Raw genomic sequence first — 53885 nt, 5'->3', positions numbered from 1 at the left:
CCTGGCCGATCTCCAGCTGGCGCGAGGCGACCACGCCGTCGAAGGGCGCACGCAGCTCGGCGCGGGCGCGGTTCCAGGCCTGGCCCTCGCGCTGCGCGCGGGCCGCGGCCAGCGCGGCCTCGGCCATGCCCAGCTCGGTCTGGGCGGCGGTCCATTCGGCCTCGCTGGCGGCCTTGCGCTCGCGCGCGGCGCGCAGCCGCTCCTGCTTGCGGCGCGCCTCGTCCAGGCCGGCCTGCAGGCGCTGGATCTCGGCCTGCGCCGCATTCAGCTGGGCCTGGCCGGGCGCGGCCTCCAGCGTGGCCAGCAGCTGGCCGCGGCGGACGCGGTCGCCCGCTTCCACCAGCACCTGGTCGACCAGACCGGGCAGGGCGAAGGCCAGCTCGGCGCGCTGCGCGGCGCGCACCTCGCCGATGAACTCGGGGCCGGTGGCCGCGGCGGGCAGGGCGCTGGCGACCAGCACGGTGCGCGGCGGGGTCTTGCCGGCCTCGGGCGCGGCCGTCTGGCCGCAGCCGCTCAGGCCGAAGGTGAGGACCGCCGCGGCGGCCAGCGACAGGAGGGAGACGAGGGGATAGGGCGACGGTGTGAGTTTGCTGTGGCGTGACATGGTGTGCTGCTTTCTTGCTTCTCTCGATGCTGCGAGGTCCCCGCGCCGCTGTGGCGCCCAACGACGCGGGGACCTGCTTGGAACGACCCGCACTCTAGGGACCGGGGACTGTCATACAGGGAACCATTTCGGCCACTGTGGGATCATTTGCGGTCAGGCGTGGAACCGGACCCTGGCCGTCCCGGCGCGGCTGTGATGTACTGCATGCTGGGCTGGAGCTCGGTTTTTCGGCCCGTCTGCCGCCGCGCTGCCCGCTTGAGGGGACGCGGCAGGCGGTGCAGAACCGGACAAGCCCGGCCCCTGTTCCCTCATCGAGGATCCGCATGAAACAACCAGCCGCCAGCCCCGAGCACCCGCAGGACCAGCCCGACAACGATCCGCGCAGCCAGGCCACCCTGGTGCCGGCCGTCGCGCGGGTGCTGCTGGGCCTGGTCGAGGACCGCGGCATGTCCAGCGAGCGCCTGTGCCGCGGCCTGGGCTTCAACCCCCATACCCTGGCGCAGGACGATGTGCTGATCTCGCATCAGCAGACCCGCGCGCTGATCCTGCGCGCGCAGCGCGAACTGGGCGAGCCGGCGCTGGGCCTGGCGGTGGGGGCGCGCGAGACGCCGATCTCCTGGGGCCTGGCCGGGCTGGCGATGCTGAGCTGCGAGACCCTGGGCGAGGCCGTCAGCTACGGCCTGGAGCGCCAGACCGGCACCGGCTCGATGATCCATCACCAGCTGACCGAGGATGGCGAGCGCTTCCACATCAGCGCTACGCCGCATGTCTTCGACCTGGAGATCGAAACCTTCCTGGTCGAGGAGGCCTTCTCCAGCGCGGTGGCGGTGACGCGGGCGATGGTGGGCGCGAGCTTTCGGCCGCTGCAGGTGGACTTCGCCTATGCCTGCCCGGCGAACCCGCGCCTGTACGAACGCTTCTTCCGCTGCCCGGTGCGCTTCGATGCCGACGAGCATCGCCTGACGGTCGACATCAAATGGCTGGAGGCCCGGCTGCCCGGCTATGACCGGCTGACCAGCGACCTGGTGCGCAAGCAGCTGAACCAGCTGCTGAAGGTGCCGATCGGCCAGGACGATCTGCTGGCCTCGGTGGTCAACCGCATCCGCTACGGCCTGCAGGACCGGCCCTCGCAGCGCGCCCTTGCGGCCCAGGTCAATGTCAGCGAGCGCACCCTGCGCCGCCGCCTGGTGGCGCAGGAGGCCAGCTACAGCGGCCTGCGCGACGATGCCCGCTACGAGCGCGCGCGCGACCTGCTGATCAACACCCAGATGAGCATCGCCGAGGTGGCCCAGGCCCTGGGCTATGCCGATGCGCGCTCGTTCCGGCGCGCGTTCAAGCGCTGGTCGGGGGTCTTGCCGACGGCGCTGCGCAACGTGGGTTGAGCCCCCTCACTGCTCGACCAGCTCCACCCGCCGGTTCTTCGCCCGTCCGGCCTCGGCCTTGTTGCTGGCCAGCGGCGACAGGTCGGCGACACCGCGGGCGGCCAGACGCTTGGCCTCGATGCCATGCGGCTTGGCGCTCAGCGCGGCGGCGACGGCTTCGGCGCGCTTCAGCGACAGCGCGAGGTTGGCCTCCTGCGCGCCCTGGTTGTCGGTATGGCCGACCACATAGACGCGCAGCGCCGGCTGGGCCTTCAGCAGCTTGGCCATCTCGGCCAGCTGCGGCGCGGATTCGGGCTTGAGCTCGGACTTTCCGGTGTCGAAGAAGATGCCGTACAGCGCGATCCGGCCCTCGGCGTCCAGCGCCTGCGAGATCTGCGCGGAGTCGAACACGCTGACCTTGCCCAGCTCGGCGCCCTTGGTCTGCAGGATCTGCAGATAGGTGGCCGCGCTGTTGGCGAACTCCTTCACATCGGGGCTGGCGTCGACCGAGTAGACGGTGATCCAGCTGTCGGCGCCGCCGCGGCTCAGCTTGAAGATGGCCAGGCGCAGGTTCTGCGAGGTGGCGCCGAAGGCGAAGCTCGGCCCCCAGCGGCCGGCCTCGGCCTGCTGGCCGCGCGGCACCACGCCGTCCAGCAGCAGGTCCTTGGCCGGGCCGCCGCCGGAATGGCAGCCCCAGTCGCCGCCCTTGCAGGCATAGACCAGGGTCGCGCCGGCCTTGCGCAGCGCGTCCTCGTAGTTGCGCTGCACCTCCAGCGCGGAGCGGCCCGGCGGCGCGACATAGAACAGCTCGCTCAGACCGCCCTCGACGCGGAGGCCGCGGTCGAGCTTGTTCTGCTGCGCGATGCTGTCGGTCAGCAGGGCCAGCGGCTTGACCTCGGCGAAGTTGGCCTTGCGCCAGGCGATCAGCCAGGAGCCGGTGTAGCGCGCGATCAGCTCATGGTCGGCACCGCCCTTGGCGTCGACCCGGCCCGCTGGCTGCTGGGCCTGGACCGCGGCGCTGCCGATCAACAGCAGCATTGGCATCAGGCTCAGGAGGCTCTTCAACTTGCCCATGGTTCCGGCTCCCCGCGTGGTGGATGACGCGGGCCGACTGTAGCGCGCGCCGGCGCGGCCTGGCCACATGACCTTGGTCGCCCGCAAGGGCCGGTTCAGCGGTTCAACGGCTCAGGAAGAACTCCACCGGCACCAGCAGCTCCAGCTCCGCCGGCAGCTCGGCCGGGATGGCCGGCAGAGGCTGGGCGCGGCGGATGGTGGCCAGCGCGGCCTGGTCCAGCTCGCCATGGCCGCTGCCGCGCTGCAGCCGGGCGGACAAGACCCGACCCTCGCGGTCCAGGCGCAGCAGCACATAGGCCACGCCCTGCTCGCGGCGCGCGCGGGCGCCCGCCGGGTAGCTGCGAAAGCGTTCCAGCCGAGCCAGCACCCGGGCCTGCCAGCTGTCGCTGCTGAGGCCGCCGGCCTGGGCCGCGGGCGGCAGCGCGGGCGCGGGCGGCGCGGCCGCCACCGAGGCCTCGCTGCGCGTCGGTGCGGCCGGCGCGGGCGCCGCGGCCAGCCAGGTGGCGTTCGGCGCTTCCGGGGCCGGCAGCAGCGGCGGCGCGGCCTCGGGCGCGGGCGGGCGGGGTTCGGGCGGCGTGGGCTCGGCCGGGCGCGGCGGCACCGGGCGCGCGGGCGCCGCGCGGCTGGGCTCGGGCGCGGTCTTGGCCTCCAGCGGCTGGGGCGGGGCGGCGGCCGGCAGCAGTCGGGCCTGCAGCAGCACCGGGCGCGCCTCGGGTGGCTCGGCGGTGGCGGAGGGCAGCAGGAACTGCTGGAACAGCAGCAGCAGCGCCAGGCCATGCGCCAGCAGGCTGGCGCCCAGGCCCCAGCGCTGCGGATCGACGGCGCGTGGCGGCGGTGCCGATGACGATGCGCCGGCCGGCCGCGGGCGGCTCAGCAGGTAGAGCGCGCAGCCCAGCATCGGCAGCGCCACCGCAGTACCCAGCAGCCAGCTGGGTTTGAATTGCCAGCAGAACAGGGCCAGGCCGAGGGCGATGCCGGCGCAGGCCATGGCCTTGGCGCGCGGCGCGATCGCGCCATGCTCGCGCCAGTCGCGCAGCGTGGGGCCGAAGCGCGGATGCGCCAGCAGGCGCGCCTCCCATTGCGGCGCGGCGCGGCCGAAGCAGGCCGCGGCGCTGATCAGGAACACCGTGGTGGGCAGCAGCGGCAGCAGGGCGCCGGCGACCGCCAGGCCCAGCGAGAGCCAGCCCAGCGCCAGCCAGAGCCATCGTCGGGAGGCGCGCGGTTCGGTCATGCCAGGAGCTCGTCCACATGGCGATGCACGCGCGTGAAGGCCGCGCGCGCCCCGCCGGCCATCAGCTCCTGCTCGGCGGGCCGCAGCGGCTGCGCATCCAGCATGCCGGTGAAGCCGCGCCAGTGGCGCAGGCGGCCGTCCGGATGGCCGGCCAGGTGGCGCGCGCCGCGCTGCTCGTCCAGCCCCAGGGCGGCCGTGGCCTTGAACAGCAGGGCCGCGCCGAGATTCGAGCCCTCGGCCACATAGAACCAGCCCAGCGCCTCGGCCAGCGGGCAATGCTCGGGATCCAGGGCCGGTGCCTGCGCGCCGGGGGCGGGCAGGGCGAGGCCGAGGTCGGCCAGGTCCTGCTCGATCTCGCGCAGGCGCTGGCGCTCGGCCAGGTCGGGCAGCAGCAGGGCCAGGTCGGCGCGCGCGTAGAGCGCGGCGATGTCGTGATGGAAACGCCATTGCACCTGCAGGAAGCGGCCGTAGTTGGCGAGCGCGGCGAAGGGCTCGGCGCGCATGATGCGCTGGTCCAGGCGCTCATGGGTGCCATGGCTGGCGGCCTTCAGGGCCTGGCTGTGGCTGAGGGTGGCGGTGCTGGTGGTCGTCGTGTCCATCGGAATGTGAGGAGAGGAGGGGAGAAGAAGAAAGAAAAGCCCCGGCGCGCGCGCCGGGGCGAGGTGACGTTGGGACCTCAGAAGCGCCAGCTGAAATCGGCGCGCAGGGTGCGGCCGGGCGCGGGCATCGGCGACAGCGCCAGCGCGTCCAGGTAGTAGCGGTTGCCGACGTTGTCGAGCGCCAGGCTCAGCTCGGCCTGCGGCTGCAGCTTGTAGCTGACGAACAGGTCGACGATGCGGGTGGCCGCGTAGTACTGCTGCACGGTCGTGTAGGCATTGGTGTTCCAGGGCTTGTCCAGGCGGTGCAGCGGCGCGCTGTTGCGCACCAGGCGCGCGCCCAGGGTCAGGCGCTTGTCCTCGAGCAGGCGCAGGCCCAGGGTGGTGTTGATCGAGAACTTGGGCGGGTTCTGGGTGTTGGCGTAGGAGCCGCCGAAGCCGCCGTCGGCGCAGTCGGGCGCGTTCTTCACGCCGTACTTGGCATTGCGCAGCGCGGCCCCGGTGGCGGCGTCGCAGGTGCGGGCGCGCTCGAAGTAGCTGGCCGAGGCCTCGACGAAGAAGGCCCCGCCCTCATAGGCGGACTGGAGCTCCCAGCCCGCCGTCTCGAAGCGGTCCATATTGCTCATCGTGAAGCTGTACTCGGCCGGGTCGTAGCTGCGCGTGATGTAGTCCTTGACGCGGTTCTCGAAGCGGGCCAGCTTCAGCGAGAGCCGGTCGCCGCTCTGCCAGACATCGCGCCGCGTGGTGGCCGCACCCAGCTCCAGGCTGCGGTTCTGCTCGGGCTTCAGATGCGGGTTGGGGGTGATGAAGCTGTTGCCCACCGTGCTCTCGAACATGCTGGGCAGCTTGAATCCGGTGGCGTAGCGAACGTAGATGAGGCTTTGCTCGTCGGGCTTGAAGCTGGCGCTGAAGGTCGGCGCGAAGCGCGTTCCCTTGCGGCGCAGCGGCTCGTCAAAACGCCAGGCGCTCGGGATCTCGTCCATGAAGGCACCGTTGTTGGGGCCTAGCGGCTTCCAGCTGTCGTAGCCCAGGTCGGCCATGGTGCCGAGCAGGTGCGGGCTGTTGCGCAGCGAGTCCTCGGTGAACTGGCCCTTGGCATCCGGATACCAGGTCACGTAGTCGAGCGCCTTGCCGTCCTTGTAGAGGTAGACCGCGCGGCGCGGCACCTTGGTCCGGGCGGTGACATGGGCCTGGCGGTTGTTGTCCTGCACCGAGTACTGCAGCAGGCGGCCGCCGGCCAGCAGGCTCCAGGCCTCGGCGGGCTTCCATTCCAGCGAACCGGTCAGGCTGGCCTCCTTGCGCAGGCCGGAGCGCACATAGCGGTTGGCGCGCAGATCGCTCTCCACCACCTTCGCGCCGGCGCCCGGGCCGGTCTTCTCATGCGTGTAGCTCAGGCCGTACTCGGCCTTCAGCGACTGGCCGCCGTCGAAGAAGAACAGCGAGCTGTTGCCCAGCTGCGCGCCCCAGCGCTGGCCGCGCACATCGGAGCGCAGCGCATGCTGGTAGGTGTCGCCCTGCGGGTCGCCCAGCTGGTTGCTGGGCAGGTCGCGGCCGACCGGCGTGTTGCTGACCACGCCGTTGAACATCAGGCTGTCGGCGCGGGTGAACCAGAGCTTGCTCTTCAGGTCGATCAGCGACTGGCCGGCGGGCTGCCAGCGATGCTCGGCGGTCAGCGCGGTCAGGTCCATGCGGCCCGGCTCGAACTGCTGCATCGTGTTCTCCGGGTCGGCATAGGTGACCCATTGGCTGGAGGCCGGCGTGCGCATGATGGCCGAGGGCATGACCTCGCCGTAGCGCGACTTCATGCGCCGCAGGCCCAGCTCCAGCGTTTGGTCGGCGTCATGCCGGTAGCTGCCCTTGAGCAGCAGCGAGTCGCTGCGGCTGTGGGTGTTCAGCACCTCCTCGCCGGGGCGGTAGTACTTGTAGACATCGTCGGGGTTGTAGCCGGTGCCGCTGCCACCGCTCTTGGCATTGCCGACATAGCGCTCGGCGCCATGCTTGCCGGCGAAGTAGTTGCCCTGCTGGCGGTGCACGATAGCGGCCACCAGGTCGAAGCGCTCGCCGCGGAGGGCATAGGCGGCAGAGGCGAAGCCGCTGGCGGGATCGGTGATGTCGTTGCGATTGCTGCGGTTGAAGATCTTGAAGCCGCTCTGCTCGCGCACGCTGTTGTCGGCCAGGCCGCCGCGCAGGCGCCAGCCGCTGCTGGCGCCGTCGGCCAGGATGTCGCGCGCCTGCAGGGTGCGCATGCTGACCACGCCGGCGATCGCGCCGGCCCCGTCCAGGCTCAGGCTCGGGCCCTTGTCGATCGTGACGCTGCCGATCAGGTCCGGGTCCAGATAGCTGCGCTGCTGCTGGCCGGCATAGCCGCGGTAGACGTCCAGCGACTGCTGGCTGCCGTCTACCACCACCGCGACGCGGCCCTGGCCCTGCAGGCCGCGGATGTTGACGTCCAGCGAGTGGCCGTTGCGCAGATCACCCATCTGCACGCCCGGCACGCCCTTCAGCATCTCGCCCGGCGAGGTGCCGCGAAAACGCTCCAGGGTCTCGCGGTCGATCTGGTTGATCGAGCGCGCCTCGCGGTAGGGCGCCAGCGCCTCCTCCTGCGGCGAGGCATGCAGGGCCAGGCCTTGCGCGGCCGCCTCGCCCTGCACGCGCAGCGGGGCCAGCTGCAGCGCGCCCTTGCCCGGCTGCGGCGCCGGCACCAGGGTCAGGTTGCCCTGAGGCGTGCGCTGCGCCATCAGGCCGGTGCCGGCCAGCAGCGCATGCAGGCCCTCGTCGGGCCCGTAGGCGCCGCGCAGGCCGGGGCTCTGGCGCTGCTCGGTCAGGCGCGCGTCGACCGAGATCAGGAGGCCGCTGGCCGCGCCGAAGCGGCTCAGCGCCTCGGCCAGCGGGCCGGCCGGGATGTCGTAGGCGCGCGCCGCGGCCTGCTGTTGCGGGGCGGCCTGGGCCTGGGACAGGGCCGGGGTCAGCAGCGGCAGGCCGGCCAGGGCCAGGCGCAGGCTGGCCTGCAGCAGGCTAGGGCGGGGCAGGCGGGCGCGAGGGGCGGAAGGAGCGACAAGGGACTTCATGGCAACAGGAAAAGGGATGGATCAGGCTGCCGCGCGGGAGGCGGCAGCGGCTCGGATGGGGCTGGGGCCGGGGGCGTCTTGCGTGCCCTCGTGGCCTGGCGTTCAACACCCAGGCCAGCCGAGCCGGAAAAAAGGGAAGTGCCGTGAAGAAGAAAAATTGGCTCTTTGCGCGTTGATGGGTGTGCGCGATGGCGAAGACTTGGCCGCAGGAGGGCGGGCAGACCTGCTGCTACGTGTCCCCCGGCCGCTTCGCGGCCTCCTCCTTGACCTCCGCATCAGGCCTGCCCGCCCTCCTGCTCGGCGCTGCGTTTGGCTTTCTCCGCGAAAACCTGGCGATGGAGACGCCGGGATGTGGGTATGCGCAATTGCGCAGGTCAAGGAGGAGGGCCGCGCAAAGCGGCCCGGGGGACACGGAGCAATTGCGCGTGCCCGCGTCCCGGCGCAACCCGACTCTGTGTAGGGGTCATCAAGACCGCGCCGGGAGATCACGAATCCATGAACAAAGAGCCAAGAGGTTCAGGCTCGCGCGCGCAGCCGGGTCCAGCCGGGCAGCGGCCGCTCGATTTGCAGCGGCAGGGTCTCGGCCAGGGCGCGCAGCGCGCGCTCGGGATCCTGGGTCGGGAAGCTGCCGACCAGGCGCAGCTCCGCCAGCGCCGCCTCGCAGTCCAGCCGGCCCGGTCGGTAGCGCGAGAGTTCGGCCAGGAAATCGGCCAGGCGCATGTTCTCGGCGATCAGCAGGCCGCGGCTCCAGGCCTCGTGCAGGGCCAGCGCGCGGCCCTCGAGCTGGCCGCCGCCGGGGCGCAGCCGCAGGCTCCGGCCGGCCTCGACCCGGCGCGTCGGGCCGCGCCGCGGCGCCAGTTCGACCTGGCCCTGGTAGACGCTCAGCAGGCCGCCGCCACGGCCCTCGTCGCGCCAGGCGAAGCGGCTCGGCACCAGCGGGGTGAGCTGGGCCAGGCCGGTCTCCAGCAGCAGCGGGCGCGGCAGGGCTTGGCTATCGGCCTCGGCCTGCAGCAGCAGCTCGCCCTCGTGCAGGCGGATGCGGCGCTGCTGCGGCCCGTAGTCGAGGTCGGCATGGCTGTCGGTGTTGAGCCAGAGCCGGCCGCCATCGGCCAGGGCCCAGTGCCGGGTCTGGCCCAGTGCGGTCTGCAGCGCGCCCTGCGGCTCCAGCAGCCGCCAGCCGACCAGGCTCAGGCCGAACACGCCCAGCAGACCCGCGCCGCCGCGCCGCAGCGCCTGGCGGCGCGCGCGCAGCCGGCTCGCGGCCTGGTCCAGGGCCTGCTGCGCCAGTGCGGCCGGCAGGCCGTCGAAGCCGCCCCAGACCGTTTCCACCTGATGCCAGGCCTGGGCATGCTGGGGCGAGGCGGCGCGCCAGGCCGACCAGCGCGCTCGCTCGCCTGGCCCCGCGGCCGGGTCTTGCAGGCGCGCGAACCAGTCGGCCGCCTGGGCCAGCACATCGGGAGGCAGGGCCGGCTTCATCATGGGCTCGTATCGCCACGCAGGCGCAGGCAATGCAGCATGGCCTGGGCCATGTAGTTCTTGACCATGCGCTCGGAGACGCCCAGCTCGGTGGCGATCTCGGCATAACCCAGGCCGTCCAGCCGGGCCAGCAGGAAGGCGCGGCGCGGCCGCTCGGCCAGTCCGTCCAGCATGCGCTGCACCGCCAGCAGCAGCTCCAGGGTCTGGGCCTGCTCCTCGGCGGAGGGGTGCAGGGCCGGCGGCTGGGCCGCCAGGGCCTGCAGATAGGCGGCCTCCAGGTCCTGGCGCTGCCAATGGTTGACCAGCAGGCCATGGGCGATGGTGCTGAGATAGGCCCGCGGCGCGCGCAGCTCCGCCGGCAGCGCGACACCGGGGCGCAGCAGGCGCAGGAAGGTGTCCTGCGCCAGATCGGCCGCGGGTTCCGGCTGGCCAAGGCGCCGCCGCAGCCAGCCGAGCAGCCAGGCATGATGCTGGCGGTACAGCTGGCTCAGCGGCGACTCGGTCGCGGTGGGAGCGGACATGATGTTTTGCAAATAAGAACTATTCGCAATTATCGCATGTCAAGCCGGAGCGGTGATTGCTCCGATGTCCGGCCTCCCGGGCCGGTGTGTGCTCAGCCGCGCAGCCGCCCGATCAGTCGGCGCGCTTCCAGCTCGGCCGCGGCGGCCGCATCCAGCGGCGAGCGACACAGGCCGGCCTCGGCGTAATGCCGGTTCTCGTAGAGCTCGGCGGTGGCCGGCGCCAGGGCCAGCAGCCGGTCCAGATAGGCATCGGGCTCGGCCGCCTCCAGCAACTGGCCGACGCGGCGCGCGACCTCCTGGTACTGCGCCGCGCTGGCATCGCCGGCGAGGCGGTCCAGGCGCTCCAGCAGCGCGGCCATCGCGGCCAGGCTGTGCAGGCGTTGCGGCAGTCCGAGCTGGCCGCTCTGTTGGGCTTGTTGCATGGTCGGTCGTGGCCTTTCTATGTCCTGGGACATGAGGCCGGCGCCGCGGCTTTCAAGCCGCGCGGCGCGCCCGCCGCCAGCGCAGGCCGAAGCGCCACAGCCCGTAGGCGGCGATCAGCGGCAGCGACAGCTCGATCGATTCCTCCAGCGCCGAGACCAGCGCATGGATGCTGGGGCCGACACGCACGTCGTAGTCCTCGGCCAGCAGATTGATCGCGCGGTCGAGGATCTTGGAGATGACCATCGTGACGAAGAAACAGATCGTCACCGGATGCAACCATTCGCCGCGCGGGCGCCGCAGCCAATGCCAGGCCGCGGCCAGGATCGCCGCCAGCACGCCCAGCGCGACCAGCTTGGGCAGCAGCGGGCCCGGATGCAGGTAGTAGCTGACCTTCAGCACGCTGGTGCCGGTCCAATGCTTGTGCCAGTCCATCTCGCGCGCGGCCGCGGCCAGCAGCAGCACCGTGACGGCCAGCCAGCCGCGCCGCTCGCCGGCCGGCGGCGGGCGCAGCCAGATCGCGCCGGCCACGGCGATATAGCCCCATTCGGTCAGGCGCTCGATCGGCCCGCCCTCGACCATCACCTCCATCACCCGCGTCGGCGGCAGGTTCAGCCACAGCAGCAGGGCGCTCAGCACCGCCAGCAGCGGTGGCAGCAGGGCCGGCCAGAACGGCGCCAGGGGCGGGGTACTTCGGAGGGACTGCGGGGCGGGCATCGGGGACGGCTGGCGCAAAACCGCGAATTATCGAAGTCGGCCGACGCCCGAGCGCCGCATGGGGTTTTGGCAGAGTGGCGCCGAATCGGTTAAGCGACTCAGCGCTGCGCCTGCAGGGCGGCCAGCGCACGCGTGGCCTGGCCGGCGGCGCGCGCGACCTGGTGGCCATCGTGCACGCTGACGCGCAGGCGGCGCAGCAGCCAGGGTTTCAGGTCCTGGGCCGGCGGCCGCTCCGGCAGCAGGGCCGGCGCCTCGGCGGGCGGTGGCGGCTCCATGGCCTCCTCGCCCTTCAGCGCGGTCTGCAGCTCGGCATCGGCCGCCCGCAGGGCCCGATGCACCGCTGGGTCCTGCAGCTCGGCGCCGCGCCGCGCCAGCATCAGCCGCACCATCGACAGATGGGCCATCAGGCGCTGGCCATGGTCCAGCAGGGCCGCGATCTCGCGCAGCGGCAGGCGCACCCGCGCCGGCTCGGCCGCGCCGCGCTGCAGCGCCGCACCCAGCGCGCCGAGCGCGTCGTAGGCCTGGCGGCGCGCCAGCCGCTGCGGCGCCGCGCCCTCGCTGGCCAGGGCCTGGTGCGCATAGGCGCGCAGGGCCTGGCGCGCGCGGGCGATCGCGGCCGGCAGCAGGCGCCGCTCCCAGGAGGGCAACACATAGCTGAAGGCCCAGGCCAGCAGCGCGCCGAGCAGGGTGTCGGCCAGGCGCTCGGCGACCGGGAAGCCGGCGGCCGGATGCACCAGATGCTGCTGCAGCAGGGCCATCACGGTGGCCGCGATCGCGGTCAGCAGATAGCGCTCGACCACGAAGCCATGCGCGATGCCGACGGCCACCAGGAACACCAGGCTCAGCCAGGACTCGCCGGGCAGCTGGGCCAGGCCCAGCACCAGCAGGCAGCCCAGCAGGGTGCCGCCGACGCGCTCGTTGCGCCGCGCCAGGGTCTGCTCGAGGTTGCCGCGCAGCACCACCGCGACGCTCAGCACCAGCCATTGCGGATGCGAGGCCCAGGGCAGGGCCAGCGCGATCGCGTAGGCGGTGCCCAGCGCCAGGCCGAAGCGCAGCGCATGGCGCAGCACCGGCGAGGCCAGGCTCAGATGGCCGCGCAGCGCGGCCAGCGGCCAGCCTTCCGGCGCGACGAACAGGCGCAGCTCCTGCGGCGTCAGCGGCAGCGCGGCATCGGCGCCGTCCAGCAGGCTGCGGATCTGGCCCACGTCCTCGTCCAGATGGCGCAGCCGGTCGATCAGGGCCGGCAGCAGCCGCGCGCGCGGATCGTCGGGCTCGGCCCGCAGCGCCGCCAGCTGCACGTCTGCAAAGGAGGGGGGCGGCGCGGCGCGGAGGCCGGCGCCCTGCAGCCGGTCGGCGGCGCGCTCCAGCTCGGCCGCCATCGCCAGCAGGCGCGCCGCCACCGCCGCGCGCACCCGGCGCGCCAGCGCGTCGCCGCCCAGCAGCTCCAGGTCCAAGCGGCTGGCCAGCAGGATGTCGCGAAGGTCGATCGCGCGCAGCAGCATCGCGGTCTCGCGGCGCGCGCGCGGCGTGTCCGGCGCGGCGAACAGCAGGTCGCGCGCGGCCTGCAGGCGCTCGGCCAGCTGGGCCTCGTCGCGCAGCCAGGTCGGCAGCTCCTGGGCCTCGGCGGGCGAGGGCGCCTGGTCCAGCAGCGCCGCGCGCGAACCCAGCAGCCGCGCGGTCGCGCGCAGCGCGGCGGCCAGCGCCAGGCTGCGGTAATGGCGCTGCAGCAGGGCCAGCACGCCCTGCGACCAGGCCAGATAGGCCAGCGCGCCGGCCAGATGCCAGCCGGCCAGGTGCAGCGCCGCGGCCAGCGGATCGGGCGCGGGCGGATGCGCCATCGTGAACACGATCGACAGCAGGGCCGCGAAGGACATCGGCCCGGCGCGCGGGCCCCAGGCCAGGCACAGCATCGAACCGAAGCTCAGCAGCGCGATCGCCAGGCCGACCGCCGCCGGCCAGGGCCGCAGCGCCGCGATCACCAGCGCCGCCAGGGTGCCCAGCAACCCGGCGGCCAGCACCCGGCCCCAGCTGCGCGAGGCCGTGGTCGGCAGGTCGGCCAGGCTGGCGAAGATCGCGCCGCTGACCGCCAGCTGCGCGGCCGGCGCGCCCGCCAGGCCGGTGAACAGCAGCTGCAGCAGACCGATGCCCAGTGCGACGGTGATGCCATTCAGGACATGGGCGGGCAAGCGCGGCAGGAGCATCGGCGGCGTGGACAGGGGCGGGGCTCCAGCATAACAACGCGCCGGGCCGCGCCGGCCCGAGTCGGTCCTCAGGCGGGCTGGGGCGCGCCGCGGCGTGCGCGGCGCAGGCGCAGCACCTGCCAGGTCGCGCCGATCAGGAACAGCAGGAACAGCCCGGCGGCGATCGGCTGCAGGCCCGGATCGTCCGGGCCGCTGAACAGCGGCTTGCCGACCGGCAGGCGTATCGTCGTCTCGGTGACGCCGGGGATCAGGTGGAAGAAGAAGGTCGCCGAGAAGGCAACCACCTCGACATAGGCCGCGGCCGCGCCGAACAGGCCGCGCCGCCCGGCGGCCCAGGCCAGGGCCAGCACCACCAGGGTGACGATGCCCAGCACATGCGGCTTGCCGAAGCCGCCATGGTTGAAGATGCCGAAGCCGGTCAGGCAGGTCAGCAGCGTGGCGATCGCGTAGATCCGGCCGCTGCGCGTGCCGGCGACGATCTGGCCGTCGCGCAGCAGGGCGCTCAGGCCGGCCGCCAGGGCCACCAGGCTGATGGCGGTGTGCAGGGTGCCGAGAGGGGTCAATCCGAACATCGTGCGCTCCTTCCGGTGGGGATCCGGTGCGGCATTGTTGGCGCTGTGGCCGCGTTTGTCATGCCTGTCGGCCTGGGCCTACGCCGCGCCGCGGGGCCGGCTGGCAGACGGACCCCGGCGCGCCGTCCAGACTGGAGCGAAGGGGCCGCGCCGGCCGCGGCCCGAGGAGTTCGGCATGGACGATGGCGCCGCCTATCCCCCGGTCAATGTGCTGCGCCTGCTGGTGCGCCAGCAGGCCCTGATCCACGACCTGCTGCTGCGCTACCGCGGCGCCCGGCGCGGGCTCAGCGCCCGCGACGCGCAGACGCTGACGCGCAGCTTCTGCACCGCGATCGCGGTGCATCTGCATCTGCAGGAGGAGATCCTCTACCCGGCGGCGCGCGAACTGCTCGCCGACGACCGCCTGGTCGACAGCCTGGAGGCCGAGCAGCGCGACGTCCGGCAGCTGCTGGCCGCGCTGTGCCCGGACCCCGGTGCCGAGCCGCTGGGCGGGACCCGCCTGGCCGAGCTGTCGGAGCGCCTGGACCGGCTGTTCGAGCATGAGCAGACCCGGCTGTTCCCGCGCCTGGACGATATGGGCCTGGACCTGCGCGGCCTGGGCCAGCAGCTGCTGGGGCGCCAGCGCCAGCTGCTGGATGCGGCGGACCGTGATCCGGCGCTGCTGTTCGCCGCACCCGGGCCGGGGCCGCTGCACTGAAGCGCGCTTGTCGGCGCAGTCCGACAGGGGACCGCGCGCTTGGCCGATTCCGCGCTCCCGCCGCGGCGCCCACACTTGAATCATCCCTGTTGAAGGAGCACCCCATGAACAAGTACATCCGCCTTCCCCTGAGCCTGAGCGCGATTGCGCTGACCCTGAGCCTGGGCGCCTGCGCCAGCATGAGCCATCGCGAGGTCAGCACCGTGGTCGGCACCGCCGTCGGCGGCGTGGTCGGCGCGGCCGCCACCGGCGGCAGCACGGTCGGCACGGTCGGCGGCGCGGTCGCCGGCGGCGTGATCGGCAACGAGCTCGGCAAGAAGCGCCGCTGAGAGCCGCCCGATCGCGCGAACCCCTGATCAAGGAGCCCACGCCATGCACAGCAGCTTCGTCGCCAACCCGCATTGGAACTCCCTGCAGTCCTGGCCGCCGGCCGCGCTGCAGCTGCCCTGGGCCCTGAACGCCGCCGCCGAGGCGGCACCGGTCGAGCCCGCGCTCGGCTATGAGGGCGCCTTCCCCTTTCTGGCGACGCCCGGATCTGCCGACGAGATGGGGGCGGAGCCGCGCCGATGAGGCCCGGGCGCGCGGCGGCGACAAGCGGGAGCCGCGATGAAGCCGGCACGCCTGGCCTCCGTCCTGCTGCTCGGCGCCCTGCTGCTGGGCGCCGGCTTTGCGTACGGCGAATGGCGCGGCTGGCCCTGGCTGGCGCGGCCGCTGGCCCAGCAGCTGTCGGAGCGGCTCGGGCGCGAGGTGCTGCTGCGGCCAGGTTCGATCAACGCGGCTGACGCCGCCGCGCTGCGCATCGGCCTGTGGGGTGCGGTGCGCCTGCAGGCCGGCCTGCTGCAGATCGCCGGCCCGGCCTGGCAACCCGACCCGCCGACCCTGGAGGCCGAGGGCGTCGAGCTGACGCTGCGCTACACCGACCTGTGGGACTGGCGGGGCCGCGGCACCCTGCGCCTGGCCCTCTTGCGCGCGCGCGAACTGCGCGCCGAGCTGTGGCGCGATGCCGAGGGCCGCGCCAGCTGGCAACTCGATCCCGCGGCGCCCCCCACGGATCCCGGGCAGCGGCCGCTGCTGCAGTTCGAACGCCTGGAGCTGGACCGCGGCCAGGTCCGGCTGCGCGACCGGCCGCTGCAGGTCGACGCCCGCATTGAGCTCGCCATCGACGCGCAGGGCCTGCGGGCCAAGGCCGAGGGCCGCTACCGCGACAAGCCCTTGCAGGCGAGCCTGAACAGCCCGACGGCCTTGCCCTGGATCGCCAGCGGCACGGCCGCCGTGCCGCTGACCTTGAGCCTGCGCGCCGGCCGCATGGCGCTGGACTTCGAGGGCCAGCTGCGTGAGCTGGTCGGGCTGCAGGGCCTGCAGGGGCGCTACCGGCTCGACGGCCCTTCGCTGGCGGCGATCGGCGACCCGCTGGGCGTGACCCTGCCCAGCACTGCGCCCTTCCGCGCCGAGGGGCGCCTGGGCCATGAGGGCATGCGCTGGTCGGCCGAGGTGGAGCGCGCCGCGCTGGGGCGCAGCAGGCTGGAGGGCAGCTTCGTCTACGACACCGCCGGCGCGCGGCCGCTGCTGAGCGGCCGGCTCGGTGGCGCCTCGCTGTGGTTCGCCGATCTGGGGCCGACCGTCGGCGTGCCGACCGGTGCGCCGGCCAAACCGCCGGGCGGCCGGGTGTTGCCGGAACGGCGCTTCGACCTGCCCTCGCTGAAGGCGATGGATGCCGATGTGCAGCTGGCGCTGCAGCGCATCGACCTGGGCGCGGCCTTTGCCGAACCGATCGCGCCGGCGCGCGGCCGGCTGCAGCTGCAGAGTGGCGTGCTGACCCTGTCGGGGCTGGATCTGCGCACCGCGCGCGGCCGGCTGGGCGGGCGCATCACGCTGGACGGGCGCGACGAGCGCCGCGCGCTGTGGAGCACCGAGCTGGACTGGGACGGCCTGAGCCTGGAGCGCTGGCTGCGCCAGGAGCGCGGGCGCGGCCAGCCGCCCTATGTCAGCGGCCAGCTGGCCGGGCGGCTGCAGCTGAGCGGCCAGGGGCGTTCCACCGCCGAGCTGCTGGCCAGCGCGCAGGGACGGGCGCTGGCCTATCTGCCGCAGGGCCGGATCTCGCACCTGGCGGTCGAGGCCGCCGGCATCGACCTGGCGCAGACCCTGGGCGTCTGGCTGCGCGGCGACGATGCGCTGCCGCTGCAATGCGCGGTGGCCGATCTGCGCATCCGCGGCGGGCGGGTGACGCCGCAGGTGCTGGTGCTGGACACGCGCGACTCGACCCTCTGGGCCGATGGCAGCCTGTCGCTGGCCGATGAAAAGCTGGCGCTGCGCCTGCAGGTGGCGCCGAAGGACTTCAGCCCGCTGGCGCTGCGCAGCCCGCTGCGCGTCGAGGGGCCGCTGAGCGCGCCGCAGCTGTCGCTGGAGCGGGGGCCGCTGGCGCGCCGCCTGGTGCCGGCCGCGCTGCTGGCGGCGCTGAACCCGCTGGCCGCGGTGCTGCCGCTGATCGATGCCGGCGACGGCGCGGCCGAGATGCAGCAGGCCTGCCGGGCGCTGCTCCCCCGGGCTTGAGGGGGCTCGTCGGTGCATTCCGACACGCTTGTGCGTCCTTGCCCGCTTGGCGGCGCGATCGGACCGTCCTAAGCTTCAGACATCCACCGGCCCTCTTCATGCACGCCATCATCATCATGTCGACCGCATGCTTCGCCGCCCACCCACCGACCCCGCGCCCATGCGTGCGGGCCAGCCTCAGCTGAGGTCGTCATGGCAGGGCTGCGCACCGCGTCGACCCTGCTGGGCCTGCTCTTGCCGGCCCTGGCCGCGGCCCAGACGATTGCCCAGTCCGCAGCGGCGCTGATGCCGCAGCAGCCCGCGCCGCTGAGCCTGCAGGGGCGTCTCAGCGCCGAGCCACAGCAGCCGGCGCTGCTGAATCTGGAACAGGGCCTGTGGGCGCATCGCGGCCGTCTGTCGCTGGGCCTGCAGGCGCGCCTGCAGACCTGGCGTCCCGATCCCGAGGGTCTGCCGCAGCAGCCCTGGGCGACCAACCCGCCCAGCCTGCACATGGGCGTGGCGATGACCCTGCACCCGCAGGCCCGTCTGGAGCTGAGCACGCCGCTGGAATCGGATGCGGCGCTGGACGCGATGCCGCGCCCGCAGGGCCTGCGCCTGGCGCTGGAACTGCGGCCGAGCAGCAACCCGGCCGCGCAGCTGCGCAGCGGCCTGCGTCTGGAGCTGGACAGCCGCAGCCGGCTGACCCTCAGGCCGCGCGGCGGCGGCCTGGCGCTCTACTACCACAGCAGTTTTTAATCAGTGCGTGGGCTGCACCAGCAGCACCGGGCAGGGCAGCACGCGCGACAGGCGGCCGGCCTCGGCATGCAGCGCGATCAAGCTGAACTCGCGGCCGAGGATGCTCAGCCGGAAATCGTCGCCGTCCAGGCCCTTGTCGCGCCGCTGCAGCGGGCCGATCCCGGCATCGGCCTGGCGCATCAGGCCGAGGTGGTGGTCCAGGGTGGCAGCGAAGCTCTGCCCGTCGCCCTCGTTGCAGGGGGACGGGCATTCGAACACCGCGATGAAGGAGCCGGCCTGGTTCTGCGCCGCGAAGGCGTGCAGGTCCTGCGCCAGGGTGCGGGCGCTGCCGGGGTCGCCCAGGCATTGATACAGATGCATCGGGCAGGCCGCGTCGAGGGCGCGCTGCGCCACCGCGGCGACGCGTTCGAACAGATAACGCTGCATGGCCGGGCTGAGCGCCTCGGTGCAGGTCGGCTGGCGCAGATCGTCCAGGATGGCGTTCATGACAGGCTCCCGCACGGGAGCGCCGCGTTCAGCCCTTGGCCGGCGGCAGCTCCAGATCGCTGAGGTCGCCCGAGAGCAGGACCGGTTCGGACTGCGGCTGCAGCGGCAGCAAGGCCAGGCTGAGCGCGCAGACGAGCGGATAGACGATGAGAAAGCCGAGGTGGCGGAGGTTCTTCATGATCTGCTCCCGGGCGGGTGAAGGACCTGGCGTGGGGACCGGTGTTGCCTTTATGTCCCGACTCTAGGTCCGATGCATTGGCCGCGTCGGCTCAATGGTTGATGCGCGAGCGCATCAGCAGGCCGAGCACCGCGCTGAGCGCGGCGCCGGCCGCGGCGGCGACCAGCACCGACTTGACCGGCTGCTGCTCGACATAGGCGATGCCGCGCCGGCGCGCGCGCTCGGCGCCCTGCACCAGGCCGTCGGTCTGCTGATGCACCGCGTCTAGCGCACGCTGGGTCAGCGCATGCACCTTGCTGTCGATCGCGGGGGTCTGGGTCTCGATGGCGTTTTTCATGGTCTTCTCCAGGTGGGTGGGGGTCAGCCCTTGCGCAGCAGGCTGGCGATGAAGCTGACGAGGGCCATCAGCACGAAGATGAAGAACAGCACCTTGGCGATGCCCGCGGCACCGGCGGCGATGCCGCCGAAACCGAAGATGGCGGCCACCAGCGCGATGATGAAAAAGACGACGGCGTAATGCAGCATGGCGAACTCCTTGGGGTTGCTGGCGGCCTGGCCACCATGAGTTCACTCTAAGAGCGCCGCCCGGTTCGGCCCATGAGCGCGCGACGCGCGGCGCTGTGGGGCGCGCCCGCTTGGCCGCGTAGGCCTGGGCCTACAGCGGGGCGGCCGGGCCGCGCAGCGGCAGCAGGGCGGTCAGGCGGGTGCCGCGGCCGGGCGCGGTGTCGACCGAGAAGCTGCCGCCCTCGGAGGCGACGCGGTAGCGCATGCCCAGCAGGCCATGGGTGGAGGGCGGCTGGGTGCGCGGGTCGAAGCCGCGGCCGTTGTCGCGCACCTCGATGCGGGCGCGCTGGCCCACCGCCTTCAGGCTGACATGCACCTCGCTGGCCTGCGCGTACTTGGCGATGTTGGTGAAACCCTCCTGGACCAGGCGGTAGACGGTCAGCTCGGCGCGCGGCGTCAGCAGCAGCGGCTCCAGCTCGCAATGCACCGGCTTGTCCAGCCGCTCGCCGAACTCGCGCGCCAGGATCTCCAGCGCCGGCAGCAGGCCCAGGTTGGACAGCGAGGAGGGGCGCAGGTCCTCGATGATGCGGCGCTTCAGCGCGATGCCGCTGTTCAGGGTTTCGGTCAGATGGGTCAGGCGCTCCAGCGCCTCGGGGCCGAGGCCGGCCAGCTTGGGCTTGATGCGCGCGGCGTCCAGCTTGGCCGCGGTCAGCAGCGCGCCGAGCTCGTCGTGCAGCTCGCGCGCCAGGCGCTGGCGCTCGTCCTCGCGGGCGGTCTGCAGATGCTCGGCCAGCTGGGTCAGCTCCTCGGTGCGGCGCTGCACCTCGACCTCCAGCTGGTCGCGCTCGACCTTGATCGCCTGGGCCTGCTGGCGGCGCTGCTCGGCCAGGGTGCGGCCCTGGCGCACATACAGGGTCAGCGCCAGCAGGCTCAGCGCGGTCAGGGTGGCGACGCCGATGCGGTTCAGCAGCAGCGCGTCGATCACATTGCGCAGGCCGCCGGCGACGCGCTGGTTCTCGATATGCAGCAGCTGCTCGGCGCGCTGGCGGATCAGGTCCATCTGGTCGCGGCCGATGCCGGCCTGGATCAGTTCCAGCGCGCTGTCGGCACGGCCCAGGTCCTGGCGCTTGATCACCTCGGCCAGCTCGCCCATCTTGGCGCCGACCGCGGTCTCCAGCTGCTGGTGCAGGCCCTGCGCCTGGCGGTCCTGCTGGGCCTCGTAATACTGGCGCAGCGACTTCAGCGAGCGGTTCAGGTCCTCGCTGGCCTCCTCGTAGGGCGCGAGGTACTCGCGCCGGCGCGTCAGCAGAAAGCCGCGCTGCGCCGATTCGGCATCGACGGCGCGCTGCTTGACGCTGTAGATCAGCAGCCGCGCGCGGCCCATCTGGGTCAGCTCGGACAGGGTGTCGCGCGAGCGCTCGTAGCTGCTCTCGCTGATGGTCAGCATCGCGGCGGCGGCCAGCACCGCGGCCGGGAAGACGTAAGCGCTGTGTTGCAGCTTCTCCATCCAGTGGTCGGTCTTCATGGCCTAAACTCCCCTGACCTTGACTGATGAGTGCAAGTTCTCATGATCCGTGTCGCCATCGTCGATGACCATGCCATTGTGCGGGCCGGCCTGCGCCAGTACCTCTCGGAGCAGGTGGACCTGCGCGTGACCGGCGAGGCGGCCAACGGCCGCGAGGCGCTCGAGCTGCTGCGCGGCGGCGAGGTCGATGTGCTGGTGATGGACCTCTCGATGCCCGAGCATGGCGGCGTCGACGCGCTGTCCGCCATCAAGGCGCGCGTGCCCGAGCTGCCGGTGCTGATCCTGTCTGGCTTTCCGGAGGCGCATTACGCGACCACCCTGCTGCGCCAGGGGGCGTCCGGCTACCTGAACAAGGAATGCGATCCGGAGGACATCCTGACCGCGATCCGCACCGTGGCGCGCGGCCGGCGCTACATCACGCCGGCGGTGGCCGAGCTGCTGGCCGAGGGCCTGTCCGGTGACAGCGACAAGCTGCCGCACGAGCTGCTGTCCGAGCGCGAGCTGCAGGTCTTCCTGCGCCTGGCCAAGGGCGAGACGGTCAGCGCGATGGCGGACAGCATGTGCTTGTCGGTGAAGACGGTCAGCACCTACCGCAGCCGGGTGCTGGAGAAGATGAAGCTCGCCTCGAACAGCGAGCTGACCTACTACGCGCTGAAGAACGGCCTGATCCAGTAGGCGGGGTAGACGAGGCAGGCGGCTCAATGCGCCGCCGGCTCGCCGAGGCTGCGGCAGTAGTCCACCAGCTCCTCGATCTCGCTGGATTTGTCGAACACGCGGTCCGCCCCCAGCGCCAGGCAGCGCCGGCGCACATCGGGGGTCGCATAGTTGCTCAGCACCACGCGCTTGGCCTGGCCCTGGAAGCGCCCGGCCTGCGCCAGCACGCCCATGCCGGAGCCGCTCTTCAGGAACAGGTCGATCAGGATCAGCTCGCAGCCATGGTCGGGCACCGCCAGCCACTCGAGGGCGGCCTGCTCGTTGTCGGCCCAGGCCAGCACCTGCAGCGGCAGCATCTCCTCCAGGGCGGCAATCAGTTCGCCCCGAATCGTGGGGCTGTCCTCGACCAAAAAACATCGCAGCGCGCTCATGGCAATCTCGGCGTTGCGCGCGGGGCGCCGCGCGTCGGCCCATTATGCGCAAGCGGCGCCGGCGCGGCTGCCGGGGCCCGCTGATGCGGGGGTAGGACGGGGCCTACAGTCGCAAAAAAGCCCACCGAAGTGGGCTGTGAACAGGGCGGCAGTGCTGCGCCGTCCCGGGGGGACTCAAAGGCAGGAGAAAAGACGCGGGCTCAGAAGCTGTGGCGGATGCCGGCGACGAACTCGGTCACGTCGCGGTCCGAGGCGCTGGTCAGGTTGGCCGGCAGGCTGCTGGCCGCGCGGGCCACATAGCCGTTGCCGTCGTTCTTGAACTGGGTCAGCGAGCTGTACAGCGCGGTGCGCTTGGACAGGTCGTACTGGTAGCCGACGCCGAAGGCCTGGGTCTTGCCGTCGACCAGCCCGCCCTTGTTCTTGCTCTCGACATACTGGGTCTTGAAGGTGTGCTGACCCAGGGCGTAGCTGCCGCCCAGCCAGTAGCCCTCGCCGTCGGCGTTGGCGATCGAGCGGTCGTTTACCGAGATCACGCCGCCGTTGACCTTGTAGGGGCCGAAGCTGTAGGACGCGGCGCCGGAGACGGTGCGGGTCTTCAGGCCGACGGTGTTGGCCTTGTCGTCCACATAGGACAGCATCGCGTCGAAGCCGCCCTGGGTGTAGCGGCCGTAGATGTCGGCGACGCGGTTGCCCTTGGTGTCGCCCGCCACCTCGCCCGCTCCCCACAGCGCGCCGGCGCTGAAGCCGCTGTAGTTCTGCGACTCGAACTTGATCGAGTTGTTGATGCGGGTCGGGCCGCCGTTGGTGGCGGCGGAGCCGTCGCCGCCGCGCACCGGCTCATAGCCGCCGAAGCCGCCGATCACGGCCGTGCTGGCGCCGAAGCTGTTGTTGGAGAACTGGCTGAAGTCGCTGGAGAGGTTGTACAGGCTGCCGTACTGGCGGCCCAGCGAGACCTTGCCGTAGGGCGTGGCCAGGCCGACATAGGCCTGGCGGCCCCAGAAGGAATTCTGGCCGTTGCTGCCGTTGTCGAGATTGATGCCGGATTCCAGCACGAAGAAGGCGCGCAGGCCGCTGCCCAGGTCCTCGGTGCCGCGCAGGCCGAAGCGCGAGCCGTTCAGGCCGCCGGACTGCACGCGGGTCAGGGAGGAGGCGCCATCCAGCACCTGGACATTGGCGTCGGCGACGCCGTACAGCGTCACGCTGCCGGTGCTCGACTGGGCGAGCGCTGCGGAACTGGCGGCCAGGGCCAGCGCGGAGAGAGCGAAAGTTTTGTACTTCATGAACTCGTCTTTCTTCCTATGTTGCAAAGCCACGGGATGGTGGTGGCCCGGTTCATGCCGGCGTCCCTCGACACCAGACATGAGCGACATGTCCGGGCATTGCGCGGGATCAAAAGAGCGCCATCCGCGAATGCAGCATTCGCGATCCCGGGGGTAATCCGGGGCTTGAAATCCGGCGCTTCGCCCCAAAGCTTGGCGACATGCGCACGCCTCGAAACATCGGGCAACAAAGGCCGCGGTCGCGCGGCCGCGAGCGGGCGTAAAAAAACCGCCGCGCCAGCGGGCGGGGCGGTCGGATGCGGGGCGTCGCAGGCGGCCCGTCTAGGGAAGCATGTGGAGCTGGTGGCCCAGCTTCTCGCGCTTGGTCTTCAGGTAGCGGCCGCTTTCCTCATTGGACTCGACCTCATGGCCCTCGCGGGCCACCACCTCGATGCCGAGCTCGTGCAGCGCGGCGACCTTGAAGGGGTTGTTGCTCATCAGGCGCACCGACCGCACGCCCAGGTCGTGCAGGATGTCGGCCGCGGCGTCGAAGCGCCGGCTGTCGATCGGCAGGCCCAGGGCCAGGTTGGCCTCGACCGTGTCCAGCCCCTTGTCCTGCAGCGCATAGGCGCGCAGCTTCTGGCCCAGGCCGATGCCGCGGCCCTCATGGCCGCGCAGGTAGATCACGATGCCGCCCTCGGCCTCGATGCGCTCCAGCGCCAGCGCCAGCTGCTCGCCGCAGTCGCAGCGCAGCGAGCCGAGGATGTCGCCGGTGAAGCATTCCGAGTGCATGCGCAGCAGCACCTCGGGTTTGCCGGCCACCTCGCCCTTGACGATCACCACATGCTCGTCCGGATGGTCGGCGGCCTGGTAGACATGGACGATGAACTCGCCATGTTTGGTGGGCAGGCGGGCGCTGGAAATGCGTTGGACGCGGGCGGGGTTGACGGGGGTGGTGGTCACGCTGGAACAGCTCGGCAGGGCAATCTTCAGGCCCACATGGTAGCGCCGGCGCCGATGACCAGCCCCGGCAGGGGCTTGGTCGGCGGCCCGGCGCGGCCGAAAAGAGCCGCCGCAGCCGCTCAGGCCACGCGCTTGGGCAGGCTGGTGTAGCGTAGCCAGGGGCGCACCGCGTCGAAGCCCTGCGGGAATTTCTGCTGCAGCACGGCCGGGTCCTGGATCGAGGGCAGGATCACGACGTCGTCGCCGTCGCGCCAGTCGGCCGGGGTCGCGACGCCCTGGTATTCGGTCAGCTGCAGCGAGTCGATCACGCGCAGGATCTCGTCGAAATTGCGCCCGGTGCTGGCCGGGTAGGTGATGATCAGCCGCACCTTCTTGGCCGGGTCGATGATGAACAGCGAGCGCACCGTGGCCGTCGCGCTGGCGTTCGGGTGGATCAGGTCGTAGAGCTCGGAGACCTTGCGGTCGGCATCGGCCAGGATCGGGAAGTTGACCTCGGTGCCCTGGGTGTCGTTGATGTCGGCGATCCAGGCCTGGTGCTTGTCCAGCGGGTCGACCGACAGCGCGATCGCCTTCACATGGCGGCGCGCGAACTCGTCCTTCAGCTTGGCGGTGCGGCCCAGCTCGGTGGTGCAGACCGGCGTGAAGTCGGCCGGGTGCGAGAACAGCACGCCCCAGCTGTCGCCCAGCCAGGCGTGGAAATGGATGCGACCCTCGGTGGAGTCCTGTTCGAAGTCGGGCGCGATATCGCCCAGGCGCAGGCTCGGCATTGCTTTCTCTCTCTTCCTTGTTCGTATGGAGTCAGATCGCGAACGACCATTCGAGGACGCCGGCATGCACCGGCCGCTGCTGGCGCGCCGCGCGGGCCCGGGCCGATTCGACCCAGCGCTTGGCGAGCGGGAAGGGGCCGAAGCCGGACTCGCTGTTGATATGGCCGACATGGCCCAGGTTGGTGAAACCCGCGCCCCACCGGCGCGCCCAGCGCTCGGCGCTGGCGGCGCTCATCCAGGGATCGTTCTGGCTGGCGATCAGGGTGCTCGGGACATCCAGGCGCCGGCGCGGCAGCAGCTCGGCCAGGCCGAACTTGTCGGGCTCGGCCGGCGCGACGAACAGGGCCTGGCGCACCGGCGACTCGGGATGGTCGGCCAAGTGGCGCGCCAGCGCCAGGCAGCCGAAGCTGTGCGCCACCGCGATCCATTCCCCCTCGGGCGCGGTCTCCAGCGTGGTCTGGATGCGCTCGGACCAGCGTCCCAGGTCGGGCCGGCTGAAGTCGCGCTGCACGACGCGGCGCGCGTCGCGGTACTGCTGCTGCAGCCAGGTCTGCCAATGGGTGGCGCCGCTGTCGCGCAGGCCCGGGACGATCAAGAGGCGCGGGGCTTGGTAGGGCATGGCGCGGCTCCGGCTCTCAGAGGGTGGCGATCGAGACCTCGGTGGACTTGACCAGCGCGATCACTTCCTTGCCGGGGACCAGGCCCAGCTCCTTGACCGAGCGGGTGGTGATGACCGAGGTGACGATCAGGCCGGCCGGCGTGATCACGTCGACCTCCGAGACGACCGGCCCCTCGATGATCTCCTTGACGGTGCCGCGGAACTGGTTGCGCACATTGATGGCGGTGATGCTCATGGATGCTCTCTCCTGTGAGTCTTCAATGTAGGGTGGGGGCTTGCAGCGAGGAACGACCGCTTTCGCGCGAGCTCATGCGAATTCCGAGGAAGTCAGCAGCTGGCCGGCCAGCCGCGCCTCCTGCACCACGGCGCGCGTCAGCGGCGGCGCGAAGGTCTCGATGAAACTGTAGATGTAGTCGCGCAGATAGGCGTCGCGGCGCACCGCCAGCCGGGTCATGTTGTCGGCGAACAGATGGCGCGCGTCGATCGCGGCCAGGTGCTTGTCGCGCTCCTCGTCGTAGGCGATCGCGGCGACGATGCCGACGCCCAGGCCCAGGTCCACATAGGTCTTGATCACGTCGGCGTCCATCGCCACCAGCACCACGTTCAGCTCCAGGCCGGCGCGGCGGAAGGCCTCGTCGATATGCGAGCGGCCGGTGTAGCCGGTCTCGTAGGTGATGATCGGGAACTGCGCCAGGCGCTCCAGGGTCAGGACTTGCCCGGCCGCGGCTTCGCGCGCCAGCTGGTGGTCCGGCGGCACCACGACGCTGTGGGTCCAGCGGTAGCAGGGCAGGGCCACCAGCTCGTCGTACTGGGCCAGCGCCTCGGTCGCGACGCCGACATCGGCCTCGCCGTCCAGCAGCAGCTTGGCGACCTGCTGCGGCGATCCCTGCTGCATGTGCAGGGTCACGTCGGGATGGGCGGCGCGGAAGTCGCGCACCACCGGCGGCAGCGCGTAGCGCGCCTGGCTGTGGGTGGCGGCGATGCGCAGCGCGCCGCTGCCGGCGCGGGCGAAATCGTCGCCGGCGCGCTTCAGGTTCTCGGCCTCGTGCAGCAGGCGCTCGACGATCGGCAGCACATGGCGGCCCGGCTCGGTCAGGCCGGTCAGGCGCTTGCCGGCGCGCATGAAGATCTCGATGCCGAGCTCGTCCTCCAACTCGCGGATCTGGCGGCTGACGCCGGGCTGGGAGGTGTGCAGCGCATGCGCCACCTCGGTCAGGTTGAAGTCGCGGCGCTGAGCCTCGCGGACGGAACGGAGTTGCTGGAAGTTCACGAGTAAGGACTGTGTTTGTTATGCGTTTTCCAATTATTGGAAGCCGCCCCCGCCTTGTCCTCTAAGGAATTCTGCAAACGATATTCCGTGCCGCCGCGGGCGCACAGCGCCCCATGGCCCCTCTGGCCCACGGCCGGCGCATCCGCCCTAGCATCGCGGCGGATGAGCCTTCCGACCCCCGCCGAGCAGCGCCTGCAGCGCCGCGCGATCGCCTGTCTCGCCCTGGCCGCCTTCGGCAGTGGCATCGCGCTGCGCGTCAACGATGCGCTGCTGCCGCGCCTGGCCGGCGAGTTCGGCATCGACCTGGGCCGGGCGGCGCAGGTGATCAGCTGGTTCGCGATCGCCTACGGCCTGGCGCAGCTGCTGTTCGGCCCGCTGGGCGACCGGCTCGGCAAGTACCGTGTGATCGCCTGGGCCACCCTGGCCTGCGCGGCCAGCTCGGCCCTGTGCGCGCTGGCCGGCGGCTTCGAGGCGCTGCGCCTGGCGCGGGTGCTGGCCGGCGCGACCGCCGCGGCCATCATCCCGCTGGCGATGGCCTGGATCGGCGACGTCGTGGCCTATGAGCGCCGCCAGCCGGTGCTGGCGCGCTTCCTGATCGGGCAGATCCTCGGGCTGACGGTGGGTGTCTGGTTCGGCGGCTTCGCGGCCGACCACCTGGGCTGGCGGGTGCCGTTCTGGGGCCTGGCCGGCCTGTTCGCGGTGATCGGCCTGCTGCTGCTGGACATCGAGCGCCGGCTGCCGGACGCGGCCCGCCAGCGCCGCGTCGAGCCGGGCTCGGCGCTGACCCGCATGGCGCGCGACTTCGGCCGCATCCTGGCCCTGCCCTGGGCGCGGCTGATCCTCGCGACGGTGTTCCTGGAGGGGCTGTTCCTCTACGGCCCCTTCGCCTTCATCGCCTCGCATCTGCATGCGCAGTTCGGCCTCAGCCTGTCGCTGGCGGGCGGGCTGGTGATGCTGTTCGGCCTGGGCGGCTTCATCTATGCGCTGGGCGCGACCCGCATCGTGCCGCGCCTGGGCGAGGCGGGGCTGGCGCGCTGGGGCGGGGTGCTGCTGTTCCTGGCGCTGGCCAGCCTGGCCCTGAGCCCGCTGTGGTGGTGGGGCGGCGTGGCCTGCCTGCTGGCCGGCCTGGGCTTCTACATGCTGCACAACACCCTGCAGCTGAACGCCACGCAGATGGCGCCGGCGCAGCGCGGCGCGGCGGTGTCGGCCTTCGCGTCCTGCTTCTTCCTCGGCCAGTCGGCCGGCGTCGGGCTGGCCGGCCTGGCGGTCGGGCGTCTGGGTACCGGCTGGGTGCTGGGGCTGGGCGCCGCCGGCGTGCTGGCCGTGGGCCTGCATTTCGCCTGGCGGCGCCAGCGCCGCGCCTGAGATTCGGCCGAGGTCAGCGCTTGTCGACGCTCCAGGCGCCGGGTCCGAAGGCGGCCAGCAGCAGCAGGCCGCCGACCACCGCGATGTTCTTCATGAACAGCAGCTGCTGCACCATCTGCTGCTCGGGCGGCTTGGCCCAGTAGCCGTGGAACAGGAAGCTGGCGGCCAGGGTGAACAGGGCCAGGGCCAATGCGGCCCAGCGCGCCTTGAAGCCGGCGATCAGGGCCAGCCCGGCCAGCAGCTCGAAGGCGCCGACCAGCATCGCCAGCGGCGCGCTGGCCGGCAGGCCGGCGCTGGCCATGAAGGCGGCCGTGCCTTCGGCGCCGCTGATCTTGCCGGGGCCGGCCAGCACGAACATCAGGGCCAGCAGGATGCGGCCGATCAGGGCCAGCAGCGGGGTGAACGACGTGGGCATGGTGGCGTCTCCTTGTGAGGTGAGGGACGGAGCCAGCATAGACCCGGCCGCGGCACGGGTGTCTGCGGGCAAGACCTGACCCGCTATGCTGGGTCCATCATGCAAGATGCCACCCTCGTGCTGCTGCCCGGCCTGGGCTGCGATGCCCATGTCTGGGGCGCGCAACTGCCGGCGCTGGCGGCGCGGCTGCCGGTCTGGGTCTCGGACCTGCATTTCCACCACCCCAGCCTGGAGGCGATGGCCGCGGCGCTGCTGGCGCAACGGCCCGGGCCTCTGCTGCTGTGCGGCGCCTCGATGGGCGCGATGCTGGCGCTGCAGGTGCAGGCCCTGGCGCCGCGGCGGGTGCGCGGGCTGGCGTTGCTGGGCAGCTCGGCGCGGCCGGACGCGCCCGAGCGCCTGGCCCAGCGCGCCGAGGGCATTGCGGCGATGCGGGCCGGGCGCTTCGACGCGGTGATGCAGGCGAACCTGGACTTTGCGCTGCACGCGGGCGCCCGCGCCGATGCGGCGCTGGTGCAGGGCTTTCTGGCGATGCTGCAGCGCTGCGGGCCGGCCGAGCTGATCCGGCAGAACGAGCTGGTGACGCGGCGCGCCGATCTGCGGCCGCTGCTGGCCGGCGTGGACTGCCCGACCCGGGTGATGGGCGGGTTGGACGACCGGTTCACGCCGCCGGAGCAGGCGCGCGAGCTGGCCGCGGGCATCGCCGGCGCCGAGCTAAGCCTGCTGCCGGACTGCGGCCATATGCTGACCCTGGAACAGCCGCGGGCCGTGCTGGACGGCCTGCTGGGCTGGCTGGCGCGTTGCGGCGCCTGATCAGTGCTTGATCAGCTCTTGGAGTCGGCCGCCGGCGCGGTGATCGCCGGGGCGCGGGTGACGCGGGTCTTGCCGCCGGTGGTGACCAGGATCACGGCCTCGCCGGGGTTCAGGGTCTCGTTGCCCTTGGCCTGCACGATCGCGCGGCGCTCGCCGTTGCGCAGCTGCACCAGCACCTCGACCGCGGATTCACTGGTGACATTGCGCTCGATCACATTGCCCAGCGCCGCACCGGCCACCGCGCCCAGCACGCCGACGATCTGGCCCTCGCGCCGGCCGCCAACGCCGGAACCGGCCACCGCGCCGACCACGCCACCGGCCACCGCGCCGGCGCCGCTCTGCGAGCCGTCGACCGTGACCGGACGCACCGACAGCACGGTGGCGTCCTGCACCTGGGACAGGCGCTGCGCGTCGCCGCGCTGGATCACGTCGGGGCTGGTGGTGGAACAGGCGGCCAGGGCCAGCACGCTGGCGGCGATCAGAAGCTTGCGGGTCATCATGTGTAACTCTCCTCGGGCGAACAGCATGCCCAACGGACCCGATTGTGCGGCCGTTGACCGGGGCCGCCCGGCCTGCAACAACTCTTTACGCGTGCAGGCGGCTGCTGCGCGGCACGCTGGCGAGCAGGAATTCCATCTGGTCGGCCAGGATGCGGCGGCCGCGCAGGATCATGTCCTCGTGCAGGCTGGGCACATAGGGCAGGTACATCAGGCTCATGCGCGCCTCCTCGGGCAGGCGGCTGCCCTTGCGGCCATTGCAGCCGCGGCAGGCGGTGATGCAGTTCATCCAGCTGTCGGCGCCGCCGCGCGAGGTGGGCACGATGTGCTCGCGGGTCAGGTCGTCGACATGGAAGCTGTGGCCGCAGTAGGCGCAGACATAGCGGTCGCGCACGAACAGCTTGGGGTTGGAGAGCGCCGGGGTCTGGCGCCAGGCGCGGCTGGGGACGGTGCCGCGCACCGCGATGATCGGGTGCACCTCGATGCGGGACTGCATGCCGGTACGGCGCTGCAGGCCGCCGCGCATCACATGGCAGGGGTTGCCCAGAGTCCAGGCCACGCCGTCGCTGGCGTAGATCACGGCGGCGTCCTTGGTCGTGATCCAGGCTTGCGGCCGGCCGGAGACATCCAGTTGAAGAACATCCACAGCGTTGACCTCCAGGTCGCAGGGTACTGCATCCCAGGGTATCGACTCAAGTGCGCTAGCAGCATTCATGCCCGCTGTGCGGCCGGCGCCACGTCGTCAACAGGGTGTCATCGCAAAGCACCAGAGTTCTTGCCCGGCGCGGGCTTCTAGGCGGCCACCCCTAAAAAAGCCTTCACAAAGCGGCACGACTTTCTTGCGATTTCTGCAAAATAGAACGATCGTTCGTTTTATTATTCGGCTCCCGACGCCCAAGAAGCCCACCGTGTCCGCCCTGTCCGATCCGCAGCCCAAGACCCCTGCCGCCGATGCCGCCGCCGCCCGCCGTGGCGCGCGCTCGCTGCAGAAGGGCCAGCAGACCCGCGCCGTGATCCTGGAGGCGGCGCTGGGCCTGGCCTCGCACATGGGGCTGGAGGGCCTGTCGATCGGCGCGCTGGCCGACGTGACCAAGATGAGCAAGTCGGGCGTGTTCGCCCATTTCGGCTCGCGCGAGGAGCTGCAGATCGCGGTGGTGACCGAGTACCACGCCAAGTTCGAGGAAGAGGTGTTCTTCCCGGCGATCCGCGAGCCGCGCGGCCTGCCGCGCCTGCGCGCGCTGTACGAGCGCTGGGTGCGACGCGTCTCGGTCGAGATCGACTCGGGCTGCATCTACATCAGCGGCGCGGTCGAGTTCGACGACCGGCCCGGCCCGGTGCGCGACGCGCTGGTGACCATGGTCAAGGCCTGGCACGCGGCGCTGGAGAAAGCGATCGTGCTGGCCAAGCAGGCCGGCCATCTGCGCACCGACGCCGATGTGGACCAGATCCTGTTCGAGCTGCACGGCCTGATCCTGTCGCTGCACCATGACGCGCGCTTCATGCGCCGCCCCGGCGCGCTGGCGCGCGCGGGCGTCGGCTTCGAGCGCATCGTGAATTTCTATGCCACGCCCGAAGGCCTGCAGGCCGGCAGCGCGGCACCCGCCCCCAAATCCGCCGCTGCTGCGAAGAAGTCCCAGCGCAGCGCCACCTGAACCCAAACCGAGGAGTAAGAGATGCCCCAGTACAACCCGCCGCTGCGCGACATGAAGTTCGTGATGCACGAGCTGCTGAACGTGGTCGACGAGCTGAAGCTGCTGCCCGCCCATGCGGACATCGACGCCGACACCATCAATGCGGTGCTGGAAGAGGGTGGCAAGTTCGCCTCGGAAGTGATCGCGCCGCTGAATCTCTCGGGCGATGCCGAGGGCTGCAAGCTGGACAAGAGCACGCATGAGGTCACGACGCCCAAGGGCTTCAAGGAAGCCTACAAGCAGTACGTGGAAGGCGGCTGGCCCGCGCTGTCCTGCGACCCCGCGCATGGCGGCCAGGGCCTGCCGGTGATGCTGAACCAGTGCCTGTACGAGATGATGAACTCGGCCAACCAGGCCTGGACCATGTACCCGGGCCTGAGCCATGGCGCCTACGAGGCCCTGCATGCCCATGGCACGCCGGAGCAGAAGGCGACCTACCTGCCCAGGCTGACCAGCGGCGAATGGACCGGCACCATGTGCCTGACCGAGCCGCATTGCGGCACCGACCTGGGCCTGCTGCGCAGCAAGGCCGAGCCGCTGCCGGACGGCAGCTACAAGATCACCGGCCAGAAGATCTTCATCTCGGCCGGCGAACATGACATGGCCGACAACATCATCCACCTGGTGCTGGCCCGCCTGCCGGACGCGCCCGAGGGCTCGAAGGGCATCTCGCTGTTCGTGGTGCCGAAGTTCAAGGTCAATGCCGACGGCAGCCTGGGCGAGCGCAACCCGATCTACTGCGGCGGTCTCGAGCACAAGATGGGCATCCATGGCAACGCCACCGCGCAGATGATCCTGGACGGCGCCGTCGGCACCCTGGTGGGCCAGCCGAACAAGGGCCTGGCCGCGATGTTCGTGATGATGAACGCCGCCCGCCTGGGTGTGGGCAACCAGTCGCTGGGCCTGACCGAGGTGGCCTACCAGAATGCCGTGATCTACGCCAAGGACCGCATCCAGATGCGCGCGCTGTCGGGCCCGAAGGCGCCGGACAAGCCGGCCGACCCGATCATCGTGCACCCCGATGTGCGCAAGATGCTGCTGACCGCCCGCGCCTATGCCGAGGGCGGCCGCGCGCTGGCGACCTATGTGGCGCTGACCCTGGACAAGGCCCTGGCCTCGGACGACGAGGACGAGCGCAAGGAAGCCGACGCCGAGGTCGCGCTGCTGACCCCGATCATCAAGGCCTTCATCACCGACAACGGCTGGATCGCCACCTCGCACTGCATGCAGGTGTATGGCGGCCATGGCTTCATCCACGAGTGGGGCATGGAGCAGTTCGTGCGCGACGCGCGCATCAACATGATCTACGAGGGCACCAACACGATCCAGTCGCTGGACCTGCTGGGCCGCAAGATCCTGGCCAACAACGGCGCGACCCTGAAGAAGTTCGGCAAGAAGATCGCCGAGTTCGTCGAGGAGGAAGGCGTCAACGAGGCGATGCAGGAATTCGTCAACCCGCTGGCCGACATCGGCGACAAGGTCACCAAGCTGACCACCGAGATCGGCATGAAGGCCTTCCAGAACCCCGACGAGGTGGGCGCCGCCGCGGTGGACTACCTGCGCGTCGTCGGCCATCTGACCTTCGCCTATTTCTGGGCCCGCATGGCCAAGATCGCGCTGGAGAAGAAGGACTCGGGCGATCCTTTCTACACCGCCAAGCTCTCGACGGCGCGCTTCTATTTTGCGAAGCTGCTGCCCGAGACGGCCGGCCTGATCCGCAGCTGCCGCGCCGGCCTGGCGCCGCTGATGGAAATGGACGAGGCGCTGTTCTAAGCAAAACCACAAGCCGGCCGCTCGCCCACACCGCCAACCAAGGAGACAAACCGATGAAATCGCTGATTGCCGCCACCACCCTGAGCCTGTTCGCAGGCGTCGCCCTGGCCCAGGCCACGCCCACCGGGCTGTGGAAGACCATCGACGACGAGACCAAGCAGGAGAAGTCCCTGGTGCGCATCAGCGAGGCCGGCGGCGTCTTCAGCGCCAAGATCGAGAAGCTGATGGATCCTGCCAAGCAGGACGCCAAGTGCGACAAGTGCACCGACGAGCGCAAGGACCAGTCCCTGCTGGGCCTGACCATCCTGCGCAATGTCAAGAAGAGCAGCGGCGACGCCGATCTGTGGGACGGCGGCGACATCCTCGACCCGAAGGACGGCAAGGTCTACAAGGTGCGCCTGAAGCCGGTCGACGGCGGCAAGAAGCTCGAGGTGCGCGGCTATGTCGGCATGCCGATGCTGGGCCGCACCCAGACCTGGATCCGCGTCGAGTAAGGCGGGGCCGCGATGGGTGAATATGCAGGTCGCGGCTGGGGCGCCCTCACGGGCGGTCACGCCGGTGCGCGCTGGTTCTGGCACCGGCAGCTGAAGAAGCCCTTCTTCGGGCGCTTCATGAAGCCCTGGCGCTGGCCCGGCGCGGTCGACGCGGCGCTCTGGCTGCGCGTGCAGATCGCCAGCGGCAGCCAGGCGCGCCTGGCCGCGGTGCTGCGCGAGACCCGGCTGCTGCCGGCACGCGGCGTCGTGGTCTGCGCCCATCCGATGGGCCTGGCCAGCAAGGGCTTCTGGCTGCGCAACGGCCATGCCGCGCGCCTGCTGGAGGCGGGCTTTCATGTGCTGGCCTTCGATTTCAACGGCTTTGGCGAGAGCGAGTCGACCAACTTCGACTGGCCGGCCGATGTCGTGGCCGTGGGCCAATGGGCGCGCCAGCGCTATCCGGGCCTGCCGGTGCATGCGCTGACCGCTTCCTTCGGCGCGATGAACATCATCAACGCGATGCCGCGCGCGGACTTTCCCTTCGAGCGCATCGTCGCCGAGGGCTGCGCGCCGAATCTGCCGATGTTCTGGAAGGCCTACCCCTTCGCCCATGCGGTGCTGCAGCTGGGGCGCCACCTGGCCCCGACCGCGGAGCGCCGCCTGCGGCCGGAGCTCGCGATCCGGCAGATGCCGGCTGGCAGCCGGCTGCTGCTGATCCACAGCCGCGGCGACCGCTGGACGCCGGTGGCCCATGGCGACCGGCTGGCCGCGGCGGCACCGGCCGGCGCCGCCGTCATGCGCCTGACCCTGGAGCGCGCCGACCATACCCATGGCCTGCGCGACGAGCCCGAGGCCTGGTGGCCGGCGGTGCGCGATTTTCTTTTTTCCGCTTGATAGTCATTGGAGTAACCATGAGTCGATTCCAAGTTCGCAAAGTCGCCGTGCTCGGCGCTGGCGTGATGGGCGCGCAGATCGCTGCGCACCTGGTCAACGTCAAGGTGCCGGTCGTGCTGTTCGACCTGCCTGCCAAGGAAGGTCCGAAGAACGGGATCGTCGGCAAGGCCGTTGAGGGCCTGAAGAAGCTCAAGCCCGCGCCGCTGGGCGTGGCGGAGAACGCCGCGCTGATCCAGCAGGCGAATTACGAGGAACACCTCGAGGTTTTGCGCGACTGCGACCTGATCATCGAGGCCATCGCCGAGCGCATGGACTGGAAGCTGGATCTGTACACCAAGATCGCTCCCTTCGTGGCGCCGCATGCGATCGTCGCGTCCAACACCTCGGGCCTGTCGATCACCAAGCTCAGCGAAGTGCTGCCGGAGGCTATCAAGCCGCGCTTCTGCGGCATCCACTTCTTCAACCCGCCGCGCTACATGTACCTGGTCGAGCTGATCAACACGCCGACCACGCGTCCGGAAGTGATCGACCAGCTGGAGAGCTTCGTCACCAGCGCGGTCGGCAAGGGCGTCGTGCGCGCCAATGACACGCCCAACTTCGTCGCCAACCGCGTCGGCATCGCCGGCATGATGGCCACGATGATCGAGGCCGAGAAGTTCGGCCTGTCGGTCGATGTGGTCGACGACCTGACCGGCAAGAAGCTGGGCCGTGCTTCCTCGGGCACCTTCCGCACCGCCGACGTGGTGGGCCTGGACACGATGGCCCATGTCGTCAAGACCATGCAGGACAACCTGAAGGACGACCCCTTCTATTCGACCTACGCCACGCCCAAGGTGCTGGCCGGCCTGATCGAGAAGGGGGCGCTGGGCCAGAAGAGCGGCGCCGGCTTCTACAAGAAGGTCGGCAAGGACATCCAGCGCCTGGACTTCGCGACCGGCGAATACGTTGCCGGCGGCAAGAAGGCCGACGAGATCGTCGCGCGCATGCTAAAGAAGCCGGCCGCGGACCGCATCAAGCTGCTGCGCGAATCGAGCAACCCGCAGGCTCAGTTCCTGTGGTCCATCCTGCGTGACTCCTTCCAGTACGTGGCCGTGCACCTGGATACCGTGGCCGACACAGCGCGTGAGATCGACTTCGCGATGCGCTGGGGCTTCGGCTCGCAACAGGGCCCGTTCGAGCTGTGGCAGGCCGCCGGCTGGAAGCAGGTGGCGGAATGGGTCAAGGCCGACATCGACGCCGGCAAGACCCTCTCCAGCGCGCCGCTGCCCGCCTGGGTGTTCGAAGGCCCGGTGGCCGAGAACGGCGGCGTGCACAGCGCCAATGGTTCCTGGAGCGCCGCCGAGGCCAAGTTCAAGCCGCGCGCCAAGCTGCCGGTCTATGAGCGCCAGGCCTTCCCGGAAAGCCTGGTCGGCGAGGGCGCCGTGGCCGCGCTGAAGGCCGGCACCGAGGAGTTCAAGAACGAGGAAGTGCGCGTCTGGTCGCTGGACGGCGAGGTGCTGATCGCCTCGATCGACTGCAAGCTGCACCTGATCAGCCCGACCGTGACCGAGGGCCTGTTGAAGGCCGTCGAGATCGCCGAGGCCAAGTACAAGGGCCTGGTGATCTGGAGCCCGGACGACGTGTTCTCCGCCGGCGCCAACCTGGAAGCGCTGATGCCGGTCTTCATGACCAAGGGCGCCAAGGGCATCGCCCCGGAAGAGAAGAAGCTGCAGGACATGATGCTGCGCATCCGCTACGCCAATGTGCCGGTGGTCGCCGCGATGCGCGGCCTGGCCCTGGGCGGCGGCTGCGAGCTGGCGGTGCATTGCGCCCGCCGCGTCGCGCATATGGAGTCCTATGTCGGCCTGGTGGAAGTGGGCGTCGGCCTGATCCCGGGCGGCGGCGGCCTGACCTATATCGCGCGCCGCGCCGCCGAGATGGCCGCGGCCGGCAATGCCAACGCCGACATCTTCGCCTTCCTGAAGGACGGCTTCACCAGCGCCGCGATGGCCAAGGTGGCGACCTCCGCGCTGGAAGCGCAGAAGCTGGGCTACCTGCTGGACAGCGACATCATCGTGCCGAACAAGGACGAGCTGCTGTTCGTCGCCTCGGCCCAGGTCAAGGCCATGGCCGACTCCGGCTACCGCGCGCCACTGAAGGCCAAGTTCCCGGTCGCGGGCCGCTCCGGCATCGCCACCGTGAAGGCGCAGCTGGCGAACATGCGCGATGGTGGCTTCATCAGCCAGCATGACTTCCACCTGGCCGCGCTGATCGCCGACGTGCTGTGCGGCGGCGAGGTCGAGGCCGGTGCCCTGGTCGACGAGGAATACCTGATGGCGCTGGAGCGCAAGCATTTCTGCTCGCTGCTGGAGCACCCGAAGACCCAGGAACGCATCATGGGCATGCTGCAGACCGGCAAGCCGGTGCGCAACTGATCAGGCGGCCCCACAAGGAATCACATCATGAGCAAGCAAGTTCAAGAAGCTTACATCTGCGCCGCCACCCGCCTGCCGATCGGCAAATCGGGCCGCGGCTATTTCAAGAACACGCGCCCGGACGAGATGCTGTCGCGCGTGATCCAGGCCGCGCTGGCCCAGGTGCCGGGTCTTGACCCCAGCGTGATCGAGGACGCGATCATCGGCTGCTCCTTCCCCGAGGGCGAGCAGGGCATGAACATCGCCCGCGTGGCCGCGGTGCTGTCGGGCCTGCCGAACACGGTGGGCGGCGTGACGATCAACCGCTACTGCGCCTCCGGCATCACCGCCCTGGCGATGGCGGCGGACCGCATCCGCGTCGGCGAAGCCGAGGTGATGATCGCCGGCGGCGTCGAGTCGATGTCGATGGTGCCGATGGGCGGCAACAAGCCCAGCTTCCCGCCCGCGATCTTCGAGCGCGACGAGAACATCGGCCTGGCGTACGGCATGGGCCTGACCGCCGAGAAGGTGGCCGAGAAGTGGAAGGTCTCGCGCGAGGACCAGGACGCCTTCTCGCTGGAATCGCACCGCCGCGCGCTGGCCGCCATCGAGGCCGGTCACTTCAGGGACGAGATCACGCCCTTCGAGGTGATCGATCGCCAGCCCGACCTGAGCGGCGACGGCGTGATCACCAGGAAGCGCGTCGTCGACATCGACGAAGGCCCGCGCAAGGACACCTCGCTGGAAGGCCTGGCGAAGCTCAAGCCGGTGTTCGCCGCCAAGGGCAGCGTCACCGCCGGCAACAGCTCGCAGACCTCGGACGGCGCCGGCGCGCTGATCGTGGCCTCGGAAGCCGCGGTCAAGCGCTTCGACCTGAAGCCGCTGGCCCGCTTCGTCAGCTTCACCGTGCGCGGCGTGCCGCCCGAGATCATGGGCATCGGCCCGATCGAGGCCATCCCCGCCGCGCTGAAGCTGGCCGGCATCAGCGCCGCCGACCTGGGCTGGATCGAGCTGAACGAGGCCTTCGCCGCGCAGTCGCTGGCCGTGCTGAACGACCTGGACAGCAAGGGCATCGTGCTGGACCGCAGCAAGGTGAACCCGAACGGCGGCGCGATCGCGCTGGGCCACCCGCTGGGCGCCACCGGCGCGATCCGCGCGGCTTCGGTCATCCATGGCCTGCGCCGCACCGGCGCCAAGTACGGCATGGTGACCATGTGCGTCGGCGCCGGCCAGGGCGCAGCCGGCATCATCGAGCGCCTGTAAGCGTTCGATCGCAGGCGCGGCTCCGGCCGCGCTTGCCGTCTTGATTCCAGCGCAGGGAGTCCGCGATGAGCATCATCAGCTTTGCAGCGACCGACGGTTTCGAACTGAAGGGCCATTGCTACGGCGATGCGGCCACGGCCAAGGCCGGGCTGCTGATCGCGCCGGCGATGGGCGTCGAGCAGCGCTACTACGCGGACTTCGCGCGCTGGATGGCGGCGCAGGGCTGGCTGGTGCTGAGCTTCGATTACCGCGGCATGGGCGCCTCGCGCCCGGCCGCGATGCAGCGCTCGCTGAAAGGCCTGGATGCGGACATCCGCACCTGGGCCGAGCGCGATGCCAGCGCGGCGCTGGACGAGCTGTCGCGCCGGCTGGGCGGTGAGCACAAACCCATCCACTGGCTGGGCCACAGCCTGGGCGGCCAGATCCTCGGCCTGCTGCCGAACCGCGCGCGCGTCAGCCGCGCGGTCACCGTGGGCTGCGGCAGCGGCTACTGGCGCGAGAACAGCGCGGGCCTGAAGCGCTATGTCTGGTGGCTCTGGTATGTGCTCGTGCCGCTGGCGCTGCCGCTGTTCGGCTATTTCCCGGGCCGCAAGCTGCGCAAGGTCGGCGACCTGCCGAAGGGCGTGATGGCGCAATGGCGGCGCTGGTGCCTGGACCCCGGCTACATGATGGGCGAGGGCGGCGAGGCGCTGCGCGCGCAGTACGCGGCGCTGGCGACGCCGATGCTGTCGCTGGCTTTTACCGACGACGAGTTCATGTCGCGCCGCAATACCGAATCGCTGCACGGCTTCTATGCCGGCGCCCGGCCCGAGCTGCGCCGCATCGCACCCAAGGACGTGGGCGTGCGCCGCATCGGCCATTTCGGTTTCTTTCGCCGCGGTTTCGAATCCAGCCTGTGGCCGCAGGTGCCCGCCTGGCTGGCCTGAGCTGCTTGCGATGCGACGCCGCCAGCTGCTGATCGCCGCGAGCGCCCCCCTGGGCCTGAGCGGCTGCGCGGGCGCGCTGTCGCCCGGCTTTGCCGGCTGGCCGCAGGCGCGCGAATCGGTGCTGGAGCTGCTGATGCGCCAGCATCATCTGGCGCATGAGCAATGGAGCTTGGCGCAGATGCTGCAGCATGCGGCGCAGAGCATCGAGTTCTCGATGCAGGGCTATCCGGAGCCCAAGGGCGCGCTGTTCCAGCAGACCCTCGGCCGCGCCGCCTTCGCCTGGTTCGACGCGCGCGGCCAGATGAGCCACAACCTGGCCGAACCCATCCCCGGCGCGCCGGCGCTGGATCCCCGGCAGAGCCTGCGGGCCTCGGTGCAGCGCCTGCTGGATGCGATGGACGCCTTCGCGACGCACAAGGGGGCGTTGCGGCCGCATTTCGCCTATGGCGAGCTGAGTCGTGCCGAATACCAGCGCGCCCATCTGATGCATCTGGCCAACCACTGGACCCAGGTGCAGGCGCTGACCGCCACGGCCTGATGAAGCCGCGGGCTGCCCCGACAATCACACCCATTCCCACAGGAGACCCCGACATGAGCATCAAGACCGCGATCGTCAACGGCGTGGCCGGCATCGAAATCGCCCGACCCGAGAAGAAGAACGCGCTGACCGGCGACATGTACCAGCAGATGGCCGATGCCATCAACGCCGCCGCCGGTGCTGGCGAGGTGCGCGCCATCCTGATCTACGGCCAGCCCGGCATCTTCACCTCCGGCAACGACCTGGAGGACTTCATGGCCCGCCCGCGCACCGGCGACGATGCGCCGGTGTTCCAGTTCATGCGCGCGCTGCTGGCCTGCGAGAAGCCGGTGATCGCCGCGGTGACCGGCGCCGCGATCGGCATCGGCACCACCCTGCTGCTGCATTGCGACTTCGTCTATGTGGCCGACGATGCCCGCCTGGCGATGCCCTTTGTCGCGCTGGGCCTGGTGCCGGAGTTCGGCTCCAGCCTGCTGGTGCCGCAGCTGATGGGCAATCGCCGCGCGGCCGAGAAGCTGCTGCTGGGCGACCCCTTCACCGGCGAGCAGGCGGTGGAATGCGGCATCGCCAACGCGGTGCTGCCGTCCGGCGAGGTGGTCAACCATGCGCGTCGCGTCGCCGAGCGCTTCAACACCCTGGCGCCCAGCGCGGTGCGCGAGAGTAAGCGCCTGATGCGCGCGCCGCAGCGCGAGGCCGTGAACGAGGCGATCAAGACCGAGGCGGATATCTTCAGCGGGCGCCTGCGCAGCCCCGAGGCGATGGAGGCCTTCCAGGCCTTCTTCCAGAAGCGCCAGCCGGACTTCAGCAAGTTCGAGTAAGAAGGAGCCGATCGGGGCGCCGTGCATCGCGGCACCCCCGGTGCCGGGCTTAGTTGCGCGAGGGGAAGATGCCCTCGATCGCGATGCAGTAGCGCAGGCCCAGATAGGGGTCGCGGATCGAGAAGGGCTGGCCGTTGCCGGCGCTGCCGACCGTGATCGCGCTGGCGCTCATATTGGTGTCGGGCCCCGCGCTGCTGTAGACATTGGAGCGCGCCAGCTTGGCCGAGACCGCGCCGGCCGGGCTGTCGGTGTTGCCGGCGGCGCTGCTGCCGCGCAGCTGGGCGCCGTGGCTGTGCGCGGGCATCTGCGCCACCGTCAGCTGGGCCGTCTCCTGGCCGCCGACCTGGCCGAGGTCGATCGGGCCCAGTCCCGGCCCGGTGCCGCTGCCGAGTGGCACGCGTCCGCGCAGGTCGGGCAGCGCGAAGGTGACCCGGCCGTCGCCGCCGTAGGTGGTGCCCAGCAGCGAGAACAGCGCCGTGTTCTGGGCGATCGACAGGATCTGCCCGGACGCATCGGCAAAGCCGCGCGGGCAGAAGTTGTAGGGCACCAGGCAGATCGAGCCCAGCAGCGGCTCGGCGGAGCAGGCCTGGGCCGGCGCGGCCGCGATCATCAGGCCCAGGCCGAGCGCCAGGCTCTGCAGGGGGCGGACCAGGGACGAGGGGAGGGGCTGGTTCATCATGACGCGCACTACCTTTCTTGCGTTGCCGACGAGGATGTCAGGGAAGCGGGTGGTGGCGGCGCAGCGCCCAGGCTCCGCTCAGCAGGCCCAGCAGCGCCAGCGGCAGGCTGCCGGGCAGTGGCAGCTCGTTGGGGCCGCCGCTGCTGCGCACCTCCTCCAGCAGGATCGAACTGGCCAATGTCGCGCCATAGCTGCCGGCGCCGTCGCCGAAGGCGCCGCCGCGCTGGCGCTGCAGCGCGCTGAGCGTGGTGCTCTGGCCGGGCGCCAGCACGATGGTGAAGCTGTCGTCGAGGCTCTGCAGCTCGAAGTTGGAGCCGGGGTTGAGCGTGTCGGCGCGGTAGTCGCTGAAGAACAGCTCGTTCAGCCCCGCATCCTTGACGCTCAGGTCCGAGAAGGCGAAGGCGTCCGCGCCGCTGGCCTGCACCGCATTGCGCGCGGAGACCCGGAACAGCAGGGTGAAGGTGTCGGTGGCCGAGCTGTTGACCAGGCTCAGCAGATAGTCGGCGAACAGGCCATCGGTCTGCACATCGGCGCCGTCATTGGTGCTGCCGGACATCGAGAAGCTCAGGCCGAGGCTGTCGCCGGTCTGCAGCAGGGCGCCGCTGAGGCTGCTGGGCGACATGCTGCCGGGCAGATTGCTGAAGCCGGCGCTGCCGGGGCTGCCATTGCTGTGGAAGAAGGAACCGGACTGGCTGGCACCGCCGACCGGGTCCAAGGAGTTGGCCGTGTCCAGCGCCACCGAGGCGGTGATGCTGAGCCCGGAGGGCACCGGGGCGGCCTGGGCGTTCAGCAGGCTCAAGGCCAGGCCGGCGCCGAACAACAAGCGAGCGACTGCGTACTTCATGCTTGCTTCTCCCTGAAGGCGGTACGGCGCCGCGCCGCATAATGTGTGCCCACGGGAAAAAACGTCGTGGAAACAAGGCCTTGGTGTGGGCCGCCCGAGGCGCCACCGGGCCGGATGTAAAACCCGCCGACAGACTCGCGACGATGATGGACCGACCCCTGCCGTTCGAACAACGGCCCACGCCCGAACAGATCGCGGCCCTGCCACCCTATCCGGCGCTGGCGCCGGGCCAGATCCAGCTGCTGCGCGAGCCCGCGCAGTTCGCGGCCGCCGAGCACGCGCTGCGCGCCGCCGGCCATGTGGGCTTCGATACCGAGAGCAAGCCGGTCTTCGTCGCCGGCGCGCCGCAGACCGGGCCCGACGTGGTGCAGTTCGCGACCCGGGAGCAGGCCTTCATCGTGCAGACGAGCCTGCCCGGCGCGGAGGACTTCCTGCGCGCGGTGATCGAGTCGGACGAGATCGTCAAGGTCGGCTTCGGCCTGGCCTCGGACCGGCCGCAGCTGCAGCGCCGCTTCGGCCTGCGCCTGGGCGCGTCCATCGACCTCTCGTACAGCGTGCGGCGCCTGGGCTTCAAGCAGGCCGTCGGCCTGAAGGCGGCGGTGGCGATCGTGCTGGGCCAGCGCATGAGCAAGTCCAAGAAGGCCACCACCTCCAACTGGGCCAACCCGCGCCTGACGCCGCAGCAGCTGCAGTACGCGGCCAACGATGCCCATGCCTCGCTGCTGATCTACGAGGCCCTGCGCAAGCGCTCGGCCTGTTGACGGCCTGACGCACAGCGGTTCAGGATCAAGCTCCTGACAGCTGATGCGGCAAGGTCGACATGCAGGCAGCCTGGTGTTCGCGCAACGGCGCGGCAGGTGCTGGAGCTTGGCGAACTGCCACGACCCGAGCCGGGGCCGGGCGAGGTACGGGTGCGGCTGCGCAGCTCCGGCGTCAACCCTTCGGACGTCAAGACCCGGCAAGCCCGGCCGCTGGACGGGCCCCTGGTCGTGCCGCACAGCGATGGCGCGGGGCTGATCGACTCGGTCGGCGCCGGCGCCGGCGCCGGCGTCTCGGCGCGGCGAATCGGCGAGCGGGTCTGGCTCTGGAACGCGCAGTGGCGGCGCACCCTGGGCACGGCGGCCGAGTATGTGGCCCTGCCCGAGGCGCAGGCCGTGCCGCTGCCCGATACGGTGGACGATGCGGCGGGGGCCTGCCTGGGCATCCCGGCGATGACCGCCTTTCACGCCGTCGAGCGCCTGGGCGAGTTGGCGGGCCAGACGGTGCTGGTGATCGGCGCCTCGTCCTCGGTCGGCCATTACGCCGCCAAGCTGGCCGCGCAGGCCGGCGCGCGGGTGATCGGCACGGTGGGCTCCGCGGCCAAGGCCGTGCATGCCGAGCGGGCCGGCGTCGCCGCCACGATCGACTACAAGCGCGAGGCGGTCGGCGCGCGCCTGCTGGAGCTGACGGCGGGGCGCGGCGTCGACGCCATCATCGACACGGACTTTGCCTCCACGGTGCACCTGCTGTCGGAGGGCGTGCTGCGCCCGCATGGGCAGCTGGTCAGCTACGGCTCGAACAGCTATGCCGAGATCCCGATTCCCTACCGCCAGCTGCTGTTCGGCTCGATCGGCCTGCAGCTCTTCCTCGTCTACGAGCTGAGCCCGGCGGCGCGCGAGGCCGCCGTGGCGGGGCTGGGCCGGCTGCTGGTGCAGGGCCGGTTGCAGCACACGATCGGCGGGCGCTGGCCGCTGGCCGGCATCGCGGCCGCGCATGAGGCCGTCGAGCAGGGCGCGCTGATCGGCAATGCGATCCTCGAGATCGCGCCCTAGATCGGCTGTCTCAGGGATCGTTGACGGTCGGGTGCTCCGCCGGCATCAGGATCTCCAGCAGCTCGCAGTCGTCCGACCAGCCGACCACGGTGTGGCGGATGCTGGGCGGCTGCACCCAGCAGGAGCCAGCCAGCAGGCGATGCCGGCCCTGGCCCTCGAACTCGGTCTCGAACCAGCCCTTCAGGCAGTAGACCATCTGGAACTGGACCTCGTGATGGTGGCGCAGGCTCAGTTCCGGCCGGAACGGCGCGACCATGCGGATCACATGCGCCCGCACCAGGCCGCTTGTCGCCTCCGCGGTGCCGAGATCGCGGTAGGTCGAATAGCTGCGCAGGCCGCCACCCTTGAAGGCCGCCTCGTCATGATGGCTGACGACGAAATGCTGCGGGCGGCCGAATGCTGGAGTGTCCATACGGGTCTCCCGGGGAGGATCGGTGATCGATCAGACTACGCGGTGGCGCGGCTGGCAAGCCCCAGCAGCCGGGGCCGGCGGGCGCTCAGATCACATTGAGCTCGAGATAGGGGCGCCCGGCCGCGATGCGGTCGGGTGTCAGCGGCGCCAGGTCCAGACTCTGGTAGGCGCCGCAGGCGATCCACTCGGCCAGGCCGCGGCCGATGCCCGGTGCATGCTGCAGCCCATGGCCCGAGAAGCCGCAGGCCAGCAGCAGGTTCGGACAGGCCGCCAGCGGGCCGACCAGGCCGTTGTGGTCGAAGCCGTTCATCTCGTAATAGCCGGCCCAGGCGCGCTGCTGGCGCAGGCTCTCGAAGCCGGGCACGCGCGCGGCCAGTGCCGGCCACAGGCGCTGCTCGAAGAGCTCGGGCTCCGGGTCCAGCGGCAGGTCGGCGGGATCGGCCGCGTCCAGCGGCGGGCCGCCACAGATGAACTGGCCATGGGCGCCCTCGGGGCGGAACCAGAGGCCGGACGGGTCGATCACCAGCGGGCAGCCGGCGGCGCGCTCCGGCGTGTGGAAGGCGTAGACGCTGCGCCGCTTGGCCTGCACCGGCACGGCCAGGCCCGCGGTGGCGGCCAGCGCGCCGGACCAGGCGCCGCAGGCCAGCACATAGAGATCGGCCTGCAGCAGGGCGCCGTCGCGGCCACGCACGCCCGCTAGCGCGCCGCTAGCCTCGCGCTCCAGCGCGGCGGCCTCGGCCGGCAGATAGCGCACGCCCGCGGCCAGGGCCCGGCGGCGGAAATGCTGCAGCAGGCCCCAGCCGTCGAACCAGCCCTCGCCGCTGCGGCCCCAGGCGCCCAGGGTCAGGTCTTGCGTGTGCAGCCAGGGCCAGCGCGCGGCCAGCGCGGCGGGCTCCAGCAGCTCGATGTCGGCGCCCAGTCCGGCCTGCAGTGCCCGCTGGCGGGCCAGCTGCTCGGCGCCGGCCGCGCTGCCGGCCAGGTAGAGATAGCCTTGCTCGACCAGGGCCGCCTGAGGGCCCAGCTCGCGCAGCACCTGCAGCCCGTACTGGGACAGCGCGATGTTCAGCGGGGTCGAGAACTGCTGGCGGATCGAGGCGGCCGAGCGGGCCGAGGAGGCGAGGGCATAGCCCGGGTCGCGCTCCAGCACCGTGATCTCGAAGCGCGCGGGCGCGAGCGCGGCCAGATGGGCCGCGACGGCGCTGCCGATGGCGCCGCCGCCGAGGATCAGGACGCTGCGCCGCATCGCGCCGCGCTGTTTCAGGCCGGGTTGGCGAAGGCGCGGGGCTTGCCCTCGCGGTCGATCGCCACATAGGTCAGGTTGGCCTCGGTGACCTTGACCACATGGGGATTGGCGGGGTCGCGCTCGGCGACCACCTCGACATGCACGGTGACCGAGGTGCGGCCGACGCGGGTGACCTGGGCGTAGAAGCTCAGCAGGTCGCCGACCGAGACCGGCTGCTTGAAGATGAATTCGTTGACGGCCACGGTGGCGACGCGGCCGCGCGAGATGCGCGCCGGCAGCACCGAGCCGGCCAAGTCGACCTGGGCCATGATCCAGCCGCCGAAGATATCGCCGTTGGCATTGGCGTCGGCCGGCATCGGCATCACGCGCAGCACCAGTTCGCGCGGGGAGGCGGGGGCTTGTTGGACTTGTTCGGACATGAAAGGGGGATCCCGGTGAGAATGGCTTTTTACTCTTGTTCTGCCCGGCATTTTCCCTGATTGCCGCCGTCCTCCCAAGCAAAAACACATGCGACAAGCCAGCCGCCGCGCCAGCCCCCTGCTGCCTCCCGCCACCGCCGAGGGCGCGCCAGCCGCGGCGCGCTCCGACTGGGCCACGATCGCCAAGCTGCTGCCCTATCTGTGGCGTTACCGCTGGAGGGTCGGGCTGGCGCTGGGCTTCATGCTGGCGGCCAAGCTCAGCAATGTTGGCGTGCCGGTGCTGCTGAAGTCGCTGGTGGACAGCCTGAGCCTGAAGCCCGGCGACCCGCAGGCACTGCTGGTGGTGCCGCTGAGCCTGCTGCTGGCCTATGGGGCGCTGCGCCTGTCGACCTCGCTGTTCACCGAGGCGCGCGAGCTGATCTTCGCGAAGGCCACCGAGGGCACGGCACGCTCGATCTCGCTGCAGGTGTTCCGCCATCTGCACGCCTTAAGCCTGCGCTTTCACCTGGAGCGCCAGACCGGTGGCATGACGCGCGACATCGAGCGCGGCACCCGCGCGGTTCATTCGCTGATCTCCTATTCGCTCTACAGCATCGTGCCGACCCTGATCGAGGTGGTGCTGGTGCTGGGACTGCTGGCCTACAAGTTCGACGCCTGGTTCGCCTGGATCACGCTCGGCGCGCTGGTGTTCTACATCGGCTTTACCGTGATCGTGACCGAATGGCGCACCAAGTTCCGGCGCCGGCTCAACGAGCTCGACTCGGTGGCGCACAGCAAGGCGATCGACTCGCTCTTGAACTACGAGACGGTCAAGTACTTCAACAACGAGGACTTCGAGGCGGGCCGCTACGACGAGAGTCTGGAGCAGCTGCGCCGCACCCAGCTGAAGGCGCAGAGCACCCTGGCCTTCCTGAACAGCGGCCAGCAGCTGATCATCGCGCTGGCCCTGGTGGCGATGCTGTGGCGCGCGACCCAGGGCGTGGTGGCGGGCACGATGACCCTGGGCGACCTGGTGATGGTGAACGCCTTCATGATCCAGCTCTACATCCCGCTGAACTTCCTGGGCGTGATCTACCGCGAGATCAAGCAGAGCCTGACCGACCTGGACAAGATGTTCGGCCTGCTGGAGCGCGAGCGCGAGGTGGCCGATGCGCCCGACGCCGCGGCGCTGCGGGTGGAGGGGGCGGCGGTGCGCTTCGAGCATGTCGACTTCGCCTACGAGGCGGCGCGCCCGATCTTGAAGGACCTGAGCTTCGAGATCCCGGCCGGCAAGAAGGTGGCGGTGGTCGGCCCCAGCGGTTCGGGCAAGAGCACCCTGGCGCGGCTGCTGTACCGCTTCTACGACGTCGATGCCGGCCACGTCACGATCGACGGGCAAGACATCCGCGCGGTGAGCCAGGGCTCGCTGCGGCGCGCGATCGGCATCGTGCCGCAGGACACGGTGCTGTTCAACGACACGGTGGCCTACAACATCGCCTACGGCCGGCCCGGCGCCACGCCCGAGGAGATCGAGGCGGCGGCGCGCGCGGCGCATATCCACGACTTCATCGCCGCGATGCCGCGCGGCTACGAGACCATGGTGGGCGAGCGCGGGCTCAAGCTCAGCGGCGGCGAGAAGCAGCGCGTCGCGATCGCGCGCACCCTGCTGAAGAATCCGCCGCTCTTGATCTTCGACGAAGCCACCTCGGCGCTGGACTCGCGCAACGAGCGCGCGATCCAGGCCGAGCTGGAGGCGGTGGGGCGCAACAAGACGGTGCTGGTGATCGCGCACCGGCTCTCCACCATCGTCGACGCGCACGAGATCCTGGTGATGGAGGCCGGCCGCATCATCGAGCGCGGCCACCATGCGCAGCTGCTGGCGCTGGACGGGCGCTATGCGCAGATGTGGCGGCTGCAGCAGGCCGGCGGGGACGAGGCGGGCAGCCCGCGGCCGGCGGTCTGAGCGGCGCGGCTACACTGCCCGCGTGGAAACCAAATGGCTTGAAGACTTCGTCAGCCTGGCGGAGACGCGCAGCTTTTCGCGCTCCGCACAGCTCAGACATGTGACCCAACCGGCGTTCTCGCGCCGCATCCAGGCGCTGGAGGCCTGGGCCGGGGTGGATCTGGTGGACCGCAGCTCCTATCCGACGCGGCTGACCGCCGCCGGCGAGACCCTGCTGGACCAGGCGATCGAGATCCTGGGCAGCCTGCAGGCGACGCGCAATATGCTGCGCAGCCACCAGGCGGCCGGGCAGGACATGATCGAGTTCGCGGTGCCGCATTCGCTGGCCTTCAGCTTCTTCCCGCATTGGCTGATGGACCTGCGCCAGCGCTTCGGCGCGGTCAAGAGCCGGCTCAATGCGCTGAACGTGCACGACGCGATGCTGCAGCTCAGCGAGGGCAACTGCGACCTGCTGCTGGTCTATCACCATGCCAGCCAGCCGCTGCAGCTGGACCCGGAGCGCTACGAGATGGCCTCGCTGGGCGTCGAGACCCTGGCCGCCTATGCCAAGGCCGACCCGCAGGGGCGGCCGCTGTTCGGCCTGCCGGGCCATCCGGGCCAGAAGATCCCCTTCCTCGCCTATGCCTCGGGCGCCTACCTGGGCCGGCTGGTGGAGCTGATCGTCAAGGATTCGCCGACCGCGCTGAACCTGGACGCGATCTACGAGACCGACATGGCCGAGGGCCTGAAGGCGATGGCGCTGGAGGGCCATGGCGTGGCCTTCCTGCCGGCCAGCTCGGTCAAGAAGGAGCTGAAGTCGCGCCGCCTGGTGCAGGCGACCGAGCCCGGCGAGTACGAGCTGAGCATGGAGCTGCGCATCTACCGCGAGCGGCCGGAAGTCGCGCGGCGCAGCAAGCCGGCGGCGCTGGCGCTGTGGGAGTTCCTTACCCAGCGCGCCTGAGCTTCGGTCTCGGTATTTACCCGAGGTGGTCATGTCGCTGCGGCATCGGGCCGGCCAGAATCGGCATTGGGCGACAATCGCCCCTGCGGCTAGAGTGCGGCGCTTGTTTGCGTAGCGCCCCGCTGGATTGGGCGCAGATCTTGCAAATAAGATGGACGGTCGCCGCTGGGGCGGCGCAAATGCGTAGAAATGCGTACATCGCACGAAGTGGGCTCATGGTCTGCTTCGCGCTCTGAGAACCGATCTTGAACGAGGAGCTCCCTATGAAGAAGACATTGCTTGTGCTGGCCGTCGCGGCCGCTGCCGGTGTGGCGCATGCCGATGACACGCTGAAGAAGATCAAGGACAGCGGCGCGGTCACCATGGGCGTGCGCGAATCTTCCGGCGCGCTGTCTTACACCCTGGGCGACGGCAAGTATGTCGGCTATCACGTCGAGATCTGCCAGAAGGTGCTGGCCGATGTGCAGAAGCAGCTGGGCCTGGCCAAGCTGGACATCAAGTACCAGCCGGTCACCTCGCAGAACCGCATCCCGCTGGTGCAGAACGGCACCGTCGACATCGAGTGCGGCTCGACCACCAACAACACCGCCCGCCAGAAGGACGTGGCCTTCGCCGTCACCACCTTCGTCGAGGAAGTGCGCATCGCCGTCAAGGCCAACTCGGGCATCACGAATATTGCCCAGCTGAACGGCAAGACCATCGCCACCACCACCGGCACGACCTCGGTGCAGACCCTGCGCAAGCATGAGCGCGCCACCGGCGTGGACTTCAAGGAAGTGTTCGGCAAGGACCATGCCGACAGCTTCCTGCTGATGGAATCGGGCCGTGCCGACGCCTTCGTGATGGACGGCGCGATCCTGGCCGGCAATATCGCCAAGGCCAAGAACCCGGCCGAGTTCAAGATCGTCGGCGAGGTGCTGTCGGTCGAGCCGATCGCGATCATGATCCGCAAGGACGACCCCGCGTTCAAGAAGGCCGTCGACGACAGCATCAAGGCCCAGATGAAGTCGGGCGACCTCGCCAAGCTGTGGAACAAGTGGTTCGAACAGCCCATCCCGCCGGCCAACACCAAGGTCGGCATGCCCGCCAACGAGAACACCAAGGCGGCCTGGGCCAACCCGAACGACAAGCCGATGGAAGATTACGCCAAGAGGTAAGCCGGGCGTTTACTGAAGGCTAAGGGGCCGCCCGGCCGAGTTCGGGCGGCCTCGTTTTTTAGGAGAGATCGCGGTGGCGATGACTTGGGATTGGCAGGTGTTCTGCAAGAACACCATCGACGGCGAGGTGATGCCACGCTGCTTCGGCAACGGTGGTGACATCACCTATCTGGACTGGATGCTCTCGGCCTGGGGCTGGACCTTGAGCGTGGCCTTGCTGGCCCTGGTGGTGGCCCTGCTGGTGGGTTCGCTGATGGGCATCCTGCGCACCACGCCCAGCAAGCTGCTGGTGGCGATCGGCAATGCCTGGACCGAGCTGTTCCGCAACGTCCCGCTGCTGGTCCAGGTCTTCCTCTGGTACCACGTGCTGCCCTCGCTGATCACGCCGCTGCGCGGCGTGCCCAGCTTCATCCTGGTGGTGTTCGCGCTGGGCTTCTTCACCTCGGCGCGCGTGGCCGAGCAGGTCAAGGCCGGCATCCAGAGCCTGCCCAAGGGCCAGCGCTACGCGGGTCTGGCGATGGGCTTCAGCCTGCCGCAGACCTACCGCTATGTGCTGCTGCCGATGGCCTTCCGCATCGTCATCCCGCCGCTGACCAGCGAGAGCATGAACATCATCAAGAACTCCTCGGTCGCGTTCGCGGTGTCGATCGCCGAGCTGACGATGTTCGCGATGCAGGCGCAGGAGGAGACTTCGCGCGGCATCGAGGTCTACCTGGCCGTCACCGGCCTGTACTTCGTCTCCGCCTTCTTCATCAACCGCATCGCGCTGTTCATCGAGAACCGCGTCCAGGTGCCCGGCATGGTGGGGAGCAAGTGAGATGCTGAACCTCGACTTCGCATTCCTGGACTGGAGCGTCGTCTCCAGCTTCATCCTCAAGGGCCTGCTCTTCAGCGTGCAGCTGACGCTGATCGCGATGGTCGGCGGCATCGCACTGGGCACGGTGCTGGCGCTTATGCGCCTGTCGGGCAAGAAGTGGCTGGTCATCCCGGCCGCCTTCTATGTCAACACCCTGCGCTCGATCCCGCTGGTGATGGTGATCCTGTGGTTCTTCCTGCTGATCCCGATGCTGATCGGCAAGCCCATGGGCGCCGAGCTGTCGGCCATCATCACCTTCACGGTGTTCGAGGCGGCCTACTTCTCGGAGATCATGCGCGCCGGCATCCAGAGCGTGTCCAAGGGCCAGGTGTTCGCCGGCTACGCGATGGGCATGAGCTACCGCCAGACCATGCAGCTGGTGGTGCTGCCGCAGGCCTTCCGCAACATGCTGCCGGTGCTGCTGACGCAGACCATCATCCTGTTCCAGGACACCTCGCTGGTCTATGCGATCGGCGCCTATGACCTGCTGAAGGGCTTCGAGGTCGCCGGCAAGAACTTCAATCGCCCGGTCGAGACCTATCTGGTCGCCGCCCTGGTCTACTTCATCATCTGCTTCTCGCTGTCGATGCTGGTGCGCCGTCTGCAGAAGAAGATCGCCATCATCCGCTGAGGCCTGAACCATGATCGAAATCAAGAACGTCTCCAAGTGGTACGGTCCCTTCCAGGTGCTGACCGACTGCACCACCAACATCGCCAAGGGCGAGGTGGTGGTGGTGTGCGGCCCCTCCGGCTCGGGCAAGTCCACCCTGATCAAGACCGTCAACGCGCTGGAGCCGATCCAGCAGGGCGACATCATCGTCGACGGCGTCTCGGTCGCGAACCCCAAGACCAACCTGCCGCGCCTGCGCTCGCGCGTCGGCATGGTGTTCCAGCATTTCGAGCTGTTCCCGCATCTGTCGGTGACCGAGAACCTGACCATCGCCCAGGTCAAGGTGCTGGGCCGCAATATGGACGATGCCAAGGCGCGCGGCCTGAAGATGCTGGACCGCGTCGGCCTGATGGCGCACAAGGACAAGTTTCCCGGCCAGCTCTCTGGCGGTCAGCAGCAGCGCGTGGCGATCGCGCGCGCGCTGTCGATGGACCCGATCGTGATGCTGTTCGACGAACCCACCTCGGCGCTGGATCCCGAGATGGTCGGCGAGGTGCTGGACGTGATGGTGCAGCTGGCCCATGAGGGCATGACGATGATGTGCGTGACGCACGAGATGGGCTTCGCCAAGAAGGTCGGCCACCGCGTGATCTTCATGGACGCCGGCAAGATCATCGAGGACTGCAAGAAGGAAGAGTTCTTCGGCAACCCCGAGGCGCGCTCGCCGCGCGCCAAGGACTTCCTCGCGAAGATCCTGCAGCATTAAGAAAGGGGCGCCGCAGGCGCCCCTTTTTCATTGGGAGCTCTGCTCAGGGCTCGATCGCCGCGCCGACCAGGGCCTCGCCGCCGGCCACCGTGCCGATCAAGGTGGCCTTGCCGCTCGCCAGGTCGATGCGGTACCAGCGCGACGTGCCGCCCTGGCCGACCGATGCATAGGCCGTGTTCGAGACATCGGAGATGTCCAGGGTCGCGCGCTCGAAGGCGCCGATGCCCAGCGAACCGACCGTGTAGAGCCGGCCCGTGTTGGGCGAGACCGGCGGCTGCACGCCTTCCTTGGTGCCCTGGTGCACCAGCAGGCCCAGCCGGCCGTCCAGCGCGTAGTTGGTGGTGATCTTGTCGTTGTCCTTGTTGTAGGTGTAGCCGGCCGCGACGATGCCGGGCGTCTTGCCGGCGTTCGCATCGGCCGCGTCGTAGGCCAGGCGGCCGTCCAGCTGCACGCCGGGCTGCTCGGCATTGCCGTCGACGATCGCGCCGGTGTCGGGATGCAGGCGCAGATTGAAGCCGGCGTCGTTGACGACGCGGATGCGGTCCACCGTCGGGTTGAAGTCGAAGCCCCACTCCTTCGCGCCCTCGCGCGGCAGCGCCGCGGGCGTGCCGATCGGCGTCGTGCTGGCGTCGGCGGTGTTGATGCGGTAGAGCTGGCCGCTGGCGCCCAGGCCGAACAGCTGGCCCTTGGCGACGCGGTAGTCGATGCCCAGCAGGGTCTCGCCGGCGGCCAGGCCGCTCAGTGCCTTGCGGGCCAGGATCCGCTGCGGCTGGCCGGCGTTGAACCGGATCAGCTGCTTGCCGGTGGTGACGGCGTAGATCGTTTCCTTGGCCGGCGGGCCCATCGGTTCGGTGCTGGCGCAGGCGGCCAGCAGGGCGCCGATGGCGACGAGGGTCAGGGCTTGACGCGACATGGGAGCTCCCGGTTGAGGTGGGTGGGCCATTGTTGGCCGGATCCGCGCGATCCCGCCAGCGAAAAAGCGCGCTCCGGCCGGGGCATTCGGCGCCGGGCCGGGTGCGACAATGCCGGCCCATGAGTACCGCCGCCCCCCAAGAGCTTGTCCTGACCCGCCCCGACGACTGGCATGTGCATCTGCGCGACGAGGCCGCGCTGCAGAGCGTCGTCGCCCATACCGCGCACCAGTTCGCCCGCGCCATCGTGATGCCCAATCTGCGCCCGCCGATCACCACGGCCGCGCAGGCCGCCGCCTACCGCGCGCGCATCCTGGCCGCGCTGCCCGAGGGCAGCGACTTCCAGCCGCTGATGACGCTCTATCTGACCGACAACACGCCGGTCGACGAGATCAAACGCGCCAAGGACGCCGGCGTCGTCGCGCTGAAGCTCTACCCGGCCGGCGCCACCACCAACAGCGATGCCGGCGTCACCGACATCAAGAAGACCTACCGGACCCTGGAGGCGATGCAGCGCGAGGGCCTGCTGCTGCTGGTGCATGGCGAGGTGACCGATCCGGCGATCGACGTGTTCGACCGCGAGGCTGTCTTCGTCGACCAGGTGATGACGCCGCTGCGCGCCGACATGCCGGAGCTGAAGGTGGTGTTCGAGCACATCACCACCAAGGAGGCCGCGCAATACGTGGCCGGCGCCGATGCCTACACCGCCGCGACCCTGACGCCGCAGCATCTGCTCTACAACCGCAACGCCATCTTCACCGGCGGCCTGCGCCCGCATTACTACTGCCTGCCGGTGCTCAAGCGTGAGGAGCACCGCCTCGCGCTGCTGCAGGCCGCGACCTCGGGCTCGAACAAGTTCTTCCTCGGCACCGACAGCGCCCCGCATGCCTCGGTGATGAAGGAGAACTCGGTCTGCGGCGCCGGCTGCTTCACCGCGCTGTCGGCGCTGGAGCTGTATGC

59 protein-coding genes (2 of these 59 only partly in view) are annotated in these 53885 nt (G+C 70.4%); 27 read left to right on the top strand and 32 right to left on the bottom strand.

From position 1 onward, the window contains the following. A protein-coding gene (locus tag G8A07_RS22430; RefSeq protein WP_195794165.1) for an efflux RND transporter periplasmic adaptor subunit crosses the window boundary here: on the bottom strand, positions 1–604 show its 5' portion. Its footprint begins 500 nt before the window's first position; 604 of the gene's 1104 nt are visible here — the first part of the coding sequence; the start codon lies at positions 602–604; its stop codon lies beyond the left edge, outside the window. 323 nt (positions 605–927) lie between these two features. Here G8A07_RS22430 and G8A07_RS22425 point away from each other — a divergent pair, with 323 nt between their 5' ends. Continuing rightward, positions 928–1986 (top strand): AraC family transcriptional regulator, encoded by a 1059-nt coding sequence (locus G8A07_RS22425; protein ID WP_195794164.1) that lies wholly within the window; start codon positions 928–930, stop codon positions 1984–1986. Positions 1987–1992: 6 nt separating this feature from the next. Here the strand turns inward: G8A07_RS22425 and G8A07_RS22420 are convergent, their stop codons facing one another. The 10 genes from G8A07_RS22420 to G8A07_RS22375 form a co-directional block, all read right to left on the bottom strand. After that, a complete protein-coding gene (locus tag G8A07_RS22420) occupies positions 1993–3039 on the bottom strand; it encodes an OmpA family protein (RefSeq protein WP_195794163.1) in 1047 nt (348 codons plus the stop codon). Between the two features lie 103 nt (positions 3040–3142). After that, positions 3143–4270, bottom strand: a complete 1128-nt coding sequence (locus G8A07_RS22415; protein WP_195794162.1) for a TonB family protein — start codon at positions 4268–4270, stop codon at positions 3143–3145. Continuing rightward, on the bottom strand, positions 4267–4869 hold the full coding sequence (locus G8A07_RS22410; protein ID WP_195794161.1) for a biliverdin-producing heme oxygenase: 603 nt from the start codon (positions 4867–4869) through the stop codon (positions 4267–4269). The genes G8A07_RS22415 and G8A07_RS22410 overlap by 4 nt, the downstream gene beginning before the upstream one ends. Before the next feature lie 77 nt (positions 4870–4946). Continuing rightward, positions 4947–7934 carry a TonB-dependent receptor gene (locus G8A07_RS22405; protein WP_195794160.1) on the bottom strand — a complete coding sequence of 996 codons (2988 nt, stop codon included), beginning with the start codon at positions 7932–7934 and terminating at the stop codon, positions 4947–4949. 516 nt (positions 7935–8450) lie between these two features. Continuing rightward, entirely contained in the window at positions 8451–9413 is a 963-nt protein-coding gene (locus G8A07_RS22400; protein WP_195794159.1) for a DUF4880 domain-containing protein, read from the bottom strand. Beyond that, positions 9410–9931: a sigma-70 family RNA polymerase sigma factor gene (locus G8A07_RS22395; RefSeq protein WP_195794158.1), complete on the bottom strand. Its 522-nt coding sequence runs from the start codon at positions 9929–9931 to the stop codon at positions 9410–9412. Before G8A07_RS22395 ends, G8A07_RS22400 begins: the two co-directional genes overlap by 4 nt. Before the next feature lie 92 nt (positions 9932–10023). Then, positions 10024–10353 (bottom strand): hypothetical protein, encoded by a 330-nt coding sequence (locus tag G8A07_RS22390; RefSeq protein ID WP_249937098.1) that lies wholly within the window; start codon positions 10351–10353, stop codon positions 10024–10026. 52 nt (positions 10354–10405) lie between these two features. After that, the gene (locus G8A07_RS22385) at positions 10406–11068 is read right to left on the bottom strand and encodes a hypothetical protein (RefSeq protein WP_195794157.1); all 663 of its coding nucleotides are present in this window, start codon (positions 11066–11068) and stop codon (positions 10406–10408) included. A gap of 98 nt (positions 11069–11166) precedes the next feature. Beyond that, complete coding sequence (locus tag G8A07_RS22380) at positions 11167–13269, bottom strand: FUSC family membrane protein (protein WP_195794156.1); 2103 nt, start codon at positions 13267–13269, stop codon at positions 11167–11169. 68 nt (positions 13270–13337) lie between these two features. Beyond that, positions 13338–13841 carry a hypothetical protein gene (locus tag G8A07_RS22375; RefSeq protein WP_195794155.1) on the bottom strand — a complete coding sequence of 168 codons (504 nt, stop codon included), beginning with the start codon at positions 13839–13841 and terminating at the stop codon, positions 13338–13340. Positions 13842–14016: 175 nt separating this feature from the next. On the opposite strand from G8A07_RS22375, the gene G8A07_RS22370 reads away from it, so the two are divergent. The 5 genes from G8A07_RS22370 to G8A07_RS22350 all read left to right on the top strand — a co-directional run bounded on the left by G8A07_RS22370 (position 14017) and on the right by G8A07_RS22350 (position 17823). Continuing rightward, positions 14017–14538 (top strand): hemerythrin domain-containing protein, encoded by a 522-nt coding sequence (locus G8A07_RS22370; protein WP_195794154.1) that lies wholly within the window; start codon positions 14017–14019, stop codon positions 14536–14538. 104 nt (positions 14539–14642) lie between these two features. Continuing rightward, the gene (locus G8A07_RS22365; RefSeq protein ID WP_195794153.1) at positions 14643–14867 is read left to right on the top strand and encodes a glycine zipper 2TM domain-containing protein; all 225 of its coding nucleotides are present in this window, start codon (positions 14643–14645) and stop codon (positions 14865–14867) included. Between the two features lie 43 nt (positions 14868–14910). Then, the gene (locus G8A07_RS22360; RefSeq protein WP_195794152.1) at positions 14911–15108 is read left to right on the top strand and encodes a hypothetical protein; all 198 of its coding nucleotides are present in this window, start codon (positions 14911–14913) and stop codon (positions 15106–15108) included. A gap of 36 nt (positions 15109–15144) precedes the next feature. Next, positions 15145–17088, top strand: coding sequence for an AsmA family protein (locus tag G8A07_RS22355; protein WP_195794151.1), 1944 nt, complete (start codon positions 15145–15147; stop codon positions 17086–17088). A gap of 192 nt (positions 17089–17280) precedes the next feature. Further along, entirely contained in the window at positions 17281–17823 is a 543-nt protein-coding gene (locus tag G8A07_RS22350) for a hypothetical protein (protein WP_195794150.1), read from the top strand. Here the strand turns inward: G8A07_RS22350 and G8A07_RS22345 are convergent, their stop codons facing one another. The 5 genes from G8A07_RS22345 to G8A07_RS22325 all read right to left on the bottom strand — a co-directional run bounded on the left by G8A07_RS22345 (position 17824) and on the right by G8A07_RS22325 (position 20516). After that, positions 17824–18309 carry a YqcI/YcgG family protein gene (locus tag G8A07_RS22345; protein ID WP_195794149.1) on the bottom strand — a complete coding sequence of 162 codons (486 nt, stop codon included), beginning with the start codon at positions 18307–18309 and terminating at the stop codon, positions 17824–17826. A 28-nt stretch (positions 18310–18337) separates the two neighbouring features. After that, positions 18338–18487, bottom strand: a complete 150-nt coding sequence (locus G8A07_RS22340; protein WP_195794148.1) for a hypothetical protein — start codon at positions 18485–18487, stop codon at positions 18338–18340. Between the two features lie 91 nt (positions 18488–18578). Continuing rightward, on the bottom strand, positions 18579–18824 hold the full coding sequence (locus G8A07_RS22335) for a hypothetical protein (protein WP_195794147.1): 246 nt from the start codon (positions 18822–18824) through the stop codon (positions 18579–18581). Between the two features lie 23 nt (positions 18825–18847). Further along, a complete protein-coding gene (locus tag G8A07_RS22330; protein WP_195794146.1) occupies positions 18848–19012 on the bottom strand; it encodes a DUF1328 family protein in 165 nt (54 codons plus the stop codon). Between the two features lie 130 nt (positions 19013–19142). Further along, positions 19143–20516 carry a CHASE3 domain-containing protein gene (locus tag G8A07_RS22325; protein ID WP_249937097.1) on the bottom strand — a complete coding sequence of 458 codons (1374 nt, stop codon included), beginning with the start codon at positions 20514–20516 and terminating at the stop codon, positions 19143–19145. A gap of 42 nt (positions 20517–20558) precedes the next feature. Between G8A07_RS22325 and G8A07_RS22320 the strand changes: the two genes are divergently transcribed. Further along, entirely contained in the window at positions 20559–21191 is a 633-nt protein-coding gene (locus G8A07_RS22320; protein WP_195794145.1) for a response regulator transcription factor, read from the top strand. Between the two features lie 23 nt (positions 21192–21214). Here G8A07_RS22320 and G8A07_RS22315 read toward each other — a convergent pair whose 3' ends face one another. The 7 genes from G8A07_RS22315 to G8A07_RS22285 all read right to left on the bottom strand — a co-directional run bounded on the left by G8A07_RS22315 (position 21215) and on the right by G8A07_RS22285 (position 26479). Continuing rightward, on the bottom strand, positions 21215–21601 hold the full coding sequence (locus G8A07_RS22315; RefSeq protein ID WP_195794144.1) for a response regulator: 387 nt from the start codon (positions 21599–21601) through the stop codon (positions 21215–21217). 200 nt (positions 21602–21801) lie between these two features. Then, positions 21802–22881 carry a porin gene (locus tag G8A07_RS22310; RefSeq protein WP_195794143.1) on the bottom strand — a complete coding sequence of 360 codons (1080 nt, stop codon included), beginning with the start codon at positions 22879–22881 and terminating at the stop codon, positions 21802–21804. Between the two features lie 321 nt (positions 22882–23202). Next, a complete protein-coding gene (gene ribA, locus G8A07_RS22305) occupies positions 23203–23823 on the bottom strand; it encodes a GTP cyclohydrolase II (protein WP_195794142.1) in 621 nt (206 codons plus the stop codon). A 119-nt stretch (positions 23824–23942) separates the two neighbouring features. Then, positions 23943–24590 carry a peroxiredoxin gene (locus G8A07_RS22300; protein WP_195794141.1) on the bottom strand — a complete coding sequence of 216 codons (648 nt, stop codon included), beginning with the start codon at positions 24588–24590 and terminating at the stop codon, positions 23943–23945. Between the two features lie 31 nt (positions 24591–24621). Continuing rightward, complete coding sequence (locus tag G8A07_RS22295; protein ID WP_195794140.1) at positions 24622–25209, bottom strand: alpha/beta hydrolase; 588 nt, start codon at positions 25207–25209, stop codon at positions 24622–24624. Between the two features lie 16 nt (positions 25210–25225). Then, positions 25226–25444, bottom strand: a complete 219-nt coding sequence (locus tag G8A07_RS22290; RefSeq protein WP_195794139.1) for a molybdopterin-binding protein — start codon at positions 25442–25444, stop codon at positions 25226–25228. 72 nt (positions 25445–25516) lie between these two features. Further along, the gene (locus G8A07_RS22285) at positions 25517–26479 is read right to left on the bottom strand and encodes a CysB family HTH-type transcriptional regulator (protein ID WP_195794138.1); all 963 of its coding nucleotides are present in this window, start codon (positions 26477–26479) and stop codon (positions 25517–25519) included. 162 nt (positions 26480–26641) lie between these two features. Between G8A07_RS22285 and G8A07_RS22280 the strand changes: the two genes are divergently transcribed. Further along, a complete protein-coding gene (locus G8A07_RS22280; RefSeq protein WP_195794137.1) occupies positions 26642–27844 on the top strand; it encodes an MFS transporter in 1203 nt (400 codons plus the stop codon). Positions 27845–27857: 13 nt separating this feature from the next. On the opposite strand, the gene G8A07_RS22275 is transcribed toward G8A07_RS22280, so the two are convergent. Further along, positions 27858–28259 carry a DoxX family protein gene (locus tag G8A07_RS22275; RefSeq protein WP_195794136.1) on the bottom strand — a complete coding sequence of 134 codons (402 nt, stop codon included), beginning with the start codon at positions 28257–28259 and terminating at the stop codon, positions 27858–27860. Positions 28260–28358: 99 nt separating this feature from the next. Between G8A07_RS22275 and G8A07_RS22270 the strand changes: the two genes are divergently transcribed. Further along, positions 28359–29069: an alpha/beta fold hydrolase gene (locus tag G8A07_RS22270; protein WP_195794135.1), complete on the top strand. Its 711-nt coding sequence runs from the start codon at positions 28359–28361 to the stop codon at positions 29067–29069. 11 nt (positions 29070–29080) lie between these two features. Here the strand turns inward: G8A07_RS22270 and G8A07_RS22265 are convergent, their stop codons facing one another. Then, positions 29081–29569 carry a glycine zipper 2TM domain-containing protein gene (locus G8A07_RS22265; RefSeq protein ID WP_249937096.1) on the bottom strand — a complete coding sequence of 163 codons (489 nt, stop codon included), beginning with the start codon at positions 29567–29569 and terminating at the stop codon, positions 29081–29083. An 85-nt stretch (positions 29570–29654) separates the two neighbouring features. Further along, entirely contained in the window at positions 29655–30212 is a 558-nt protein-coding gene (locus G8A07_RS22260; RefSeq protein WP_195794134.1) for an HNH endonuclease, read from the bottom strand. A 271-nt stretch (positions 30213–30483) separates the two neighbouring features. On the opposite strand from G8A07_RS22260, the gene G8A07_RS22255 reads away from it, so the two are divergent. The 9 genes from G8A07_RS22255 to G8A07_RS22215 all read left to right on the top strand — a co-directional run bounded on the left by G8A07_RS22255 (position 30484) and on the right by G8A07_RS22215 (position 40335). Continuing rightward, positions 30484–31218 (top strand): TetR/AcrR family transcriptional regulator, encoded by a 735-nt coding sequence (locus tag G8A07_RS22255; RefSeq protein WP_249937380.1) that lies wholly within the window; start codon positions 30484–30486, stop codon positions 31216–31218. A gap of 21 nt (positions 31219–31239) precedes the next feature. Further along, complete coding sequence (locus tag G8A07_RS22250; RefSeq protein ID WP_195794132.1) at positions 31240–33030, top strand: acyl-CoA dehydrogenase C-terminal domain-containing protein; 1791 nt, start codon at positions 31240–31242, stop codon at positions 33028–33030. 53 nt (positions 33031–33083) lie between these two features. Beyond that, positions 33084–33524 carry a DUF2147 domain-containing protein gene (locus G8A07_RS22245; protein WP_195794131.1) on the top strand — a complete coding sequence of 147 codons (441 nt, stop codon included), beginning with the start codon at positions 33084–33086 and terminating at the stop codon, positions 33522–33524. 12 nt (positions 33525–33536) lie between these two features. Next, a complete protein-coding gene (locus tag G8A07_RS22240; RefSeq protein WP_195794130.1) occupies positions 33537–34397 on the top strand; it encodes an alpha/beta hydrolase in 861 nt (286 codons plus the stop codon). 17 nt (positions 34398–34414) lie between these two features. Further along, a complete protein-coding gene (locus G8A07_RS22235; RefSeq protein WP_195794129.1) occupies positions 34415–36811 on the top strand; it encodes a 3-hydroxyacyl-CoA dehydrogenase/enoyl-CoA hydratase family protein in 2397 nt (798 codons plus the stop codon). 27 nt (positions 36812–36838) lie between these two features. After that, positions 36839–38053 carry an acetyl-CoA C-acyltransferase gene (locus G8A07_RS22230; protein ID WP_195794128.1) on the top strand — a complete coding sequence of 405 codons (1215 nt, stop codon included), beginning with the start codon at positions 36839–36841 and terminating at the stop codon, positions 38051–38053. Between the two features lie 65 nt (positions 38054–38118). Further along, on the top strand, positions 38119–38979 hold the full coding sequence (locus tag G8A07_RS22225; protein WP_195794127.1) for an alpha/beta fold hydrolase: 861 nt from the start codon (positions 38119–38121) through the stop codon (positions 38977–38979). Positions 38980–38989: 10 nt separating this feature from the next. Further along, positions 38990–39517, top strand: a complete 528-nt coding sequence (locus tag G8A07_RS22220; RefSeq protein ID WP_195794126.1) for a DUF1569 domain-containing protein — start codon at positions 38990–38992, stop codon at positions 39515–39517. 53 nt (positions 39518–39570) lie between these two features. Then, complete coding sequence (locus tag G8A07_RS22215; protein ID WP_195794125.1) at positions 39571–40335, top strand: enoyl-CoA hydratase; 765 nt, start codon at positions 39571–39573, stop codon at positions 40333–40335. 49 nt (positions 40336–40384) lie between these two features. Here the strand turns inward: G8A07_RS22215 and G8A07_RS22210 are convergent, their stop codons facing one another. Together G8A07_RS22210 and G8A07_RS22205 are read right to left on the bottom strand one after the other, a co-directional pair. Next, positions 40385–41014 carry a phage tail protein gene (locus G8A07_RS22210; protein ID WP_249937095.1) on the bottom strand — a complete coding sequence of 210 codons (630 nt, stop codon included), beginning with the start codon at positions 41012–41014 and terminating at the stop codon, positions 40385–40387. A gap of 37 nt (positions 41015–41051) precedes the next feature. Next, positions 41052–41858: a hypothetical protein gene (locus tag G8A07_RS22205; RefSeq protein WP_195794124.1), complete on the bottom strand. Its 807-nt coding sequence runs from the start codon at positions 41856–41858 to the stop codon at positions 41052–41054. A 143-nt stretch (positions 41859–42001) separates the two neighbouring features. Between G8A07_RS22205 and G8A07_RS22200 the strand changes: the two genes are divergently transcribed. Both G8A07_RS22200 and G8A07_RS22195 read left to right on the top strand, forming a co-directional pair. Next, the gene (locus G8A07_RS22200) at positions 42002–42619 is read left to right on the top strand and encodes a 3'-5' exonuclease (protein ID WP_195794123.1); all 618 of its coding nucleotides are present in this window, start codon (positions 42002–42004) and stop codon (positions 42617–42619) included. Between the two features lie 96 nt (positions 42620–42715). Further along, a complete protein-coding gene (locus tag G8A07_RS22195; protein WP_249937094.1) occupies positions 42716–43669 on the top strand; it encodes an NADPH:quinone reductase in 954 nt (317 codons plus the stop codon). Positions 43670–43679: 10 nt separating this feature from the next. Here G8A07_RS22195 and G8A07_RS22190 read toward each other — a convergent pair whose 3' ends face one another. From G8A07_RS22190 to G8A07_RS22180, 3 genes are all read right to left on the bottom strand, one after another. Further along, entirely contained in the window at positions 43680–44081 is a 402-nt protein-coding gene (locus G8A07_RS22190; RefSeq protein WP_195794122.1) for a cupin domain-containing protein, read from the bottom strand. A gap of 85 nt (positions 44082–44166) precedes the next feature. After that, positions 44167–45324, bottom strand: a complete 1158-nt coding sequence (locus G8A07_RS22185) for an FAD-binding oxidoreductase (RefSeq protein WP_195794121.1) — start codon at positions 45322–45324, stop codon at positions 44167–44169. Positions 45325–45338: 14 nt separating this feature from the next. Next, positions 45339–45743, bottom strand: coding sequence for an acyl-CoA thioesterase (locus G8A07_RS22180; RefSeq protein ID WP_195794120.1), 405 nt, complete (start codon positions 45741–45743; stop codon positions 45339–45341). An 88-nt stretch (positions 45744–45831) separates the two neighbouring features. Here G8A07_RS22180 and G8A07_RS22175 point away from each other — a divergent pair, with 88 nt between their 5' ends. From G8A07_RS22175 to G8A07_RS22150, 6 genes are all read left to right on the top strand, one after another. Next, complete coding sequence (locus G8A07_RS22175; protein WP_195794119.1) at positions 45832–47685, top strand: ABC transporter ATP-binding protein/permease; 1854 nt, start codon at positions 45832–45834, stop codon at positions 47683–47685. A gap of 22 nt (positions 47686–47707) precedes the next feature. Next, on the top strand, positions 47708–48625 hold the full coding sequence (locus tag G8A07_RS22170) for a LysR substrate-binding domain-containing protein (RefSeq protein WP_195794118.1): 918 nt from the start codon (positions 47708–47710) through the stop codon (positions 48623–48625). A gap of 263 nt (positions 48626–48888) precedes the next feature. After that, positions 48889–49782 (top strand): amino acid ABC transporter substrate-binding protein, encoded by an 894-nt coding sequence (locus tag G8A07_RS22165; RefSeq protein ID WP_195794117.1) that lies wholly within the window; start codon positions 48889–48891, stop codon positions 49780–49782. Between the two features lie 79 nt (positions 49783–49861). Beyond that, entirely contained in the window at positions 49862–50599 is a 738-nt protein-coding gene (locus G8A07_RS22160) for an amino acid ABC transporter permease (protein ID WP_195797903.1), read from the top strand. Position 50600: 1 nt separating this feature from the next. Next, positions 50601–51269: an amino acid ABC transporter permease gene (locus tag G8A07_RS22155; RefSeq protein WP_195794116.1), complete on the top strand. Its 669-nt coding sequence runs from the start codon at positions 50601–50603 to the stop codon at positions 51267–51269. Between the two features lie 10 nt (positions 51270–51279). After that, on the top strand, positions 51280–52014 hold the full coding sequence (locus G8A07_RS22150) for an amino acid ABC transporter ATP-binding protein (protein WP_195794115.1): 735 nt from the start codon (positions 51280–51282) through the stop codon (positions 52012–52014). 43 nt (positions 52015–52057) lie between these two features. Here the strand turns inward: G8A07_RS22150 and G8A07_RS22145 are convergent, their stop codons facing one another. Beyond that, positions 52058–52927, bottom strand: a complete 870-nt coding sequence (locus G8A07_RS22145) for a DUF4394 domain-containing protein (RefSeq protein ID WP_195794114.1) — start codon at positions 52925–52927, stop codon at positions 52058–52060. A gap of 119 nt (positions 52928–53046) precedes the next feature. On the opposite strand from G8A07_RS22145, the gene pyrC reads away from it, so the two are divergent. Further along, positions 53047–53885, top strand: the 5' portion of a protein-coding gene (gene pyrC / locus G8A07_RS22140; RefSeq protein ID WP_195794113.1) for a dihydroorotase. It continues 208 nt past the right edge of the window; 839 of the gene's 1047 nt are visible here — the first part of the coding sequence; the start codon lies at positions 53047–53049; its stop codon lies off the right edge, out of view.

This window comes from Roseateles sp. DAIF2, assembly GCF_015624425.1.
Lineage (GTDB): Bacteria > Pseudomonadota > Gammaproteobacteria > Burkholderiales > Burkholderiaceae_C > Kinneretia.
This window is presented reverse-complemented; position numbering and strand designations above follow the sequence as displayed.

Excerpts from the sequence above, each read along its gene's own strand:
- G8A07_RS22415 (WP_195794162.1), bottom strand. The coding sequence starts at position 4,270 with ATGACCGAACCGCGCGCCTCCCGACGATGGCTCTGGCTGGCGCTGGGC.
- G8A07_RS22145 (WP_195794114.1), bottom strand. The coding sequence starts at position 52,927 with ATGTCGCGTCAAGCCCTGACCCTCGTCGCCATCGGCGCCCTGCTGGCC.
- G8A07_RS22205 (WP_195794124.1), bottom strand. The coding sequence starts at position 41,858 with ATGAAGTACGCAGTCGCTCGCTTGTTGTTCGGCGCCGGCCTGGCCTTG.
- G8A07_RS22315 (WP_195794144.1), bottom strand. The coding sequence starts at position 21,601 with ATGAGCGCGCTGCGATGTTTTTTGGTCGAGGACAGCCCCACGATTCGG.
- G8A07_RS22270 (WP_195794135.1), top strand. The coding sequence starts at position 28,359 with ATGCAAGATGCCACCCTCGTGCTGCTGCCCGGCCTGGGCTGCGATGCC.
- G8A07_RS22210 (WP_249937095.1), bottom strand. The coding sequence starts at position 41,014 with ATGATGAACCAGCCCCTCCCCTCGTCCCTGGTCCGCCCCCTGCAGAGC.
- G8A07_RS22185 (WP_195794121.1), bottom strand. The coding sequence starts at position 45,324 with ATGCGGCGCAGCGTCCTGATCCTCGGCGGCGGCGCCATCGGCAGCGCC.
- G8A07_RS22345 (WP_195794149.1), bottom strand. The coding sequence starts at position 18,309 with ATGAACGCCATCCTGGACGATCTGCGCCAGCCGACCTGCACCGAGGCG.
- G8A07_RS22395 (WP_195794158.1), bottom strand. The coding sequence starts at position 9,931 with ATGTCCGCTCCCACCGCGACCGAGTCGCCGCTGAGCCAGCTGTACCGC.
- G8A07_RS22365 (WP_195794153.1), top strand. The coding sequence starts at position 14,643 with ATGAACAAGTACATCCGCCTTCCCCTGAGCCTGAGCGCGATTGCGCTG.
- G8A07_RS22200 (WP_195794123.1), top strand. The coding sequence starts at position 42,002 with ATGATGGACCGACCCCTGCCGTTCGAACAACGGCCCACGCCCGAACAG.
- G8A07_RS22155 (WP_195794116.1), top strand. The coding sequence starts at position 50,601 with ATGCTGAACCTCGACTTCGCATTCCTGGACTGGAGCGTCGTCTCCAGC.
- G8A07_RS22330 (WP_195794146.1), bottom strand. The coding sequence starts at position 19,012 with ATGCTGCATTACGCCGTCGTCTTTTTCATCATCGCGCTGGTGGCCGCC.
- G8A07_RS22385 (WP_195794157.1), bottom strand. The coding sequence starts at position 11,068 with ATGCCCGCCCCGCAGTCCCTCCGAAGTACCCCGCCCCTGGCGCCGTTC.
- G8A07_RS22225 (WP_195794127.1), top strand. The coding sequence starts at position 38,119 with ATGAGCATCATCAGCTTTGCAGCGACCGACGGTTTCGAACTGAAGGGC.
- G8A07_RS22190 (WP_195794122.1), bottom strand. The coding sequence starts at position 44,081 with ATGGACACTCCAGCATTCGGCCGCCCGCAGCATTTCGTCGTCAGCCAT.
- G8A07_RS22370 (WP_195794154.1), top strand. The coding sequence starts at position 14,017 with ATGGACGATGGCGCCGCCTATCCCCCGGTCAATGTGCTGCGCCTGCTG.
- G8A07_RS22320 (WP_195794145.1), top strand. The coding sequence starts at position 20,559 with ATGATCCGTGTCGCCATCGTCGATGACCATGCCATTGTGCGGGCCGGC.
- G8A07_RS22180 (WP_195794120.1), bottom strand. The coding sequence starts at position 45,743 with ATGTCCGAACAAGTCCAACAAGCCCCCGCCTCCCCGCGCGAACTGGTG.
- G8A07_RS22420 (WP_195794163.1), bottom strand. The coding sequence starts at position 3,039 with ATGGGCAAGTTGAAGAGCCTCCTGAGCCTGATGCCAATGCTGCTGTTG.
- G8A07_RS22425 (WP_195794164.1), top strand. The coding sequence starts at position 928 with ATGAAACAACCAGCCGCCAGCCCCGAGCACCCGCAGGACCAGCCCGAC.
- G8A07_RS22360 (WP_195794152.1), top strand. The coding sequence starts at position 14,911 with ATGCACAGCAGCTTCGTCGCCAACCCGCATTGGAACTCCCTGCAGTCC.
- G8A07_RS22150 (WP_195794115.1), top strand. The coding sequence starts at position 51,280 with ATGATCGAAATCAAGAACGTCTCCAAGTGGTACGGTCCCTTCCAGGTG.
- G8A07_RS22235 (WP_195794129.1), top strand. The coding sequence starts at position 34,415 with ATGAGTCGATTCCAAGTTCGCAAAGTCGCCGTGCTCGGCGCTGGCGTG.
- G8A07_RS22335 (WP_195794147.1), bottom strand. The coding sequence starts at position 18,824 with ATGAAAAACGCCATCGAGACCCAGACCCCCGCGATCGACAGCAAGGTG.
- G8A07_RS22350 (WP_195794150.1), top strand. The coding sequence starts at position 17,281 with ATGGCAGGGCTGCGCACCGCGTCGACCCTGCTGGGCCTGCTCTTGCCG.
- G8A07_RS22310 (WP_195794143.1), bottom strand. The coding sequence starts at position 22,881 with ATGAAGTACAAAACTTTCGCTCTCTCCGCGCTGGCCCTGGCCGCCAGT.
- G8A07_RS22215 (WP_195794125.1), top strand. The coding sequence starts at position 39,571 with ATGAGCATCAAGACCGCGATCGTCAACGGCGTGGCCGGCATCGAAATC.
- G8A07_RS22405 (WP_195794160.1), bottom strand. The coding sequence starts at position 7,934 with ATGAAGTCCCTTGTCGCTCCTTCCGCCCCTCGCGCCCGCCTGCCCCGC.
- G8A07_RS22265 (WP_249937096.1), bottom strand. The coding sequence starts at position 29,569 with ATGATGACCCGCAAGCTTCTGATCGCCGCCAGCGTGCTGGCCCTGGCC.
- G8A07_RS22300 (WP_195794141.1), bottom strand. The coding sequence starts at position 24,590 with ATGCCGAGCCTGCGCCTGGGCGATATCGCGCCCGACTTCGAACAGGAC.
- G8A07_RS22160 (WP_195797903.1), top strand. The coding sequence starts at position 49,862 with ATGACTTGGGATTGGCAGGTGTTCTGCAAGAACACCATCGACGGCGAG.
- G8A07_RS22230 (WP_195794128.1), top strand. The coding sequence starts at position 36,839 with ATGAGCAAGCAAGTTCAAGAAGCTTACATCTGCGCCGCCACCCGCCTG.
- G8A07_RS22410 (WP_195794161.1), bottom strand. The coding sequence starts at position 4,869 with ATGGACACGACGACCACCAGCACCGCCACCCTCAGCCACAGCCAGGCC.
- G8A07_RS22275 (WP_195794136.1), bottom strand. The coding sequence starts at position 28,259 with ATGCCCACGTCGTTCACCCCGCTGCTGGCCCTGATCGGCCGCATCCTG.
- G8A07_RS22250 (WP_195794132.1), top strand. The coding sequence starts at position 31,240 with ATGCCCCAGTACAACCCGCCGCTGCGCGACATGAAGTTCGTGATGCAC.
- G8A07_RS22380 (WP_195794156.1), bottom strand. The coding sequence starts at position 13,269 with ATGCTCCTGCCGCGCTTGCCCGCCCATGTCCTGAATGGCATCACCGTC.
- G8A07_RS22295 (WP_195794140.1), bottom strand. The coding sequence starts at position 25,209 with ATGCCCTACCAAGCCCCGCGCCTCTTGATCGTCCCGGGCCTGCGCGAC.
- G8A07_RS22240 (WP_195794130.1), top strand. The coding sequence starts at position 33,537 with ATGGGTGAATATGCAGGTCGCGGCTGGGGCGCCCTCACGGGCGGTCAC.
- G8A07_RS22340 (WP_195794148.1), bottom strand. The coding sequence starts at position 18,487 with ATGAAGAACCTCCGCCACCTCGGCTTTCTCATCGTCTATCCGCTCGTC.
- G8A07_RS22325 (WP_249937097.1), bottom strand. The coding sequence starts at position 20,516 with ATGAAGACCGACCACTGGATGGAGAAGCTGCAACACAGCGCTTACGTC.
- G8A07_RS22220 (WP_195794126.1), top strand. The coding sequence starts at position 38,990 with ATGCGACGCCGCCAGCTGCTGATCGCCGCGAGCGCCCCCCTGGGCCTG.
- G8A07_RS22245 (WP_195794131.1), top strand. The coding sequence starts at position 33,084 with ATGAAATCGCTGATTGCCGCCACCACCCTGAGCCTGTTCGCAGGCGTC.
- G8A07_RS22175 (WP_195794119.1), top strand. The coding sequence starts at position 45,832 with ATGCGACAAGCCAGCCGCCGCGCCAGCCCCCTGCTGCCTCCCGCCACC.
- G8A07_RS22165 (WP_195794117.1), top strand. The coding sequence starts at position 48,889 with ATGAAGAAGACATTGCTTGTGCTGGCCGTCGCGGCCGCTGCCGGTGTG.
- G8A07_RS22290 (WP_195794139.1), bottom strand. The coding sequence starts at position 25,444 with ATGAGCATCACCGCCATCAATGTGCGCAACCAGTTCCGCGGCACCGTC.
- G8A07_RS22280 (WP_195794137.1), top strand. The coding sequence starts at position 26,642 with ATGAGCCTTCCGACCCCCGCCGAGCAGCGCCTGCAGCGCCGCGCGATC.
- G8A07_RS22390 (WP_249937098.1), bottom strand. The coding sequence starts at position 10,353 with ATGCAACAAGCCCAACAGAGCGGCCAGCTCGGACTGCCGCAACGCCTG.
- G8A07_RS22375 (WP_195794155.1), bottom strand. The coding sequence starts at position 13,841 with ATGTTCGGATTGACCCCTCTCGGCACCCTGCACACCGCCATCAGCCTG.
- G8A07_RS22400 (WP_195794159.1), bottom strand. The coding sequence starts at position 9,413 with ATGATGAAGCCGGCCCTGCCTCCCGATGTGCTGGCCCAGGCGGCCGAC.
- G8A07_RS22355 (WP_195794151.1), top strand. The coding sequence starts at position 15,145 with ATGAAGCCGGCACGCCTGGCCTCCGTCCTGCTGCTCGGCGCCCTGCTG.